The 44,884-nt window shown below is 72.4% G+C and carries 44 protein-coding genes; 22 read left to right on the top strand and 22 right to left on the bottom strand.

Annotated features, from left to right (window positions below):
• The first annotated feature begins 57 nt into the window (after positions 1 to 57).
• The 5 genes from ACFWGJ_RS09790 to ACFWGJ_RS09810 all read left to right on the top strand — a co-directional run bounded on the left by ACFWGJ_RS09790 (position 58) and on the right by ACFWGJ_RS09810 (position 5,462).
• The gene (locus ACFWGJ_RS09790) at positions 58 to 612 is read left to right on the top strand and encodes a methylated-DNA--[protein]-cysteine S-methyltransferase (protein WP_387322300.1); all 555 of its coding nucleotides are present in this window, start codon (positions 58 to 60) and stop codon (positions 610 to 612) included.
• A 210-nt stretch (positions 613 to 822) separates the two neighbouring features.
• Positions 823 to 2,094 (top strand): MFS transporter, encoded by a 1,272-nt coding sequence (locus ACFWGJ_RS09795; protein WP_387322301.1) that lies wholly within the window; start codon positions 823 to 825, stop codon positions 2,092 to 2,094.
• Positions 2,095 to 2,211: 117 nt separating this feature from the next.
• A complete protein-coding gene (fdhA, locus tag ACFWGJ_RS09800; RefSeq protein ID WP_387322251.1) occupies positions 2,212 to 3,438 on the top strand; it encodes a formaldehyde dehydrogenase, glutathione-independent in 1,227 nt (408 codons plus the stop codon).
• A 141-nt stretch (positions 3,439 to 3,579) separates the two neighbouring features.
• Positions 3,580 to 4,479 (top strand): pseudouridine-5'-phosphate glycosidase, encoded by a 900-nt coding sequence (locus tag ACFWGJ_RS09805; RefSeq protein WP_387322303.1) that lies wholly within the window; start codon positions 3,580 to 3,582, stop codon positions 4,477 to 4,479.
• Positions 4,476 to 5,462, top strand: a complete 987-nt coding sequence (locus ACFWGJ_RS09810) for a carbohydrate kinase family protein (RefSeq protein WP_387322253.1) — start codon at positions 4,476 to 4,478, stop codon at positions 5,460 to 5,462. The genes ACFWGJ_RS09805 and ACFWGJ_RS09810 overlap by 4 nt, the downstream gene beginning before the upstream one ends.
• A gap of 36 nt (positions 5,463 to 5,498) precedes the next feature.
• On the opposite strand, the gene ACFWGJ_RS09815 is transcribed toward ACFWGJ_RS09810, so the two are convergent.
• Positions 5,499 to 6,293 (bottom strand): methyltransferase domain-containing protein, encoded by a 795-nt coding sequence (locus ACFWGJ_RS09815; RefSeq protein ID WP_387322254.1) that lies wholly within the window; start codon positions 6,291 to 6,293, stop codon positions 5,499 to 5,501.
• Positions 6,294 to 6,588: 295 nt separating this feature from the next.
• On the opposite strand from ACFWGJ_RS09815, the gene ACFWGJ_RS09820 reads away from it, so the two are divergent.
• Positions 6,589 to 7,716 (top strand): magnesium and cobalt transport protein CorA, encoded by a 1,128-nt coding sequence (locus ACFWGJ_RS09820; RefSeq protein WP_387322255.1) that lies wholly within the window; start codon positions 6,589 to 6,591, stop codon positions 7,714 to 7,716.
• 102 nt (positions 7,717 to 7,818) lie between these two features.
• Here ACFWGJ_RS09820 and ACFWGJ_RS09825 read toward each other — a convergent pair whose 3' ends face one another.
• Positions 7,819 to 8,247 carry a CBS domain-containing protein gene (locus ACFWGJ_RS09825; protein ID WP_387322257.1) on the bottom strand — a complete coding sequence of 143 codons (429 nt, stop codon included), beginning with the start codon at positions 8,245 to 8,247 and terminating at the stop codon, positions 7,819 to 7,821.
• A 143-nt stretch (positions 8,248 to 8,390) separates the two neighbouring features.
• Positions 8,391 to 9,032: a uridine kinase gene (locus tag ACFWGJ_RS09830; RefSeq protein ID WP_387322305.1), complete on the bottom strand. Its 642-nt coding sequence runs from the start codon at positions 9,030 to 9,032 to the stop codon at positions 8,391 to 8,393.
• 151 nt (positions 9,033 to 9,183) lie between these two features.
• On the opposite strand from ACFWGJ_RS09830, the gene ACFWGJ_RS09835 reads away from it, so the two are divergent.
• From ACFWGJ_RS09835 to ACFWGJ_RS09845, 3 genes are all read left to right on the top strand, one after another.
• Positions 9,184 to 9,891 carry a DUF2293 domain-containing protein gene (locus tag ACFWGJ_RS09835; protein WP_387322259.1) on the top strand — a complete coding sequence of 236 codons (708 nt, stop codon included), beginning with the start codon at positions 9,184 to 9,186 and terminating at the stop codon, positions 9,889 to 9,891.
• A 192-nt stretch (positions 9,892 to 10,083) separates the two neighbouring features.
• Entirely contained in the window at positions 10,084 to 10,563 is a 480-nt protein-coding gene (locus tag ACFWGJ_RS09840) for a DUF1772 domain-containing protein (protein ID WP_387322261.1), read from the top strand.
• Between the two features lie 178 nt (positions 10,564 to 10,741).
• Positions 10,742 to 12,229, top strand: coding sequence for a glutamate synthase subunit beta (locus ACFWGJ_RS09845; RefSeq protein ID WP_387322263.1), 1,488 nt, complete (start codon positions 10,742 to 10,744; stop codon positions 12,227 to 12,229).
• A gap of 83 nt (positions 12,230 to 12,312) precedes the next feature.
• Here ACFWGJ_RS09845 and ACFWGJ_RS09850 read toward each other — a convergent pair whose 3' ends face one another.
• Positions 12,313 to 12,939, bottom strand: a complete 627-nt coding sequence (locus tag ACFWGJ_RS09850; protein ID WP_387322264.1) for a carboxymuconolactone decarboxylase family protein — start codon at positions 12,937 to 12,939, stop codon at positions 12,313 to 12,315.
• Between the two features lie 47 nt (positions 12,940 to 12,986).
• Between ACFWGJ_RS09850 and ACFWGJ_RS09855 the strand changes: the two genes are divergently transcribed.
• The 4 genes from ACFWGJ_RS09855 to ACFWGJ_RS09870 all read left to right on the top strand — a co-directional run bounded on the left by ACFWGJ_RS09855 (position 12,987) and on the right by ACFWGJ_RS09870 (position 19,033).
• Positions 12,987 to 14,396 carry a PLP-dependent aminotransferase family protein gene (locus ACFWGJ_RS09855; protein WP_387322266.1) on the top strand — a complete coding sequence of 470 codons (1,410 nt, stop codon included), beginning with the start codon at positions 12,987 to 12,989 and terminating at the stop codon, positions 14,394 to 14,396.
• Between the two features lie 382 nt (positions 14,397 to 14,778).
• On the top strand, positions 14,779 to 17,166 hold the full coding sequence (locus tag ACFWGJ_RS09860; protein ID WP_387322267.1) for a PEP/pyruvate-binding domain-containing protein: 2,388 nt from the start codon (positions 14,779 to 14,781) through the stop codon (positions 17,164 to 17,166).
• Positions 17,163 to 18,071 carry a hypothetical protein gene (locus ACFWGJ_RS09865; protein ID WP_387322269.1) on the top strand — a complete coding sequence of 303 codons (909 nt, stop codon included), beginning with the start codon at positions 17,163 to 17,165 and terminating at the stop codon, positions 18,069 to 18,071. The genes ACFWGJ_RS09860 and ACFWGJ_RS09865 overlap by 4 nt, the downstream gene beginning before the upstream one ends.
• A 233-nt stretch (positions 18,072 to 18,304) precedes the next feature.
• Positions 18,305 to 19,033 carry a beta-lactamase hydrolase domain-containing protein gene (locus tag ACFWGJ_RS09870; RefSeq protein ID WP_387322271.1) on the top strand — a complete coding sequence of 243 codons (729 nt, stop codon included), beginning with the start codon at positions 18,305 to 18,307 and terminating at the stop codon, positions 19,031 to 19,033.
• Between the two features lie 145 nt (positions 19,034 to 19,178).
• On the opposite strand, the gene ACFWGJ_RS09875 is transcribed toward ACFWGJ_RS09870, so the two are convergent.
• Positions 19,179 to 19,442 carry a DUF397 domain-containing protein gene (locus ACFWGJ_RS09875; protein ID WP_387322272.1) on the bottom strand — a complete coding sequence of 88 codons (264 nt, stop codon included), beginning with the start codon at positions 19,440 to 19,442 and terminating at the stop codon, positions 19,179 to 19,181.
• The gene (locus ACFWGJ_RS09880) at positions 19,443 to 20,303 is read right to left on the bottom strand and encodes a helix-turn-helix transcriptional regulator (RefSeq protein WP_387322273.1); all 861 of its coding nucleotides are present in this window, start codon (positions 20,301 to 20,303) and stop codon (positions 19,443 to 19,445) included. It abuts the gene before it with no gap.
• Between the two features lie 178 nt (positions 20,304 to 20,481).
• Between ACFWGJ_RS09880 and ACFWGJ_RS09885 the strand changes: the two genes are divergently transcribed.
• From ACFWGJ_RS09885 to ACFWGJ_RS09895, 3 genes are all read left to right on the top strand, one after another.
• Entirely contained in the window at positions 20,482 to 21,081 is a 600-nt protein-coding gene (locus ACFWGJ_RS09885; protein WP_387322275.1) for an ATP-binding protein, read from the top strand.
• 168 nt (positions 21,082 to 21,249) lie between these two features.
• Positions 21,250 to 21,699 (top strand): hypothetical protein, encoded by a 450-nt coding sequence (locus ACFWGJ_RS09890; RefSeq protein WP_387322276.1) that lies wholly within the window; start codon positions 21,250 to 21,252, stop codon positions 21,697 to 21,699.
• A 474-nt stretch (positions 21,700 to 22,173) separates the two neighbouring features.
• Entirely contained in the window at positions 22,174 to 24,036 is a 1,863-nt protein-coding gene (locus tag ACFWGJ_RS09895) for an ABC transporter ATP-binding protein (protein WP_387322306.1), read from the top strand.
• 93 nt (positions 24,037 to 24,129) lie between these two features.
• Here the strand turns inward: ACFWGJ_RS09895 and ACFWGJ_RS09900 are convergent, their stop codons facing one another.
• From ACFWGJ_RS09900 to ACFWGJ_RS09910, 3 genes are all read right to left on the bottom strand, one after another.
• The gene (locus ACFWGJ_RS09900) at positions 24,130 to 24,300 is read right to left on the bottom strand and encodes a hypothetical protein (RefSeq protein ID WP_189770135.1); all 171 of its coding nucleotides are present in this window, start codon (positions 24,298 to 24,300) and stop codon (positions 24,130 to 24,132) included.
• Positions 24,301 to 24,445: 145 nt separating this feature from the next.
• Positions 24,446 to 25,150 (bottom strand): DUF899 domain-containing protein, encoded by a 705-nt coding sequence (locus tag ACFWGJ_RS09905; protein WP_387322277.1) that lies wholly within the window; start codon positions 25,148 to 25,150, stop codon positions 24,446 to 24,448.
• 128 nt (positions 25,151 to 25,278) lie between these two features.
• The gene (locus ACFWGJ_RS09910; protein WP_387322279.1) at positions 25,279 to 26,727 is read right to left on the bottom strand and encodes an amidohydrolase; all 1,449 of its coding nucleotides are present in this window, start codon (positions 26,725 to 26,727) and stop codon (positions 25,279 to 25,281) included.
• A gap of 171 nt (positions 26,728 to 26,898) precedes the next feature.
• On the opposite strand from ACFWGJ_RS09910, the gene ACFWGJ_RS09915 reads away from it, so the two are divergent.
• Complete coding sequence (locus ACFWGJ_RS09915; protein WP_387322281.1) at positions 26,899 to 27,855, top strand: endonuclease/exonuclease/phosphatase family protein; 957 nt, start codon at positions 26,899 to 26,901, stop codon at positions 27,853 to 27,855.
• A 117-nt stretch (positions 27,856 to 27,972) separates the two neighbouring features.
• Here the strand turns inward: ACFWGJ_RS09915 and ACFWGJ_RS09920 are convergent, their stop codons facing one another.
• From ACFWGJ_RS09920 to ACFWGJ_RS09935, 4 genes are all read right to left on the bottom strand, one after another.
• Complete coding sequence (locus ACFWGJ_RS09920) at positions 27,973 to 29,937, bottom strand: FUSC family protein (protein WP_387322282.1); 1,965 nt, start codon at positions 29,935 to 29,937, stop codon at positions 27,973 to 27,975.
• A gap of 666 nt (positions 29,938 to 30,603) precedes the next feature.
• On the bottom strand, positions 30,604 to 31,335 hold the full coding sequence (locus tag ACFWGJ_RS09925; protein WP_189770126.1) for a hypothetical protein: 732 nt from the start codon (positions 31,333 to 31,335) through the stop codon (positions 30,604 to 30,606).
• A gap of 70 nt (positions 31,336 to 31,405) precedes the next feature.
• A complete protein-coding gene (locus ACFWGJ_RS09930) occupies positions 31,406 to 31,846 on the bottom strand; it encodes a hypothetical protein (protein ID WP_387322283.1) in 441 nt (146 codons plus the stop codon).
• Between the two features lie 108 nt (positions 31,847 to 31,954).
• On the bottom strand, positions 31,955 to 33,133 hold the full coding sequence (locus ACFWGJ_RS09935; RefSeq protein ID WP_387322284.1) for a peptidoglycan recognition family protein: 1,179 nt from the start codon (positions 33,131 to 33,133) through the stop codon (positions 31,955 to 31,957).
• 178 nt (positions 33,134 to 33,311) lie between these two features.
• Here ACFWGJ_RS09935 and ACFWGJ_RS09940 point away from each other — a divergent pair, with 178 nt between their 5' ends.
• The gene (locus tag ACFWGJ_RS09940; RefSeq protein ID WP_387322285.1) at positions 33,312 to 33,731 is read left to right on the top strand and encodes a RidA family protein; all 420 of its coding nucleotides are present in this window, start codon (positions 33,312 to 33,314) and stop codon (positions 33,729 to 33,731) included.
• Positions 33,732 to 33,744: 13 nt separating this feature from the next.
• Here the strand turns inward: ACFWGJ_RS09940 and ACFWGJ_RS09945 are convergent, their stop codons facing one another.
• From ACFWGJ_RS09945 to ACFWGJ_RS09955, 3 genes are all read right to left on the bottom strand, one after another.
• Entirely contained in the window at positions 33,745 to 34,695 is a 951-nt protein-coding gene (locus ACFWGJ_RS09945; RefSeq protein ID WP_387322286.1) for a glycoside hydrolase family 6 protein, read from the bottom strand.
• A gap of 264 nt (positions 34,696 to 34,959) precedes the next feature.
• Positions 34,960 to 35,676 (bottom strand): aspartate/glutamate racemase family protein, encoded by a 717-nt coding sequence (locus tag ACFWGJ_RS09950; protein ID WP_387322288.1) that lies wholly within the window; start codon positions 35,674 to 35,676, stop codon positions 34,960 to 34,962.
• Between the two features lie 2 nt (positions 35,677 to 35,678).
• Complete coding sequence (locus tag ACFWGJ_RS09955) at positions 35,679 to 37,184, bottom strand: NCS1 family nucleobase:cation symporter-1 (protein ID WP_387322289.1); 1,506 nt, start codon at positions 37,182 to 37,184, stop codon at positions 35,679 to 35,681.
• A gap of 163 nt (positions 37,185 to 37,347) precedes the next feature.
• Here ACFWGJ_RS09955 and ACFWGJ_RS09960 point away from each other — a divergent pair, with 163 nt between their 5' ends.
• Both ACFWGJ_RS09960 and ACFWGJ_RS09965 read left to right on the top strand, forming a co-directional pair.
• Positions 37,348 to 38,097 carry a GntR family transcriptional regulator gene (locus ACFWGJ_RS09960; RefSeq protein WP_387322290.1) on the top strand — a complete coding sequence of 250 codons (750 nt, stop codon included), beginning with the start codon at positions 37,348 to 37,350 and terminating at the stop codon, positions 38,095 to 38,097.
• Complete coding sequence (locus ACFWGJ_RS09965) at positions 38,094 to 38,501, top strand: (2Fe-2S) ferredoxin domain-containing protein (RefSeq protein ID WP_366781739.1); 408 nt, start codon at positions 38,094 to 38,096, stop codon at positions 38,499 to 38,501. The genes ACFWGJ_RS09960 and ACFWGJ_RS09965 overlap by 4 nt, the downstream gene beginning before the upstream one ends.
• Before the next feature lie 131 nt (positions 38,502 to 38,632).
• Here ACFWGJ_RS09965 and ACFWGJ_RS09970 read toward each other — a convergent pair whose 3' ends face one another.
• Complete coding sequence (locus ACFWGJ_RS09970; RefSeq protein WP_387322291.1) at positions 38,633 to 39,367, bottom strand: uracil-DNA glycosylase; 735 nt, start codon at positions 39,365 to 39,367, stop codon at positions 38,633 to 38,635.
• A gap of 87 nt (positions 39,368 to 39,454) precedes the next feature.
• Here ACFWGJ_RS09970 and ACFWGJ_RS09975 point away from each other — a divergent pair, with 87 nt between their 5' ends.
• The gene (locus ACFWGJ_RS09975) at positions 39,455 to 39,964 is read left to right on the top strand and encodes an RNA-binding S4 domain-containing protein (protein WP_387322292.1); all 510 of its coding nucleotides are present in this window, start codon (positions 39,455 to 39,457) and stop codon (positions 39,962 to 39,964) included.
• 236 nt (positions 39,965 to 40,200) lie between these two features.
• On the opposite strand, the gene ACFWGJ_RS09980 is transcribed toward ACFWGJ_RS09975, so the two are convergent.
• Both ACFWGJ_RS09980 and ACFWGJ_RS09985 read right to left on the bottom strand, forming a co-directional pair.
• Complete coding sequence (locus ACFWGJ_RS09980; RefSeq protein ID WP_387322294.1) at positions 40,201 to 40,896, bottom strand: class I SAM-dependent methyltransferase; 696 nt, start codon at positions 40,894 to 40,896, stop codon at positions 40,201 to 40,203.
• 126 nt (positions 40,897 to 41,022) lie between these two features.
• Positions 41,023 to 42,009 (bottom strand): acyltransferase domain-containing protein, encoded by a 987-nt coding sequence (locus tag ACFWGJ_RS09985; protein WP_387322296.1) that lies wholly within the window; start codon positions 42,007 to 42,009, stop codon positions 41,023 to 41,025.
• 86 nt (positions 42,010 to 42,095) lie between these two features.
• On the opposite strand from ACFWGJ_RS09985, the gene ACFWGJ_RS09990 reads away from it, so the two are divergent.
• On the top strand, positions 42,096 to 42,359 hold the full coding sequence (locus ACFWGJ_RS09990) for a DUF6343 family protein (protein ID WP_387322297.1): 264 nt from the start codon (positions 42,096 to 42,098) through the stop codon (positions 42,357 to 42,359).
• Between the two features lie 115 nt (positions 42,360 to 42,474).
• Here ACFWGJ_RS09990 and ACFWGJ_RS09995 read toward each other — a convergent pair whose 3' ends face one another.
• The 3 genes from ACFWGJ_RS09995 to ACFWGJ_RS10005 all read right to left on the bottom strand — a co-directional run bounded on the left by ACFWGJ_RS09995 (position 42,475) and on the right by ACFWGJ_RS10005 (position 44,655).
• Positions 42,475 to 42,855 carry a tetratricopeptide repeat protein gene (locus ACFWGJ_RS09995; RefSeq protein ID WP_107017579.1) on the bottom strand — a complete coding sequence of 127 codons (381 nt, stop codon included), beginning with the start codon at positions 42,853 to 42,855 and terminating at the stop codon, positions 42,475 to 42,477.
• Between the two features lie 49 nt (positions 42,856 to 42,904).
• A complete protein-coding gene (gene coaE / locus ACFWGJ_RS10000; RefSeq protein ID WP_387322298.1) occupies positions 42,905 to 43,543 on the bottom strand; it encodes a dephospho-CoA kinase in 639 nt (212 codons plus the stop codon).
• A 173-nt stretch (positions 43,544 to 43,716) separates the two neighbouring features.
• Positions 43,717 to 44,655, bottom strand: coding sequence for a PAC2 family protein (locus ACFWGJ_RS10005; protein WP_189770096.1), 939 nt, complete (start codon positions 44,653 to 44,655; stop codon positions 43,717 to 43,719).
• Positions 44,656 to 44,884: the final 229 nt, after the last annotated feature.

The following is a 44,884-nucleotide window of genomic DNA, read 5'->3' on the forward strand; positions in this document are numbered from 1 at the left end:
CGCCCGTACGCGTCCGCGCCACCGGCGTTGTCAGTGGTGCGCCGTACCGTGGAGCGCATGAACAGCCATGGGCAGAACGAGCAGCGGGTGGTGTGGGCCGTCGTCGACAGCGCCATCGGCCCGCTGCTGCTGGCGGCGACCGGCGAGGGCCTGGTCAGCGTGGTCTTCCACGCCACGGACGAGGTGCGCGACAAGACCCTGGAGCGGCTCACGTCGCGGTTCGCCACCGAGCCCGTCGAGGCGCCGGGGTCCCCGCTGCTGACCGAGGCGATACGTCAGTTCGCGGCGTACTTCGCGGGTGAGCGGCGCGGCTTCGAGCTGCCCCTGGACTGGTCGCTGATCTCCGGCTTCAACCGCCAGGTGCTGCGCGAGCTGGCGTCCGGCGTTCCGTACGGGGCGGTGGTGGGCTACGGCGACCTGGCGCGGCGTGTCGGCCAGCCGGGGGCGGCCCAGGCGGTGGGGATGGCCATGGGAGCCAATCCGCTGCCGGTCGTCGTGCCCTGCCACCGGGTCGTGGAGCGGGACGGCGGTATCGGGGGGTTCGGGGGCGGCGTGGAGACCAAGCGGAAGCTGCTGGCTCTGGAAGGGGTGCTGCCGGAACCGCTGTTCTAGGGGGCACGACATTCTCGAAGGGCCGCTCTCGAAGGGCTCGGCTTCGGGGCGGCCGCTGTTGTCGTGGGGGTGTCCCGGGCTCGGGACAAGGGGGGAGACTGCGCCGGTGACCACGCCCGACTTCACTCGTGTGTACGCGTCCGACCCGGTGCGGTTCGCCGATCGGGGCCGTGTGCGCGCCCTCGTTCCGTTCGCTCGGGCGTGTTCGCGGTGACCGCCGTCGAGCGGCCGGTCGCCGTGCCCTTCGACGCGGCCGCACTGCCCGCGCTGCGACGCCGGACCTCCGCGGTGCTCGTCGCCAGTCAGATCCTCGGCGGCCTCGGTGTGGCCACGGGCATCGCGCTCGCCGTGGTCCTGGCCCAGGAAGTCGCCGGTACGGAGTCGCTGGCCGGCCTCGCTCCCACCGCGACCGTCACCGGGACGGCGGTGCTCTCGGTGCCGCTGGCCGCTCTGATGACCGCGCGCGGTCGCCGGCCGGGGCTCGTGCTGGCCTACCTCCTCGGCGCGCTGGGAGCCGGGATCGTGGTGGCGGGCGCGGTCGTGGGCAGCTTCCCGCTGCTGCTGGTCGGCATGGCGGGGTTCGGCGCGGCGTCGTCGGCGAATCTGCAGGCGCGGTTCGCTGCCGCCGATCTGGCCGAGCCGGAGCGGCGGGCCCGGGCCATCTCGAACGTCGTGTGGGCCACGACGATCGGCGCGGTCCTCGGCCCCAACATCGCGGCGCCCGCCGGCCGCAGTGTCTCCGGGCTCGGTATACCGGAGGCAGCGGGTCCGTTCGTGTGGGCGGCCGGGGTGTTCGTCATATCCGCGCTGCTGGTCGCGGTGCTGCTGCGACCCGATCCGCTGCTCACCGCCCGTGCGCTGGCGCCCGTCGAGGAGCGGTCCCCCGCGGCACGGTCCATCAGGGCGGGGGTGGCCGCCGTCCGGGCGTCCCCGCGGGCGCGGCTGGCTCTGGTGACGGTGGCCGTGTCGCACACGGCGATGGTGTCGGTCATGTCGATGACCCCGCTGGACCTCGGCCACCACGGGGCGGGCATCGACCTGATCGGGCTCGTCATCAGCATCCACATCGCGGGGATGTACGCGTTCTCGCCCCTGATGGGGCGGTTGTCCGACCGGTTCGGCCGGCTCTCGGGGATAGGCCTGGCCGTGGCCCTGCTGGCCTGTGCGGCCCTGCTCGCGGGCACCGCGGGCGCCGACCACCGGCAGACCGCCGCCGGGCTGTTCCTGCTGGGTCTCGGCTGGTCCGCCGGTCTCGTCTCCGGCTCCGCACTGCTGACCGACTCCGTGCCCCAGCCCGCGCGCGCGGCCGCCCAGGGGCTCTCCGACCTGACCATGAACACCTCGGCGGGGCTCGGCGGGGCCGCCGCGGGTCTCGTCGTCGCGCAGGCGAGCTACGGCTGGCTGAACGCCGTCGCCGCGTGCCTGCTGCTGCCGCTAGGCGCGCTGGCGCTGTTCACCCGGCGCGGAAGGTCCCGTCCGTGATGTGCCCGGCGGGGCCCGCGCGAAGGCTGGCCGGAACGGTTCGCCGGTAGCAGACTCCGCCGTGCGCACAGCCACTGGCAACCGAAGGCACGGGGGCCGAAGGGACGGCGATCACGTATGAGCGGGAACAGGGCAGTCGCGTACCTCAAGCCGGGCGCGGTGGAAGTCAGGACCATCGACTACCCGACGCTCGAACTGCAGGACGGACCGGGAGTGGCCTCCGCGAACATCGGCCGCAAGTGCCGGCACGGAGTCATCCTGAAAGTACTCGCCAGCAACATCTGCGGCAGCGACCAGCACATGGTGCGCGGTCGTACGACCGCGCCCGAGGGGCTCGTCCTCGGGCACGAAATCACCGGAGAGGTCATCGAGCGCGGCCCGGACGTCGAGTTCCTGGAGGTCGGGGACATCGTCTCGGTGCCCTTCAACATCGCCTGCGGGCGGTGCCGCAACTGCAAGGAGCGCAAGACCGGCATCTGTCTGAACGTCAACCCGGCCCGCCCGGGGGCGGCCTACGGCTACGTCGACATGGGCGGCTGGGTCGGCGGCCAGGCGGAGTACGCGATGGTCCCGTACGCGGACTTCAATCTGCTGCGGTTCCCCGACCGGGACCAGGCGCGCGAGAAGCTGCTCGACCTGACCATGCTGTCGGACATCTTCCCGACGGGCTTCCACGGCGCGGTGAGCGCGGGCGCCGGCGTCGGCTCGACGGTGTACGTGGCCGGCGCGGGGCCGGTCGGTCTCGCCGCCGCGGCGTCGGCGCAGCTGCTCGGCGCCGCCGTCGTCATCGTCGGCGACCTCAACGCCGAACGCCTCGCGCAGGCCAGGAGTTTCGGCTGCGAGACGGTCGACGTCAGCCAGGGTGACGTGGGCGAGCAGATCGACCAGATCCTCGGTGAGCCGGAGGTGGACGTGGCCGTCGACGCGGTCGGCTTCGAGGCGCGGGCCCATGGCCCCGACGCCCCGGAGGCGCCCGCCACGGTCCTCAACTCGCTGATGGGCATCACGCGCGCGGGTGGCTCGCTGGGCATCCCGGGCCTGTACGTCACGGACGACCCCGGCGGGATCGACCAGGACGCGCGGACCGGCACGCTCAAGGTGCGGCTCGGTCTGGGATGGGCGAAGAGCCACCGCTTCACCACAGGTCAGTGTCCGGTGATGCAGTACCACCGTGGGCTGATGATGGCGATCCTCCATGAGCGGGTGCACATCGCCAAGGCCGTCAACGCGACGGTGATCGGCCTGGAGGACGCGCCCCGCGGCTACGCCGAGTTCGACCAGGGCGCCAGCCGTAAGTACGTTCTCGACCCCCATGGCGTGCTGACCGGCACACGGCCTGTCTGAGCGCTGCCGTAGAGCGGAAAGGGTGTCCACGCACGCGTGGACACCCTTTTTCGCACCTGGCGTGATCGCGGGGGTTTGGCCGGGCACGCCGCCCGCCAGGGATGAGAGGGGAACCGACAGACAGGAGGCACGCGCGTGCTGATGGTGTCCGAAGAGGTTCGGGAGGCGCTCGCCACGGGTCGGCCCGTGGTGGCACTGGAGTCCACGATCATCGCGCACGGGCTGCCGCGTCCGCGCAATCTCCAGGTGGCGCTGGAGCTGGAGGACGCCGTACGCGAGGAGGGGGCCGTTCCGGCGACGATCGCCGTGCTCGACGGGCAGCCCCGGGTGGGCCTCGACAAGGAGCAGGTGGAGCGGATCGCCACCGAGGACGGCATCCGCAAGCTGGGACATCGCGATCTGCCGCTGGCGATAGCCACTCAAGTCAGCGGGGCGACCACGGTGTCGGCGACGGCCCTGCTGGCCGCGCAGGCAGGGGTACGGGTCTTCGCCACGGGCGGCCTCGGGGGCGTGCACCGGGAGTGGACGCTGACGCAGGACGAGTCCGCCGACCTGGGGCTTCTCTCGCGTACCCGGATCACCGTGGTGTGCGCGGGAGTGAAGTCGATCCTGGACGTACCGGCGACCCTGCAGCGCCTGGAGACGCTGGGCGTCGCGGTCGCCGGATACGGCACGGACCGCTTTCCCGGCTTCTATCTGTCGGACTCCGGACACCCGGTGGAGTGGACGCTGCAGTCGCCGGGCGAGGTCGCGGCCGTCATGCGCGCGCAGGACACGCTGGACGGGCCGGCGGCGGCACTGATCGTCGCCAATCCCGTGCCCGAGGCGCAGCAGCTGGATCCCGCGCTGCACGCGCGCGTGCTCGCCGACGCGCTGCACGCGTGCGAGGCGGAGGGTGTGAGCGGCCAGGCGGTCACGCCGTTCCTGCTCGACCACCTGGTGCGCCACACCGACGGGGCGTCACTTGAGGCCAATCTGGCGGCGGTACGCGGCAACGTACGGCTCGCGGGGCGGATCGCGGCGGCCTGGGCGCAGGGGTGACGGGAGCCGGTGGGACCGGCCGTGTCGGCGGGGCTCTCCTTGTCGTCGGTGATGTCATCACCGACGTCGTCGCCCGGCACCGCGGACCGCTCGCCCCGGGCACCGACACGGCCGCGGCCGTCCGGACCGTGCCGGGCGGCGCGGGCGCCAACGTCGCGTGCTGGGCGGCCCGTCGAGCCGGAACGGAGGTGCGGTTCCTCGGCCGGGTGGGCGCCGATTCGGCAGCGTGGCACGAGCGGGAACTGGTGGCCTCCGGAGTGCGTCCCCTCCTGGTCGTCGACCCGCGGGCTCCGACGGGGACGGTGATCTGCCTGGTGGACGCGGGGGCCTCGGCGGAACGCACCTTCCTGACGGACAGCGGTGCTTCCCTGTGTCTGGACGCCGACGACTGGTCGCCCGCGCTGCTCGACGGGGTCGCACGACTGCACCTGTCGGGCTATCTGTTCTTCTCGGAGCCGTGCCGGGCGCTGGTGTCGGTGGCGGTGGAGTCGGCACGCGCGCGTGGAGTACCGGTGAGCGTGGATCCGGCCTCGGCGGGGTTCCTCGCCGAACTGGGAGTGGACCGTTTCCTCTCGCTCGCCGAGGGCGTCGACGTCCTGCTGCCGAGCCGGGACGAGGCCCGTCTGCTGACGGGCCTGCCCGACACGGCGGACGCGGCGGCCAAGTTGAGCCGCCACTTTCCGCTGGTGGTGGTCAAGCAGGGCGCTGCCGGAGCCCTTGTCGCCCGGTCGGGCACGGTCCGGGCCCGGGTTCCGGCACAAGCGGCGGCTCCTGTCGACACCACGGGCGCCGGTGACGCCTTCACCGGCGCCTTTCTGGCCGCCCTGCTCGCGGGCGGGCGGCCGGAGGAGGCGGCAGCCGAGGGATGCCGGGCGGGAGCCCGGGCGGTCGAACAGGTCGGCGGCAGACCGGACGGACGAGACGCACAACCGCCGGACACACCGGACGCAAAGGCGCCGGACACACCGAGGGCTGAGGCATAGGCCGACCGCCCCCGCACGCCATCCCGCTCACACGCACTACACCTTCCGCCCCCACGCCGAGATCAGCGGTGCCGTCGCCAGGTCCATGCCGCCCGCGGCCACGTTCGCCAGATGCCGGTCGATGTCCTGGTCGGTGGCGAGGCCCGCCGTGACGAGCTGTTCGCGGACCTGGCCGACCGTCGCGGACTCCAGGGCTCCGCAGGCGGGCGAGGTGAGCGGGAAGTACGCGTCCGCCTCGACCTGCCGCAGCCCGGCCTCGCGCAGCAGCCGGGGAAGCCGACGCCCGTACGAGAGTTCGGCGCCCCGCTCGGCGAGCACGTCGCGCATCGCATGGCGCATTCGGTTGGCCAGTTGCTGCTCTGGCCCCCGCTCATCCGGGCAGGCCAGTGGCTGCAGGGTGGGGTCGGCGTCCTCGACCAGGAGCCGGCCGCCGGGCCGCAGCGCCCTGATCATCGTGCGCAAGGCGCCTTCCCTGTCCGGCACATGGGCGAGCACGAGCCGGGCGTGCACGAGGTCGAAGCCCTCCGCCGGCGGCTCGTCGACACCCACGTCGTGGACGCGCAGCTGAATCGGCGGCCGCACGGCCAGGGGTGCCCAGGAGGTGTCGAGGTCGGTCGCGAAGACGCGGCCGGTGGGCCCGACCCGCTTGGCGAGCCAGGACACCACCGACATGCCGCCCGCTCCCACCTCCCAGCAGCGCCAGCCGGATCCGATGCCGAACCGTTCCATGTGCCGGAAGGTCGTGGGGTCGAAGAGAGCGGCGAGGGCGTCGAATCGCTGCCCCGCCGCGGGCGGGCGGTTGTCGAGGAGGTGTCCGTCGGTTCGCGTCATGCCCTGATCATCCCATTTGTCAGGCTTTCTCCGGAGGGTCGACGCTCCCGGCGTGGGCGCGTCGCACACGAGAGGCCCGGGGTGTCCGGGTCGCCTTCGCGCCGCGTCGCCACTCGGTCGACGCCCCGTCAGCCCCATCAGCCCCGTCAGCCCCGTCAGCCGACAGGTTCGGGAGCGGCTTCCGGAGCGGAATGTTCCGTTCCCACAGGCCGAACCGGGCGTCGAAACATCCTGGCAGACTGGCCGCGGCAAGGCGCAGAGTGCGGCGCGAGGAGATCCACGCAGGGAGATCCAGATGTCCATGGCAGGGAATCTGCGGAAGGTCACGAGCCTGAGCAAGGTCGGCGGCCTCCGCAAAGTGGCACGGCTGACACGACGGCGTGCCCGTGTCGACCTGAGCCACCCCGCCCGGTCACCGCTGGGCTCCGCGGTGGTGAACTGCGTGGCGTACGAGGAAGGGGCAAGGGTCCCCGCGGGCCGCGATCTGGTCGAGACGGTGGAGCGGGTCCGTAAGGCCGACGGCGGTTTCGTCTGGCTCGGACTGCACGAGCCGACCGAGGTGGAGTTCGCGGGCATCGCCGAGCTCTTCGATCTGCACCCGCTGGCGGTCGAGGACGCGGTGGACGCCCACCAGCGCCCGAAGCTGGAGCGGTACGGAGACACGCTGTTCGCGGTGTTCAAGACGGTCTGCTACGTCGAACACACCGAGCTGACCGCGACCAGCGAGGTGGTGAACACCGGCGAGATCATGGTGTTCGTCGGCCGGGACTTCGTGGTGACGGTCCGTCACGGCCGGCACGGTTCGCTGGGACCCCTGCGGGAGGAACTGGAGGCCAATCCCCAGCAGCTGTGCAAGGGGCCGGCCGCCGTACTGCACGCGATCGCGGACCACGTGGTGGACGACTATCTGAATGTCACGGCCTCCGTCCAGGAGGACATCGACGAGGTCGAGACGGCCGTGTTCGCGGCGGACGGCGCGCGGGCCGACCCTGGGCACATCTACCAGCTCAAGCGTGAACTCCTTGAGCTGAAGCGGGCGGTGGTCCCGCTGGGCCGACCGATCATGGATCTGGCGACGCGGCCGATACGGGTGATCGCCCCGGAGATACAGGCCTACTTCCGGGACGTCTCCGACCATCAGCTGCGGGCAGCCGAGCAGATAGCCGCGTTCGACGAGCTGCTCAACTCGATTCTGCAGGCGCACCTCGCGCAGGTGAGCGTGGCGCAGAACGAGGACATGCGGAAAATCACGGCGTGGGCCGCGCTGATCGCCGTGCCGACGATGGTCTGCGGGGTCTACGGCATGAACTTCGAGCACATGCCGGAGCTGCACTGGAAGTTCGGGTATCCCTTGGCGGTCGGCGTGATCGCTGTCGCGTGCTTCTCCCTCTACCGGGGATTCAAGCGGAACGGCTGGCTGTGACCGCGCTCGTCCGGCACGGCTCGCCGGACGAGCGGCAGTCCACGGTGTGCCCGCAGGACACGCGCAAAGGCACCGGTGTCCGCTGCCGGAACGCCCGGCCCCTCAGCGCGAGTCGCTCTTCGCGTAGACGCTCTCGACCCAGCTCGCGAGCTGTTCGTCCGTCAGGTGCGCGGCCAGATCGGCCTCGCTGATCATTCCGACCAGGCGCTTGTTCTCGATCACAGGGAGGCGGCGGATCTGATGTTCCTGCATTTCACCGAGTACGTCGCTGACGTCGGCGTCCGCGTCGATCCAGCGCGGGGTTCCCTTGGCCATCTCGCCCGCGGTCACGCGGGCCGGGTCGTGGCCCATGGCCACGCAGCCGATCACGATGTCGCGGTCCGTGAGGATGCCGCAGAGCCGTTCGTTCTCGTCGCTGATGGGCAGGGCGCCCACCTTGAGTTCACGCATCAGCTGTGCCGCCCGGTCCAGGGTCTCGTGTGCGGGGATCCACTGGGCGCCGCGGTGCATGATGTCTCCGGCGGTGGTCATGTAGTACCTCCCGGTGCCGGACGGCCGGCGCGGCGCGGACACGCACCGCTAGTCCCGGCGCCCTACATTCTCGCCGGGCACGAAGAGATACGCACCCGGACGGCTGCGGCTTCGGCCTGACGCCCCTGCCCCGCTGCTCGCCGTCAGCCGTTCCATGCCGGATGGCGCGGGTCGTCCGCGCGCACCAGGACGTCGGCCGTGTCGCCCGGGGCCGTCTCGGTCTCGTACCGCTCGAACGCGGGGAGCGTCCAGTGCTCGTCCTCAGGGGTGCGGCGGCGCAGTGCGGCGGGTGAGAGACGTACGTGGACAGTGAAGTCGAAGGGGAACCAGTGGTGAAGGAGCAGCGGCCCGTGCAGCAACAGCATTGCATCGGGCGGGAGTTGGACATAGGGGGAACGGGTGGCGCGGTCGGTCGCCGGGTCCAGGAGGTCGGGCAGGACACGTCCGTCGCCGCCTGGTTCCAGGGGGCCGAAGACCTCTCGCCACAGGGCGCCGGTGTCGAACCAGCCGTCGTAGTAGGTGTCCACGTCCTGACGGCCGTATTCGAACCGGAGCGAGGCGGGTCGCAGATAGCCTTCCGTGCCGACGACCAGGGCGGAGCGACCTCGCGGGCGCAGGGCCGCGGCGACGCGTTCGGCGAGGTCGCCGGGGCGGGCCGCCGGGGCCCCGTCGAAGGCGATGCGCGGCCAGGGGCTGCCGTCGGCCGGCTTCAGTTCGAGCAGGCGCTCGGCGATGAGGTCGCCGAGCCGGTCCCAGGTGATCGCTTCGAGTCGCACACGGCCCATGATGCCGCGCGGGCACACCTGTACGGCGAGCGCGTGCCCGTGCGGGGCTGTCCGACGGCATCGGGTGGGCGTGACCGACGGTGCGGCGGCGGGCGGAGAAGGGGTGTACGAGTCGGCGTACGGGCGGGTGTCGTTCGGGAAGGAACCGCCTATGGCGACCATGGCAACTCCCCCGCCCCGCACCGGGCCTCTTGTCGTCCAGCCGTTGAAGAGACGGCACTGCGGCGAGTGCGGGCGTGGGCCGCTCCCGCTGCTGGTGATGGAGGAGGGGGCGCCGAGATGTCTTGACTGCGCCGACCTCGGGCACCTGGTGTTCCTGCCCCGCGGTGACACGGCGTTGACCCGTAGATCAAGGGAGGAGAGCGGGCTGTCGGCGGTCGTGGTGCGGTTCAACCGGCGACGGAGCCGGTACGAACGGCAGGGGGTGCTGGTCGAGGAGGCGGCGCTCGCGCGGGCGGAGCAGCGGTGCCTGGCGGACGCGGAGGCGAGACGGCGGCGCAGGGTGCGGGACGCGCGACGACGGGCCGCCGAGGATGTGCGGTTCACGGACGCGTTCGCGCGGCACATCCGGCGGCTGTTCCCCGGCTGTCCTGCCGACCGGGCGCACGCGATCGCCGCACACGCCTCGGTGCGCGGCAGCGGGCGGGTGGGGCGCAGCGCCGCGGGGCGGGCGCTGTCCGAAGCAGCGGTGGTCTCGGCCGTACGCGCGGCGGTGCGGCACACGGAGACTCCGTACGACCAGTTGTTGATGAGCGGTGTCGCGCGCCACGAGGCCCGCCGGCGGATCGCCGCCGCGGTCGACGCGACGCTGGCGGGCTGGCGCGAGGGCAGGCCGGCCGGGGAGGGGGAGGACGACTGACGGCGGCGGGTCCGAGACGCCTGGACATGGTGTCGAGCACCTCGGCCATGGCCGCCTTCACCGTCCGGCATTTCACTTGTGGTGACAGGGGGTGCCGGGCAGGATCTTGAGGTTCGGGGTGGTCCGGCCCTCACGGTTTCGGGAACGGTGCACGAGTTGTTGACCAGCGGGTCTGCCTACACGGGAGTTGCCATGATCGAGGGACCGTACTTCGTGCTCACCGTGGTGGGCGTGCTCGGCACCGGGCTGGTGGCCGGGGTGTTCTGCGCGTTCTCGACGTTCGTGATGAAGGGACTGGCCTCGCTGCCGCCCGCGCAAGGGGTGGCGGCGATGCAGGCGATCAATGTGACCGCGCTGATGCCGGCCTTCATGCTCGTGTTCATCGGGTCGGCCGTGCTGTGCGCCGTGATCGCGGTGGTCACCTTCGTGCTGTGGCCCGACGAGGGCACGGTGGAACTGCTGCTGGGCAGCGCGCTGTATCTGTTCGGCTGCTTCGGCGTCACGATCGCGGCGAACGTCCCGCGCAACAACAAGCTGGCCGAGATGGACGCCGGCACACCGGAGGCCATCGCGTACTGGCCCACGTATGTGAGCGAGTGGTCGATGTGGAACCACATACGGATGGTCGCCGCGGCGGCCGGAGCGGTCCTGTACGTGGTGGCGCTGACCTGAGGGCATGGGAGCGGTGTCCACCTGGGGCGGACGCGGCCGCGGAGTCGTATCGTGGCGGGGAGAGTCTGCCAACAGGCCTCGCGGCCCACCGCCCCGGCGACGGCGTCGGACAGGATGGAGTCGTAGACGGTGGCGAGCGCCGCACGGGGCCCCGTACGTGTACGTGAGGGAGACGGCCATGGCCGATCCCAGGGGTTTCCTGAACTCCTCCCGTGAGGAATGGCCGCGTCGGCCCGTCGAGGACCGGGTCCGTGACTGGGACGAGGTGTACGTCCCGGGGGCGCTGCTGCCGATCGTCCGGACACAGGCCGACCGGTGCATGGACTGCGGCATCCCCTTCTGCCACGACGCCTGCCCGCTGGGCAATCTGATCCCCGAGTGGAACGACCTGGTCGCGCGCGACGACTGGCGTGGGGCGAGCGACCGGTTGCACGCGACGAACAATTTTCCCGAGTTCACCGGCCGGCTGTGCCCCGCGCCGTGCGAGGCGGGCTGTGTGCTGGCGATCAACCAGCCCGCGGTCACCATCAAGAACGTCGAGGTGGCCATCGCCGACCGGGCCTGGGCGGACGGGTTCGCGCCGCCGCAGCCGCCGGACCGGTTGTCGGGGCGGACCGTCGCGGTGATCGGCTCGGGTCCGACGGGGCTGGCGGCGGCGCAGCAGCTGACCCGGGCCGGGCACACCGTCGTCGTCTACGAGCGCGACGACCGGATCGGCGGGCTGATGCGGTACGGCATCCCCGAGTTCAAGATGGAGAAGCGGCATCTGGAGCGGCGAATCACGCAGATGCGGGCGGAGGGTACGAAGTTCCGTACGTCGACCGCCGTCGGCCGGGACATCCAGGCGGCCGAGCTGCGAGCGCGCCACGACGCGGTCGTCCTCGCCGTGGGCGCCACGGCCTGGCGTGAACTGACGGTGGAAGGGAGGGAGTTGGGCGGTATCCATCAGGCGATGGAGTATCTGCCGCTGGCCAACCGGGTGTGCGAGGGGGATCTGGAGGCGTCTCCGTTGTCCGCGGCAGGCAGGGACGTCGTGATCGTCGGCGGTGGCGACACCGGGGCCGACTGTCTGGGTACGGCGGTGCGCGAGGGCGCGAAGTCCGTGACCCAGCTGGACATCTACGCACAGCCCGGTGCGGAGCGCGACGAGACGTCCGAGCCGTGGCCGGTGTACCCGAAGATCTACCGGCTGTCGGCCGCGCACGAGGAGGCCGGGGCCCTGGAGACCTCGCCCGCGGCGGACGCGGACGCCCGGCTCTTCGCGGCGTCCACGCTCCGCTGCACGGGGGACGCGTCCGGCCGGGTGTGCGCGCTGCACCTCGTCGAGGTCGACGCCGAACGCCGGCCGCGTCCCGGCAGCGAGCGTGAGCTCCCCGCCGACCTCGTGCTGCTGGCCCTCGGGTTCTCGGGCCCCGACCGCTCCGACGGCCTCGTCGACCAGTTCGGCCTCGCGCTCGGCCCGCGCGGCACGATCACCCGGGACGCGGACTTCGCGACCAATGTGCCCGGGGTGTACGCCGCCGGGGACGCGGCGCGCGGGCAGTCGCTCATCGTGTGGGCCATCGCCGAGGGCCGGGCGGTGGCGGCAGCGGTGGACCGCCGGCTGACGGGCGACTCACGGCTGCCCGCACCCATCGGGCCGCACGACCGGCCCATGACGGCCTAGCCGGCGCGCCCCCGGCCACCTCGACGCACGCCCCGATGCCCGCCCGGTCCCGCCCCTCCCCGGCAGCACCCAGCGTTCAGCGTTCAGCGCTGGTCCGTGCCCGCCTTCTTCGCCGTCGACAGGGCGACGCGGTTCCAGGTGTTGATCGCGAGGATCAGGGCCAGTACCCGGGCCAGTTCCTGGTCGTCGAAGTGGGCGGCGGCCTCGGCGTAGACGTCGTCCGGTACGCCGCCGGACGCGACCAGGGTGACCGTCTCCGTCAGGGCGAGGGCCGCCCGCTCCCGCGCGGAGAAGAAGTGCGGGGCCTCGCGCCACACCGCGACCATGTGCAGCCGGTCCTCGCTCTCGCCTGCCTTGCGGGCGTCGTTGGTGTGCATGTGGAGGCAGTACGCGCAGTGGTTGAGATGCGAGGCGCGTATCTGGATCAGCTCGACGAGGGCGGGGTCGAGCCCTTCACGGGCCGCGGCGTCGAAGCCGATGAGGGCGCGGAAGACCTTGGGAGCGGCCTTCGCGAAGTCGAGGCGGACATTTTCGGCCACCCCGGCCACCCCGGTCGCTCCTGCTGCCCCGGCCATCCCTGCTGCCCCCTCTGCCCCCGCGCCGCTCGCGCTCCTCGCCGGCGGCCTGTTGATCGTCTGCGTCGCACTTGTCGTCTGCGTCGCGCTCGTCGTCTGCGTCGCGCTCGTCGTCTGCGTCGTGTTCGTCGTCATGCGGATGAATCTATGGGTGTCGGCGACCCCCGGTAGGGTGCATTTTTATGGCAGATTCATGGGTCAATTCGGCGGAGCGGATCGGCGCCGACCTGCATCTGGAGCTGTCCGGTCCGGGTGGTCGTCGTGCCGCACTGATCCGTGCGCTGCGTGAGGCGATCCGCAGCGGGCGGCTCGCTCCGGGCACCCGCCTCCCTCCGTACCGTTCGCTCGCCGCCGACCTCGGAATCGTGCGCAACACGGTGGCGGACGCGTACGCCGAACTGGTCGCGGAGGGCTGGCTCACGGCCCGCCAGGGCTCGGGCACCCGGGTCGCCGAGCGCGCCGAACCGCTGGGCGCCGAGGAGCGCGTACCGAGGAAGGCCCCTCCACGCGCGCGTGGGCCGCGGCACGATCTGCGGCAGGGCACGCCGGACGCGTCGGCGTTCCCGCGCACCGCCTGGCTCGCCTCGTACCGGCGGGCTCTCCAGCGCGCCCCCACCGAGGCGTTCGGGCCCGGTGATCCCGCGGGGCGGCCCGAGTTGCGGGAGGCGCTCACGGAGTACCTGGCACGCGCGCGTGGGGTCCGTACCGAGCCGGGGCGGATCGTCGTCTGTTCGGGGTTCGCGCACGCTCTGCGGCTGCTCTTCCCCGCGGTCCTGCGGGGCTCCCTGGCCGTCGAGTCGTACGGGCTGCCCTTCCACCGGGAGCTGGTGACGGCGGCGGGAGTGCGAACCGTGCCGCTGGCCCTCGACGAGGACGGTGCCCGGGTCGGTGACCTCGGCGGGGAGCGGGCGGTACTGCTCACGCCGGCGCACCAGTTCCCGACCGGCGGGCCGTTGCATCCCGCACGGCGTGCCGCCGTCGTCGACTGGGCACGCGCGCGTGGAGGGGTGATTCTGGAGGACGACTACGACGGGGAGTTCCGTTACGACCGCAAGCCCGTCGGAGCCCTGCAGGGCCTGGACCCGGAGCGGGTCGTCCACATCGGTTCGGTCAGCAAGAGCCTGTCGCCCGCGTTGCGGCTGGGCTGGATGGTCCTTCCCGAGCGGTACGTCGACGCCGTGCTGGCGGTCAAGGGTGAGCGGGAGGCGTGGGCGAGCGTCCTGGACCAGTTGACGCTCGCGGACTTCGTCGAGTCGGGCTCGTACGACCGTCATGTACGGCGGATGCGGCAGCGGTACCGCGGACGGCGAGACCGGCTGGTCGAGGCGCTCGCCGCGCAGGCGCCGCATGTCGAGGTCACCGGGATCGCGGCCGGGCTGCACGCGGTGCTGCGGTTGCCGCCCGGCAGTGAGCGGTCCGCGGTGAAGGCCGCCGTGTGGCAGGGGCTCTCCCTGGACGGGCTCGCGGAGTTCCGGCATCCGGAGGCGGACATGACCGCGCCGGACGGCCTCGTCGTGGGCTATGCCACGCCCTCGGAGCACGCCTACGGAGCCGCGCTGAACGCGCTGTGCGCCGCGCTGCCACCTCCGTAACCCCTCGAAGCTCCAACCCCTCGGCTCCGTAACCCCTCGAAGCTCCAACCCCTTGGCTCTGTAAGTCCTCGACTCCGTGAGCCCCAGGCTCCACGGCAGGACCGCTTCCGTCCGGCCATAGGGCCCGTGGCCGGAAGACGACCCTCTACGAGCCCGCAAGGCAATACGCGGTGGGATCATCGCTTCAGGAGGCGCGTTGTTGCCGCGGCCGTTTCATCGGCTTCCTCATCGGCCGGTTGTGCGGCTGGTTGATCGGCCAGTTCATCGGCCGGTTCATTCCGCCGGTTCAGCAAGAACCCGCCCCCATCCTTCGTTCCGCCGTCAGGCGCAGGGCCACCCCCGCGCGTCCCCCCTGTTGGCGGTCGGTCCTGGAGGGTGCTCGATGACGACGGTTGACGAACGTCACGAAGACGGTGCGTGCGACGGGGACGAACGGGGCGCACGCCATACCGCGCACGCCGTCCCCCTGAGTGATCCACAGGCCACGCGCATCGCGCTCGCCGGTTCCAAGGCCGCGCATCTCGCACGTGCGGCGAGGGCCGGACTGCCCGTACTGCCGGGGTTCGTACTGCCGTGGCTGGACGAACCGTCGCTGGACGAACCGTGGCAGGCGCCCGACGGGGACTCCGACACGCTGCGCCGCGCCTGGCGGCAGCTCTCCGGCAGCGGCACCCTCCCCCTCGTCGTGCGGTCCTCGTCGCCTCAGGAGGACACGCAGGAGTCGTCCCTGGCCGGTCAGTTCGCGTCCGTGCTGGACGTGCGGGGCTGGGGCGACTTCCGTGCGGCCGTACGGACCGTGCTCGACTCGGCCCACCGGCCGGACGGCTCGGTCGCGCCGATGGCCGTGCTGGTGCAGCCCATGCTCACGGCCCGGGTGGGAGGGGTGCTGTTCGGCGCCGATCCCCTGGAGGGACGGGCCGACCGGATGCTGGTGAGCGCGGTGCGAGGCGGACCCGACGCACTGGTCAGCGGCGAACAGCCCGGCACCACCTACTGGTTGACCCGCCGGGGCCGCTTGTCGCGCACCGGCCCCGAGGGCGCCGAACAGCTGCTCGGAGCCGCCGAACTGCGCCGGCTCGCGCGGCTGGCCCGACAGGCGCGCGGGGTCTTCGGCGGGCCGCAGGACATCGAGTTCGGGTTCGACGCGGCGGGGCGGCTGTGGCTGTTCCAGAGCCGCCCCATCACCGCGATGGCGGCGCGGCCCGCGCGCGGGGCACGACTGCTCGGACCCGGCCCGGTCGCGGAGACCCTGCCGGATCAACTGGAGCCGTTGGAGCAGGACCTGTGGGTGGCGCCCATGGCACGGGGGCTGGCCGCCGCGCTCGACATCGGGGGCACCGCGCCTCGGCGGCGACTGCGGGCGTTGCCGGTCGTCACGACGGTCGGCGGGCGGGCCGCGGCGGATCTGCGGCTGCTGGGCGCCGTCCCGCCTCGGTACCGATGGGCGGCGCTGCTCAATCCAGCGCCGGGTGCCCGCAGGCTGGCCGCCGCGTGGCGGGTGGGCCGGCTGACCGCGGCGCTGCCCGGTCTCGCGACGGACCTCCTCGCCGATGTCGACCGGCAACTCGCCGGAACACCGCCTCCGGATCGGCTCACCCGCCACGAACTCGTCGCCGCCCTGCGCTGGACCCGTACCGTCCTGGTCTCCCTGCACGCGCAGGAAGCCCTCGCCGGCGCCCTCCTGCCCGAGCCACCGCGGGCAACGGCCACGAAGACAGGGGCTTCAGGCACGGCGTCTCGGACGGCCGCGGGTACGGCCCTCGCCGTCCTCGCGGAGGCGCGCGCCCGTGGCGTACCGGACCACCAGGTGGTGGCCGCGCAGCCGGTGGTGCTGGCGTTGGCGGCGCCCAGCCTGAACCGAAACCTGCGACTCCCGGCGAGCCCCGCCGCCCCCGCCACCCCCGCCAGCCCTCCCAACCCTCCCAACCCTGCTGGCCCCACTCTCCCCATCAGCCTCGCGGACGGCGGGCCCATCGGGCCGACGACAGCCTCACTCCCCCCTCGTGAGGCCCTGCGGCTGCGCATCCGTTGGGTTCAGGAGCTTCAGGTCCGGCTGGTGCGGGACGCCGCGCGGCGACTGACCGTGCCCGGGGATCAGGCCCATGCTTCGGTCGGATCAAGAGTGGGGCTGCTGCGCTGGCCCGAACTCGTCGACGCGCTCGAACACGGCGTCCTGCCCGGTGCTTTCGGGGAACGGCTGCCGAGGGCCGCTTCGGCACCACTGCCCGACGCGTTCCGGCTGGCCGAGAACGGCACGGTCGTCGCCGAGCGCACGAAGGGCAGAGGCGCCGCGGGCAGGGGTGGCTCAGGCACGGGCGCCCCGGGCGGAAGCGGTGCGGGCAGCCGCGAGGGGCAGGGCGTGTCCGGGGGCCGGGCCACCGGAACGGCCTGGGACGGCACCGGGCCACGGCCACCGGACCCCGTGCTCGTCGTCCGCACCCTCGACCCCACGCTCGCCCCGCTCCTGCCCCAGCTCGCGGGACTCGTCGCGCAGACCGGCAGTCCTCTGTCTCATCTGGCCGTTCTGGCACGGGAGTTCGGTCTCCCCGCGGTCGTCGGGGTCACGGACGCCGTACGCCGATTCCCGCCGGGCGCCCGCCTCACGGTCGACGGCGCCACCGGTGACGTAGAGGCCACCAGCGACGTGCACCCGAACGGCGACGTGAGCCCGGACGGGGACGCACCCCCGGACAAGGACGTACGCGCGGACACCCCCGCATCCGCCCCCTCGCCCTCACCCTCGCCTTCACCCGGCCGAGGTACGCGATGAGGCGCGTCGCCTACCTCTTCGGCGGTGCGGCGGCCGCAGGAGCCGGCACGTACGTCGTCGTCTATCTCTACCGGTGGCAGTGGCAACGAGCCATTCTGTGCGGGGTGCTGCTGCTCGTCGTCGAGGTACTGCTCCTCGGGATCGTGCTGCTCGGGCGGCTCGCGCGGATCGAGGAGCGGATGCGCGACGCCGACCGGCGGCAGGAGGACGTCCTCGCGCGGTTGCGGGAGAAGGAGGCACCGACAAGCCGGGGCGGGGACCGTTTCCGCTGGCTGGACGACGAGCCGGCGAGCCCCACCTACGTCTTCGTACCGGTCCTGATGGTCACCGGTGTGCTGCTCTCCGGGCTCGCCTGGCTGGTGCAGCGGATCGCGTCCGCCACGGCCCGGCCCACGGCGGAACGGCGGCTGGCCGGGCGCCTCGCCGTGCTCGCCGCCCCCGATCCGGACGGCGGTGCGGACCTGGACGACCTGCCGCCGCCCGGCGCCCGGCGGGACCGCGGCCGTACCCTGCGCGTGCTCGCCGCGGGTGTGGTCGGGAGCGCGCTGCTCGCGGCGCTCGTCGTCGGGCTGGCCGAGCTGACGCAGACCCGCGAGGAGGAAGCTGCGGACTCCGAGGCGACCTCCCTGCTCCTGCGGGTCGACATGCGCGGCACGGACCTGACCGCCGAACGGCAGTCCCTCGCCGCGCGCCAGCTCTGGGAACGCTGCCGGGACTCGACGTCCGTACCGCTGAGCCGGGCCAGTCTCGGCGACCTGGGCGACGGTCTCTTCGCCGGAGTGGTCCGGCCCGCGCTGAGCGACCACGACCGTATGCGCCTGCGCGGCTGCCTGGAGGACACCGGCCTGGACCGTACGCACCTCACGGTGGTCGGCATCGGCGACGCGGACGCGGACGACGACTGAGCGCGCCCGGACACCTCCCGTGGTCGACACCCGCGCATCACCCGCAGCCCACCCGCGGACCGCCCTTGGTCGACGCCCGCGCACCACTCGCGGACCGCCCGTAGTCGGCACCCACGCGCCACCCGCAGCCGACACCCGCGCACCCCCGTAGTCGACGCCCGGGCACCGCCCGTTGTCGGCGCCCAGGGTTACGATGCGGACGCGCGCCTCGTCCCCGAGCCTCCGGGTCGCCCATGGCTGTCCTCGCCCCGCCCACGCCCCCGCCACCACCCCGCCTCGCGCTGCCGGGGAGCCGTTCCCGCCGCACGCTGCGCCGGACGCTGCCGCGCGCGCTCGTGGTCCTCGGCCTGTGCTACCTCGCCCTGTGGGCCACCGGCGCCCTGGGCATCCTCGCGCTGTCGTACTGGGCGCGCGAGCGGACACCACCGCCCGAGGGCACCCACCCGGTGCGGGGGATCCACCACTTCCAGCCGGTGGACGCCGCAGCGGGTGTGTGGCGCGGTGGCGCGCCCTCGCCCGAGGGCTACCGGGAACTGGCCCGGCGGGGCTTCACCACCGTGGTCGACCTGCGCGCCGAGGACCTGTCCGCCGAGCGGCTCGCCGGACCGCGCAGGGCGGGCCTGGACGTCGTACGGCTGCCCGTGCGGGACGGACAGACCCCGACGCCGCACCAGGTACGACGCTTTCTGGGCGTCGTCGGTGCGGCCCCGGGGCCGGTGTTCGTGCACTGCGGGGCGGGAGTGGGCCGTACGGGGACGATGGCCGCGGCCTACCTCGTGCAGACCGGGCAGGAGTCCCCGTCGGGCGCGGTCCGCCGCAACCTCGCGGTCGGACCGCCGTCCATCGAGCAGATCTACTACGCGCTGAGCCTCGGCCCGGACCGGGCCGAGCAGCCGCCGTTGCCGGTGGTGGCGGTCAGCCGGCTCGTCGACGCACCGCGCCGCATGTGGTCCTGGTTCTGAAGCGGTGTCGACTTCCCTGCGGCGGTGTCCGCGATGACCGGCCGCCGCCACCACACCGCAGCATCCCTCACCACCCCGCACCACCCCGCCGCACGCTCAGAAGAATCGGTTCTTCAACAACCGTCCGGCGGGTTCGCCGGTGACCTCAGGAGAGCAGGAAGTCCGCCTCCCCCGCCTTGGCACCCTGAATGAACGCGGTCATCTCGCTGGGGGTGTAGATGAGAGCCGGACCGTCCGGGTCGGCCGACTGACGGACCGCGATCCGGCCGTCCGCGAGCTTCATCGCCTCCAGGCAGTTGCCGCCGTTCCCGCCGCTCCACGGCTTGTGCCAGCCTTCGCTGCCCAGTTCCCTGGCGGGCATGCCGTTGTAGATCCGCGCGAGGCGTATCCGGGACTTGATGCGATCCATTCACAGCTCCTTGCGGAGATCCATCAGGATCTCCTTCGTGCGATGTGCCGTGGCGGCCTGGGCCGCCATGCGGTCCATGACCTCAAGGTGGGTCGCCACCTCGGTGCGCGCGTCCAGATAGACGGCGCCGGTCAGGTACTCGCTGTAGACCATGTCCGGCAGTTCGGGCATGGCAAAGCGGAAGAGCACGAACGGCCCGTACGTGCCCGCGTGCGGCCCCGAGGAGAACGGGGCGATCTGCAGCGTCACGTTGGGCAGTGCCGTGGCTTCCAGCAGTCTGTCGATCTGGCCGCGCATGACCTCCGGGCCGCCGACCGGGCGGCGCAGGGCGGTCTCGTCCATCACGGCCCAGAACCGGGGCGCGCCCTCGCGCGTCAGCAGCTCCTGGCGTTGCATGCGCAGCGCCACGTGCCGCTCGATGTCCTCGGGTCTGGTCTGGCCGACGGCGCCGGAATGCATGACGCCACGCGCGTACTCCTCGGTCTGCAGCACTCCGGGGACGAAGTGGGGTTCGTACGAGCGGATGAGGGCGGCCGCGCCCTCCAGGCTCACGTACATCGAGAACCAGCCCGGCAGGATGTCGTGGAACCGCTGCCACCACCCTGGCTGGTTCGCCTCCTCGGCGAGCATGACGAACGCGTCGGCCTCGTCGTCGGAGACACCGTACGACTTCAGCAGGAGCTGGAGGTACGGGATCTTGAGGGTTACCTCCGCCATCTCCATACGGCGGACGGTGGCGGCGGTGACACGCAGGATGCGTGCCGCCTCCTCGCGCTTGAGCCCCGCGCGTTCCCGCAGGTCCAGCAGGCGCCGTCCGAGGACGACCTGCCCGACCGTCGGCGCGGACCGCGGCTCGCTCACGTCCACCTCCACTTTTGTCCAGACAGCCGGGGCGGCGCCCGTTCAGGCCCCGTACGAGTACCCAACTGACGCCGCGCCACGTGCTGTTGCGAGCAGTGTGCCATGGCCATACCGCTCAGAACACTGCACTCTGCAATTTTCAGAGTGACACTTGCCAAGTGTTCACGACGGGGAGATAGTGGCAAACGTGATTCCGTCCGCGCCGTTAGGAACAGCCGCAGCCGTGAACCGAGACCGTCTTACTGCCACTGCCGGGGTGCGCCCCGACACGGCGGCCGAGCGCCGGTTCCGCTTCGAGCTGGCCGCACACCCGGGCTCAGCGGCCCAGGCCCGGCACCTGACGCGGGCCCGGCTGTCGGGCTGGGCGGTCTGCGAGGACACCTGCGACACGGCAGAGCTCGTCGTCTCCGAACTGGTCACCAACGCCATCGTGCACACGGCGAGCCGCCATGTGGTGTGCGAGCTGCACGACGGCACCGATCTGGTCCGGATAGCCGTCCGTGACGAGGGATGTGCGCCGGGTGAGCCCCACCCGTCGCCACAGCGTCCCGATGAGGAGCATGGGAGGGGACTGCTCCTCGTGGCGGCGATGTGCACTGCCTGGGGCGCCCAGGAAACCGGTCCCGGACTGCTGGTCTGGGCGGAACTGCCGCGGACGGCGAACAACGGCGTCGAGCCGCGGTCGGACCTGGGCTGGAGTGCGAGGAGCCGGCCGGCCCCTGCCGGCTCCTCGCCGACGGGGGTACACATACCCTCGGCCGGGAATGAATGGTTCTGACCCGAATCGTTCCAGCTCCCGGCCGGTAGATCGGCAGCACCGGCATCACCATCAGCACCGGCACCACGGCGTCGACATCGGCAGGCGGTGCGGGCGTCGCGCCACCGAAGAGCCAGGACCGACCGGACGGACGGGACCGAAGACATTGGGAACACGAGCGGGGGCCGCATGGGTGTGAGGGCTACCTCGGCCGCTACGCCAAGGGTGCTGAACCTGAACACGCTGGTCCGCATCGAACGCGGCCGGACGGCGGGCCCGGGCCCCTCCCGGCCGCTGGCCGTGCCGGAGGGCATGCAGGCCCCGCTGGGCTGCGACGCGGTCGCGATACCCGCGGGACTCGGCCCGCTGCTGATGCCCCGGCTGCCGCGCGTCGGCTGTGTGTACGCCGACAGCACGCACTGGTGGTGGCTCGTGCCCTCCGACTCGGATGTCGCCCTGGAGTGGCCCTCGCCCGCGCACTACGCCACGGGGGCGCTCGTTCCCGCCTCACCCACATTCCCCGGACTGATCCACACGCCGGACGGCACGCTGCCGTACACCCCGCCGATCCCCCTGTACCTGGCCCTGTGCCGGGTGACCGGGACGCCGCCTGCCTGGTCCCGGCCGATCAGCGCGTGATCCGTACGAGCTGATCCCTACGGGTTGATCTGCAAGGGCTGAGTCGTACGGGCTGATCCGTACGGGCTGAGTCGTACGGGTCGGGCGGCCGGCCCGCGTCCGAACCGTCCGTTCGCCGCCGCCGCCGCCGTCGCAGTCGCAGCCGTCGCCGCCGCCGCGATTCCCCTCCCCCGGCCATGCCTCCGACGCCCCGGTGCGTGGAAGCACATGTTCCAGGGCATGGCCTCTCGCGCGGCCACAAGCGCCGGGCGTGCTCCGGATACGCCGTACAGGAGCGGGCACGCGCCCTGCCCGAGAGCGCCCGGCGCCGCGATAGTGGCCGTTCGCCCTCGATCGGGGAGGTCATCGGTGGGGTCTGCCGAGTCGGCGGGATCGTCGGGAAGGACCACGCGCGACAGCGGGAAACCCGGTGCGGACGGGCCCGAGCCCTCCGAGTCCGAGCGGCTGCTGTTCGGTGGTCCGCTGCGCTACGACATGGGCTGGTCGCAGCACTCCGACGCGTTCATGGAACTGAACTTCCGCGCCATGGTGACGCGGCTGCCCGCCCTGCTCGCGGCCAGTTTCCGGCTGGCCTGGCAGGCGGACCGGCGGGCCGCGCGGACCGTCCTGGGCGCGGAGGTGGGCCGCGGTCTGGCCCAGGCGGTGAGTCTGCTGGCCGTCAACAGCGTCCTGGGCCGGCTGATGGCGAGCGGCACGGTCGCGGACCGGCTGCGGGACGCGGCGCCCGCGCTCGTCACGGTCGCCGTGGTGACGCTGCTCGCCGCCCTGCTGCGCGGCGCCTCGACGTACGCGACCGGCCGCCTCGAACCGAAGGTGGAGCGCGTCGCGACGGAGCTGTACCTGGAGCGGGCCGCGACGGTCGAGCTGTCGGCGATCGAGGACGAGGCGTTCCACAAGCTGCTCGACACCGCGCAGTACGGTGCCTCGTCCGCCCGGCGCATGATCGGGATCGCCACGCGTGTGGTGAACGCGATGATCTCGCTGATCGCGGCGGCCGGTGTCCTCACCGTGCTGCATCCGGCGCTGCTGCCCCTGCTGATGACGATGACGCTGCCGAGCGCCTGGAGCGCGCTGACCATCACCCGGCGCCGGTACGCGTCGTGGCACGCCTGGGTGCAGCACGCCCGGGCCGGCCGGCTGATCGGCAATCTGCTCACCGAGCCCGCCGCCGCGCCGGAGATCCGCGTCCACGGTGTCGGCCCGTTCCTGCTGCGGCACTTCCGCGCGATGTCGGAGGCCGCCGAGGCCGAGCAGGCCCGGCTCGCCCGTCTGGAGGCCCGGACGGGGCTGATCGCGGCCGCCTGGACGGGCCTCGCCACCGTGGCGACGTACGCGACGCTCGGCGGGCTGCTGCTGGCCGGTGCGATGGCGCTGTCGGTGGCGGGTACGGCGGTCATCGCGATCCGTACCGGTTCCTCGAACCTCGACACGCTCGTCCTGGAGGTGAACACCCTCCACGAGGAGGCGCTGTTCGTCGGGGATCTGCAGCGCCTGTACGTGGAGGCGGCCGAGCGTACGATCCCGGTCGGCGGCACGGTACTGCCCGCGAAGCCGCGCGAGATCCGCTTCGAGAACGTCACGTTCACCTATCCGGGCAGTGCGGCCCGGCCAGCGCTGTCGGACCTGACGCTCAGCGTGCCGCTCGGCAAGATCGTGGCACTCGTCGGGGAGAACGGTTCCGGGAAGACCACCCTGGTCAAACTGCTGTCCGGCCTGTACGCCCCGCAGCGCGGCCGGATCCTGTGGGACGACGTGGACGCGGCGACCGCCGACCGGCACCAGCTCGCGGAGCGGATCGCGATGGTGGCGCAGGACTTCAAGCGGTGGCCGTTCACGGCCCGGGTGAACGTCGCGATCGGCAGGGCCTCGGCACCGCTGACCGACGAGCGGCTGGAGACGTCCGTCACGGAGGCCGGCGCCGAGGACGTGGTGGCGGACCTGCCGCGGGGCCTCGACACGCTGCTGGCCCGGATGTTCAGCGGCGGGCACGAGCTGTCGGGCGGCCAGTGGCAGCGGCTCGGCATCGCACGGGCGGCGTACCGGCGGGGCGCGATCCTGGTCGTGGACGAGCCGACGGCGGCCCTCGACGCGCGCGCCGAACTGGAGGTCTTCGAGAAGATCCGGGCCCTGGCGGGTACCGGTCAAACGGTCATTCTCATCACGCACCGGCTGGCGTCGGTGCGCCATGCCGATCTGGTGCACGTCCTCGACCAGGGCCGTCTCGTGGAATCCGGCACTCCGGACGAGCTCCTGTCCACGGGCGGTGTCTACGCCGAGCTGTACGCACTGCAGGCCGGGCAGTTCTCGGTGCAGGTGCCGGCGCCCAAGGCGGGGTGAGGCCCCTGGCGGCCGAGCCGATGGCCCGAGCCCCCTGGGCCGACCCTGCGGCGCACGCTGCACCGCCGACCCGGCGGCGCACGCCGGACCGGGCTACTCGACGAGCTCCCGCACGACGACGAGGAAGGTGTCCGTCGACAGGTCCATCACGACGTCCACGTGCTGCCCCTCAAGGCGGCGCGCCTGCGCGAACTCCTCCGCGGGCCAGGAACCACGCGGCCCACCGGCCGGAAAGCGCTCCAGCACCGTTCGACCGTTCAACATCCTGTACCTCCATGTAGCGCTGCTCTCGTGAGAGCCCTTGAAGAGTTAAACGCTCATCATGGGGTGAAGGTCTCGCGAAGTGACGTTACTGAGACGTAGTCGACACACGCTCACAACGGATGGGGGAACATCCCGGCGACCGCGCTCAGTCCTCGTACTCGTCGTGGTAACGGATGCGCTCGCTGCCCGCGGGCGCCCCCAGCGCCGACGCGCGCCCCTCGGGTTTCTCCCACTCCTCCTGCCGGCCGAGCGCCGTGAGGTCCAGGAAGCTCGTGGTGGAGCCCAGCCCGTCGAGTCCGCGCGCGTACGTCGAGTACGTGTGGAAGATCCGCTCGCGCTCCCGCAGGAAACAGCTCACCCCGGGCCGCTCGTAAGGCTCCTGGCCGTCGTCGCCCGCGCCCGTCTCGAACGAGGCCTGGAAGTCGTAGGTGAAGTCGTTGTCGTACGCCGAGTACCAGGGCAGCGTCCACCCCATCCGCGCCTTGAAGGGCAGGATCCTCGGGTAGGGCGCCCTGGAGATCAGCGCGAACTCGGTGCCCCGCGCGCGCAGATGCGCCAGGTGCCCGATCTGGTCGACGAACGCCGAGCAGCTGCGGCAGCCCGCGTCCCACTCGGGCGCGAACATGAAGTGGTAGACGACGAGTTGCTGCCGTCCTTCGAAGAGGTCCAGCAGGGTCGCCTTGCCGTCGCCGCCCTCGAACACGTACTCCTTGTCGATCTCGACCATGGGCAGCCGTCGCCGGTCGGCGTTGAGCGCGTCCCGGGCCCGGGTCGCGGCCTTCTCCCTGACCAGCAGTTCCTCGCGCGCGGCCTGCCATTGTTCGCGCGACACGATCCGCGGAAGCGTCATCGCTCCTCCTTCGGTGCGGTGCCTTGTCAGGGGTGGACCGAAGGGAGCGCCGGAACTCATCGGTGGGCCGGAAATTCTTTTCGGGGCGTTCTTTCACGCGTCTGCCGGCACAGGGCCCGGGGTGCGTCTCAGGTCTCGTACCGCTGGATCCGTCCGCCGTGGGCGCGGTCGACCAGGGCGGGCATGCGTTCGTTCATCTCCCGTACCACCGACGGGACGTCGAGGGTCAGGAGTTCCCGGTCGCGCATGAGGATCCGCCCGTCGACGATCGTCGTGCGTACGTCACCGGAGCGGGCGCTGTGCACGAGGGTGGCCGCGAGATCGTGCACGGGCTGGGTGTGCGGGCCGCTCAGGTCCACCAGGACGATGTCGGCGCTGCGGCCCGGTGCGAGGCTGCCGATCCGCTCGCCGAGCCCGACCGCCCGGGCGCTCTGCAGCGTCGCGTGGTGCAGGGCCTGCCGGGACGTGAGCCGGCGCGGGTCGGCCTCGGTGAACTTCTGCGCCAGCGCGGTGAGCGCCATGGACTCCCATACGTCCAGGGAGTTGTTGGAGGCGGCCCCGTCGGTGGCGAGTCCGACGGGGATGCCGAGTTCCCGCAGGGCGCGTACCGGCGTGGTCGTGGGCCAGGCGAACTTGAGGTAGCCGCGGGGCGCGCTGGCCACGCCGATCCGGCCGGTCGCGCGGGCGAGGAGGGGCAGGTCGCGCTCCACGATGCCGGTGCCGTGCGCGAGGAGCAGATCGGTGTCGAGGAGACCGGCCCCGGCGAGGATCTCGATCGGTGTGCGGCCGTGGCGGGCGAGGCTCGCGTCGGTCTGGTCGCGGTTCTCGGCGGCGTGGAGGTGTACGAGCAGACCGTGTTCGCGGGCGAGGGCGGCGGTCGCGGCGAGGTCGGCGTCGTCCACGGTGTAGGGCGCGTGCGGGGCGAGCGAGGTGGTGATCCGGCCGTCGGCGGTGTCGCGGTGCCGCAGGGCGAAGTCGAGCGACTGCTCACGGCCCTCGGTGCCCTGGGAGGAGAAGAAGGCCTGGCCGAGGTTGGCGCGCAGACCGCTCTCGGCGGTCACGGCGGCGACGGTGTCCATCGAGAAGTAGTGGTCCGCGAAGCAGGTGACCCCGCCGCGGATCATCTCGGCGCAGGCCAGCCGCGCCCCCAACTCGATGTCCCGCTCCTGGAGGTTGGACTCGATGGGCCAGACGATGTCGTTGAACCACTCGTCGATGGGCAGGTCCTCCGCGATGCCGCGCAGGGTCACCATCGGGGTGTGGGTGTGGCAGTTGACCAGGCCGGGCATCGCGACCTGGCCACGGGCGTCGATGTGCTCGGCGCCGGCGAGGTCGACGGGAACAGGGGGACGGTCGGGACCGGCGGCGTGCGGGTCGGGCGGCCCGCCGGTGATCGTCGCGATACGGCCGTCGCGTACGACGATGGTGGCGTCCTCGACGAAGCCGATCTGTTCGCGTTCGTCGTGCACGAGGGCGGTGCAGCCGGTGATGACGAGATCGGCGGCCCCCGGCGCGCGGGCGGCCGGGGAACGTGGTGGGGCGGTCTTCGCGTCGGGCGTGGGCTCGGGCGAGGTCATCACGCCACGGTACGGCGGGATCGTGCCGCCGGGTGACGTGAACCGCGCATCCTGTCCCGGCCCTGTCCCGGGGGCGGTTTCGCGCGCACTCTGAGCCCGAGGTCCGTCCCTCGGCCTCACCCATCCGACGGGCGGCGCCCCTGGGAAGGCTCGCCCGGGAAGGAGCCCGGCATGCTCCTCGGCACCTGGAACCTGGAGAACCTGTACCGGCCCGGCGGGGCGTTCGGCCCGCGTACCGAGGCCGCGTACAAGGCGAAGCTCACCACGCTGGCCGGGGTCATCAGGGAACTCGATCCCACGCTGCTCGGTGTGCAGGAGGTCGGCGACCCGGCCGCGCTGGAGGACCTGGCCGGGATGCTGGACGGCGACTGGCACATCGTGCTGTCGGCGCATCCGGACAGCCGGGGCATCCGGGTCGGTTTCCTCAGCCGGCCGGCGGCGCGGACGGTCGTCGACACCCATGAGTTCCCCGCGCCGCTGCGGCCCGTCCAGGGCGACGACGACGGCGAGCCGGTGCCCCGGACGGGCCGCGGCTTCCTGGCGGTGGAGGCGGTGCTTCCGGGCACCGGCGTGACCCTGTCGGCGGCGGTCTGCCATCTGAAGTCGAAGCTGCTGACGTACCCGGGCGGCCGGTTCCAGCCGCGCGACGAGGGCGAACGGGCCCGCTACGGCGCGTACGCCCTGTACCGGCGGGCCGCCGAGGCCACGACGCTGCGTGCGGTCGCCGACCGCCTCCTCGACGGCAGGGGCAAGGAGCGGGACGTGGCCGTGCTCGGCGACCTCAACGACGAGGTCACCGCCGCGACGACACAGATCCTGAACGGTCCGCCCGGCTCCGAGATCGGCACTCCCGGCTTCGACCGGCCCGACCGGGGTGACGCGGCACGGCTGTGGAACATCGCTCCCCTCATCCCGGAGAAACAGCGCTTCTCCCGCATCCACTCCGGGCGCCCCGAACTGATCGACCACATCCTGGTCAGCCACCGCCTCCTCGACCGGGTGACCGGCGCGGGCACGGGGGCACCCGTCCAGGAGACCCCGCTGCCGTCGGTGGACGAGAATCCGGCCGACCGCAGGGACGCGACGGGCTCGGACCACGCACCGGTGTGGGCGCGGACAGCACCCTGAGCGGCCCGCCGCGATCGGGCAGCGCCCCGAAGGGGCGCGGGGAACTGCGCGCCCAGCCACGACGCACCCGCAGACATGTCCCCCGGGCCAGAGGCGGGGCGGGCGCCAGGGCCAGACTCAGGCACTGCGCAACCCCGCAGGGGAGCCCGCCAAGAGCCCCGCACCCTCCCGCCGATCCACCAGCTCGTCGAGGAGCGCGGCAAGACGCTCGGTGTGCCGCGCGGTGAGCCGCCCCGTGTCGTCGAGATGCACGGCACAGGCGGTGGTGGTGTCCACGAGACGTTCGAGCGTGGCCGCGACCTCGTCGGTGCCCGCCGTGTGCCGCGCCAGGGTGGGCAGTTCAGCGGCGGAACGGTCGATCGCCGCGCGGGCCTCCGCCAGCGTCCGGTAGGCCTCGCGGCGCAACGCCCAGCGGGTGGCCCGGTCGTCGGCGGCGCCGTCGACGCCGTCGTCGTCGGCGCCTACGGCGGTGACAACTCCGGCGCCGCTCAGGACGTGCGTGAGATAGGCGTGCGCCGCGTCGGTGGCGGCCGTCAGCCGGGCCCGTACGTTCCCGCCGCGCTGTCCCGGCGCCGGGAGATGTCCGACGACGAGCACGATCGCGCAGGCCAGCAGCGTCTCGCCGATCCGGCTCCAGGAGGCCTCCGGCTCGCCGCCGACCATGACGAGGGCGAGCACGAGGACGGTGACGACGGCCGTCTGCGCGGCGAAGTGCCGGGTGGCGACGGGAATGAGGGCCCCGCTGACCGCCACGAGCGCCACCAGGCCCTCGGGCCGGGGCAGCACGGCCGCGAACCCCGCGAAGACGAGGGCGCCCAGGACGGTACCGGCCGCCCGGTTCAGTACGCGCGAGACGAGCGGACCGAGATCCGGCTTCACGAGGAACACGGCGGTCGCGGGAAGCCAGTACCAGTGGACGTGGTGCAGTGCCTGCGCGACGGCGACGGCGGCGCCGTAGCACAGGGCCACGCGCAGGCCGTACTCCCGCCCTCCGGTGCCGGTGACGGCGCGCAGGAGCGCTCTGGCCCGCAGGGGTCGCAGATGCAGGCCCTTGTGGGCGGTGCGCTCGGCGCCGAGCCCGAGGGGATGGCTGCCGCTCGTCCTCCGGGGACGCGGGCCGCCGCGGTCGAAGGTCTCGGCGGCGTGCAGCAGGGCGTCGTCGAGCGCCCGCAGTCCGGGGACGGTCCGGGCGGGTGCGGGCAGCGGACCGCAGGGTTCCCCGGTGCGGACGGCGACGGCGAGCCGCCGCGGTCCCTGAGCCGTGCGGGCGGGCAGCGCCTCTCCGGCCCAGGCCAGCGCGGTCGCGGCCTCGGCGAGCGGGAGCGCGGCGGCGTACTGCCCGCGCAGCCGCCGCTCGGCCGCGGAACTGGCGTACCGCCGCAGCCGCGGCCCCGCGAGCGCGTCCTGTGCGTGGTCGAGCGCGGCGGTCAGGGCGGCGCGCCGGCCACCGGCCCGCTGCCCGCCCACGGCGGCGAGCAGGTCGGCGATCGCGTCGTACACGCCGCCCACTGCGGCCCGTTCCCCGTCGAAGCGGAAGTCGTTGGCCAGGGCTCCGGGCGTGGGCAGCGCGAGCCGCAGCGCGATCAGCCAGCCGGTGCCCGCGAGGAAGAACAGGGCCCGCTGCCAGCCGGGTTCGGGCAACGGCATCCCGGCGCCGATGGCCGCGGCGACGAGCAGTTGGGTCCCGGCCCCGGACGCCACCGGCCCCACCGCGCTGACGGCCCCGGCGAGCAGCCCGAGCACGGTGAGCGTCAGGGTCAGCGGGACGGCGCCGAGGCCTTCCCCGGCGTACGTGCCGACGGCGATGCCCGCGGCGCCGGCCAGCCCGGGCACGCCGATCCGGGGCACGGCGGTGCGCCGGCTTCCCGGCCGGTCGTTGATCCCGGCGAACATGGCTCCGAGGGCGGCCATCACACCGAGGGGTTCGCGCCCCACGACCACGGCCACGACGAGCAGGGGCCCGGCGGCCAGCACCCCGCGCAGCACGGCGTTCCACGGCACGGGCCCCCGCTGCGCGCGCAGCGCGTGCGTGAGCCAGGGCGGAAGGGCGACGGGGAGGACGTTGAGCAACGGTCGCGGCACGGGCACGGGGCTCCTGTCGGGACGAGGGCGGTTGCGGGTGGCATGCCTTCGGGCGACGTCGGCCGGGCGGTGTCGGTGGGGTTCTTGCTCGCTTCTTCACGGTAGATCGCGTCCGGCGGCGAAACCGGACATGAGCGTTTCCACGGTGTGACGATTTCGGCGGGATGCGGGTTCTTTATGAACGCAATCTCTGGCGCGAGGGCGAGGGCGAGGGCGAGGCCGATGGCTAGGGCGAGGCCGATGGCGAGCGCCCGGCCGGTAAAGGGAGCGGGCCCGGGGGCGTAGCCGGCCCCCGAGCCCTGTGATGCCACCCATGCGGCACGCCGGCACGCTTGAGGACCCAGGTCAGTTTCATGTCGCCGCGTCCTGCCTTTGGACCACCGCACATCGAGCTGTGCGGGCCGGACTTGAACCGGCATTTCGACGCCCGGAGCCTGGGTCCGGTCGATCCGGCGATCGGCGGCGAATGCTGAGACTGGAGCAATAGTCTGAGATTGAGCGCGGTCTGCCTCTGCCGATTGGGCTACCGCGGCGCGAAAAATGCCGCGGGGAGGACTCGAACCTCCACTGGAACCGCGCGGTCACGACAAGCTTCAGGTTCAGCTTGCGCTCCTCGCGCACCCCGGCCGTCGGCCTTCGGAGGCGATGGCCGGGGAGATGATGAGGCTACCCGAACAGGTAGCCGAACACGGCGTCCCCGACCCGCTCGTCGGTGACCTCCGCGCCGTTCGCCTCTTCCCGGGCGAACTTGACGGCCTGCTGCAGTTTCTCGACCCGGTCGAGCAGTTCGTTGACGCGCCGCGCGGGCAGGGCGCCGGAGAACTTCACGGTCGTCCAGTACCCGACGGGGATGTCCTCGTAGTAGACCTCGACCTGGGCGGGGTGCTTGTCGGTGGCCTCGGCCTTGACGTGGTTGCGCGGAACCTTCTTCGTACGGAGCGTGCGCACCGGCTCGGTCTTCCACGCGTCGGTCGACGGGTCCTGGACCCACGACTCGGAGGCGTCGAGCACGGGCAGCTTCCGTACGAAGGTGTTGAGGTCGGTGAGCTGCTTCTCCAGGAAGAGCAGGTACGACACGGGAACGTCGGCGACGAGCACCCGTCCGTCGACCTTCACGTCCGCGCGGGCCGTGCAGTTGGCCCAGTCCTTGGTGGCGGTCACGTCGAACAGCCGGGTCAGCGTGGCCGCGGTGTCCCGCAACACGTTCTCGGCCTGCACCTGCACCCGGGTCGACTCGGGCGGCAGCTGCTCGCCCTCCTCGTCCTTGGGCTGGTACGTACGCGAGATTCCGGCCAGCAGGGCAGGCTTCTGCAGCCCGTGATGCGCGGCCGTCAGGTCCTGGTGCGACTTGGACTTGACGCCCTTCTCCACTGCGATGATCTGATTGAGTTTCGCCACGTCGATGACGGTAGCAGCGCCGACGGGGGCTGATCGAAGGGTTATTCGACGAGCCGCGCGACGAGCCGCGTCAGGTCCGGGGCGAGGACTCCCCGAACGTCTGCCCGCCGCTGAACGTGCCTCCCTGCACCACCACACCGGACGTCCCGCCGCTGACGGTGTTGTGGACGGTGAGTGTCGTGGGGGTCGTGGGCGTCGTGGACCGCGGACTCAACTCGTCCAGGAGTGCGCGCAGTTCCGCCGCCGCCTGTGGATCGTCGCGAAGGGCCCGCCGGAGTCTGACACGCCAGGACGCCTGGACGTCTGCCGCCGCGTCCTCGTCGTCGGCGTCCCGCGCCGCGACCAGGTCCGCGCGCGATTCCTCCAACTCCCCCTGGACGACCTCCTCGTCCTGCCCTCGTGAGAAGACGGCGACGACCCGGTCCCGTACGCTCCCCCACCCGTCGGTCACCATCTGCTGCACGAGAGCCGTCGCCCCCGCCGCCGCCAGCGCCGCCAACTCCGCTTCCATCGGGCCCCCTTCGTCGCGTGTCCGGGAACCCACGGTAGTGGGATCGGCACGGGCGGCAACCCCGCACCGGGGGAGGGCGCGCCCGCCGGGGGCGCGCGCTCCCCGGACTCAGCCGGCCGCCACCGCCTTCCGCAGGGCGGCCAGCTCCCCGTACATCACCGCGCCCGGGCACTCGGTCGCCAGCCAGTCGCGGTGCCCGCTGATCTCGTCGACCTCCTTCTTCGCCCCGCTGATCGGGTTGGTGTACGTGACCCTGGCCTGCGGGTCGACCCCGTGGAAACGGACCAGGGACCGGACCAGGTCGGTGAGGGCGGCGCGGGCTGCGGCCGTCGGGCCCTGCTTCACCAGGTTGCCGATCAGCGCGATGCCGAGGTTGCCCGCGTTGTAGCCGCCGGTGTGGAAGGCGGTCACGAGTTTGCCGTTCGCGTCATGGGCGGGGGTACCGCCCTCGCCCGAGTAGCGGCCTTCGTAGATCTCCCCCTTCTCGTCGACGAGGAAGTGGTAGCCGATGTCGCCCCAGTCGTTGGTGACCGCGTGCTGGTGGTACATGGCGCGCACCGTGGCGGCCGGGTTCGCGTCGCCGTTGGCCGTGGCGGTGTGGTGCACCGTGAGGGTCTGGAACCTGTAGTACGTCTGCGGTGAGTTCTCCGTGCCGTCCGGCTTGAAGCGGAGCTTCTCGTCCGCTCCCCAGGCCGCGCGCGAGAGGTAGGCGACGCCGCGCAGCCGGGTGCGGTCCCGGGGCACGGCGACCTCGCGCGCCGGGCCACGGGTGGTGTCGATGGCCGTCGACCGCAGATCCTTCGCCCCGTCGGGCGCCCTGAGCTCGTAGCCCGAGGCCCGGTCCACGGGGATGAGCAGGGCGCCGCCGTCGCCGTCCGAGCAGCCGTGGCCGCTCAGCGGCTGCCAGTCTCCCCGGGCACCGTCGGCGCCGGTCAGCCTGATGCCGCCGCCGGTCGCCTCGCGGGTGCCGGTCCAGCGCACCCCCACGTAGCCGATGGGGAAGGCGGCCTCGACGGGTGCCTCGCCGCCGGCCGTCTCGGCGCGGGTCATGGGGAACGTCTCGGATCTCGTGCCGGGCTCCGGGGCGGCGGGGTCAGCGGCGGCCGGCTCCGAGGGGGTGTCGGCCGTCGCGGCGGGAGTGAACGCGGCGCCTGCCGCGACCGCGCCCGCGGCGCCGATCAGTCCGCGCCGCGTGACGCGTGACCCGGCGCGGCGGGAGGCGGGAGGGGTGGAGGGAACCGAAGTGGGGGTGGGGGGAACCGGAGCGGGGGCGGGGGGAACAGTCATGGGGGGTTCCTTTGGTCTTGCTGGTCGTTCCTGCCACGTTCGTAGGTGCAAAGACGCAAAGGATCATAGGTCTTTGGCCGGGCGGATATTCGGATGCGGTGCCGTGCGCCGGGACCGCATCATCGGCCCATCTGTCCGCCGTCCCACCCCGCCCCGCCCTTCACGAAAGGCGACCACCGTGCTGAAGCGCGTCACCGTTCCCGGTCTCTTCACGCCACCCACCTACTCCCACGCCTCCGTGGTCGAGGCGGGCACGCGCCTCGCGCTGCTCGCCGGGTCCGTGCCCCTCGACGCGGACGGCGAACTCGTCGGCCCGGGCGATCCCGTACGGCAGGCCGAGCAGGTGATCGCGAACCTGGGTGAGCAGCTCCGGGCGGTCGGCAGCGAATTCGAGCATGTCGCGTACACCGACGTGTACGTGGTGAGTGCCGACCCCGCCGTGCTCTCCGAGGTCTGGAAGGTCGTGGAGGCCTCCCGGCTCAGTGCCGGCCCGCACTCCTCCACCCTCCTCGGCGTCGCCTGCCTCGGCTATCCGGGCCAGCTCGTGGAGATCACCGCGACAGCCGTGATCCCGGACTCCGACGGCGAACTCGCCTAGAGCCGTCCGTCGCTCACCCCCGGGCGTTGCGCGCGAGTTCCAGCGCGTACGACGGCCACCACTGGCCGGCCGCCGGGCCGCCCCGGCAGGTGCCGTCCGACTCGCCGGGCCGTTTGACCCACAGATAGGCGTCGATCAGCGGCGCGCCCGTGACGGCGGTGGGTGCCACGCCCAGGGCCCGGCCCGGTGGATTGCACCAGGAATCGGTGCCGGTCCGGGGCCCGTTGCCGTTGCGACTGCTGTCGATCACGAAGTGCTTGTCGCCGAGGGCCGCGGACAGTTTGTCGCCGTACGCCGAACTGTCCTCGTTGGTCTGGAAGTTGGAGACGTTCAGTGCGAAGCCGTCGGCGCGGGCGATGCCCGACTGCTGCAGCGGCGCGATCAGCCTCGACGTGTCCGGGTGCCAGGCGGGGTTGCCGGCGTCGAGATAGACGCGGGTGTTCGCCTGCCGCTTGAACCGGTCGACGGCGTACGCCAGCAGCGTGTACCGCTCCCGCGGTACGACCCGGCCGCAGCCGTCCACGCCGTGCGCCACCGCGTCCGGTTCGACGATCACGTACGCGCCCCGGTCCCCGAGTCCCGCCGCGAACTCGTCGACCCACGCCCGGTATGCCGTCGCGCTCGGGGCTCCGCCGCCCGAGTAGGAGCCGCAGTCGCGGTACGGGATGTAGTAGGCGACGAGTACCGCCGTGCGCCCTTCCCGTGCGGCGGCGGTGGTACGGGCCTCCACGACGGCCCGGGGCTCCGCGCCGACCAGCCATTCGGCCTGGGGACGGGTGGAGATACGTTCCATCAGCAGGGCGTCCGCGGTCCGTCCCGTACGACGCCATTCGGCCGCCTGCCGGGCGGCGCTGGACTCGGGGTTCACCCAGAGGGCGGCCTCGGCGCCGGCGCCCGGACCCGCACCGCCCCGCAGACCGGCCGACGCGGCCACTCCCAACGCGACCAGCCCGACCGCGAACATCCGGATGCGGCCCCCGCTCCGAAGAGGAGGACGGAGGCGGCCACGGGCATCGACGACTGGGGGCACGACCGACTCCGTTCCGGCCGCCGCGCTACCGGCGGCGGCTCGTCCGCGAACGGCCGGCCGGGTGCCGGCGGCTCTCCCCCGGAGTCTGCGGTCCCCCGCGATCCGCCACCGCGCCCGCCGCCTCCACCACAGCCGGAATCACTCCGACGGCGGCGCCCGTCTGCACCGTCACTGCGACGGCGGCGCCCGCATTCGCCGTCACTGCGGCGGCGGCGACCAGATCCGCCGCTTGGGCAGCGGCTTCGCCCAACCGCCCGCGCGGCTCGTCTTGAGTCCCAGGGACACGAGCGACTCGGCGAGTTTCACCGCGGCGCCCACCCCGTCGACGACGGGCAGTCCCAGCTTCTCCGCCACGGCCCGCTGCAGGCCGGTCATCCCGGCGCAGCCGAGGACCAGGACCTCGGCACCGGCGTCCCGGGCCCGTTCGGCCGCGGCGACGAACGCCGCCTCCGTACGCTCCGGGTCGCCGAGGTCGAGCACGCCGAGCCCCGTACCGACGACGACGGCGCAGTGCTGGGCGACCCCCGCCGTGTACAGGCTGTCCTCGATCTGCCCGGCCGAGCGCTCCAGCGTGGTGACGACTCCGTACCGCCGTCCGAGCAGGCACGCGAGATGGGCGGCGGCCTCGGTGATGTCGACGACGGGTACGTCCACGAGCTCCCGTACGCCCTCGCGTCCGTGCTCCCCGAAACCGGCCATGACGACGGCGTCGTACGGGCCCTCGTACGTACGCAGGGTGTCGAGGACGGCGGCGGCCGACAGATAGCTGTCGAGCCAGCCCTCCGCGGACTCGGGGCCCCAGGCGGGGGTGAGTCCGAGCACGGTGGTGCCCGGGCCTGCTGCGGCCCGGGCACCTCGCACGATCTCCTCGGTCATCGACTGCGTCGTATTGCAGTTGGTGACGACGATCCGCACGCTCAGCCCTCCTGAGGAGCGGAAGCCGGAGCGGGAGCCGGAGCGGGAGCGGGAGCCGTCCCGACGGCGGCGGCTCGCTCGGAGCGGCACAGCAGCGCGTACAGCCCGGCGGCCAGTGCCGTACCGATGAACCAGGAGTACGGGGCCACGTCGCTGAAGGTCTTCACCAGCGCGAGGACCGCCGAGACCGCCGCCGCGGGCAGGAACGCCCACAGGGCCTTGGGGTTGACGCCCCTGCGGTAGTAGTAGCGCGAGCCGGGCTCGGCGTTGAACAGCTCGTTCACGTCGATACGGCCGTGCTTGACCCAGAAGTAGTCGAGCATGATCACGCCGAACAGCGGGCCCAGGAAGGCGCCGAGGCCGCCGAGGAAGTAGTTGACGACCGTGGGGTTGGAGAAGAGGTTCCACGGGGTCACCACCAGCGCGGCGACCGTGCTGATCATGCCGCCGACCTTGAAGGTGATCTTCTGCGGCCAGACGTTGGCGAGGTCGTACGCGGGCGAGACGAAGTTGGCGACGATGTTGACGCCCATGGTGGCGATGGCGAAGGTCAGGGCCCCCAGGATGAGCACCCACTTGTTGCCGATCTCGGCGACGAGGTGGGCGGGGTCGGTGATCGCCTTGCCGAACACCTCGATGGAACCGGCCGTGACGATCACCGACACGATCACGAAGGCCGTCGAGTTGATCGGCAGCCCCCAGAAGTTGCCGCGCTTGACGGTCCGGTAGCTGGGCGCGAAGCGTGAGAAGTCGCAGAAGTTGAGCATCAGCGTGCCGTACGTGGCGAGGATCAGACCGATCGCGCCGAACCACTGCCGCCACTGCTCACCCACGGAGACCGGGTTCGGGGTCGAGGTGAGCGAGATGGTCCAGCCGGCCTTCGCGAGGATCCAGATGGCCAGGGCGATCATCACGAGCCAGATGGCGGGACCGCAGAAGTCCTGGAACTTCCGTACGGATTCCATGCCCTGGCTGATGATCAGCGCCTGGACCAGCCACAGCGAGACGAAGGACAGCCAGCCGAGCGCGTCGAGCCCGAGGAAGGAGCTGTGGGTCCAGGATTCCAGCCCCGGCCAGGCCGCGAGCAGCATGATGTTGACGGCGACGGAGGCCAGATAGGTCTGGATGCCGTACCACATGATGGCGATGACGGCCCTGATCAGCGCCGGTATGTTGGCGCCCCAGACACCGAAGCTGATGCGGCTGATGACCGGGAAGGGCACGCCGTGGCGCTGTCCGATCTTCCCCATCCAGTTCATGCCGATGTAGATGAGCACGAAGCCGACGAGCAGGGACGTGAAGATCTGCCAGACGTTCATGCCGAGGACCAGCAGTCCGGCGGCGAACGTGTAGTTGCCGAGGTTGTGGACGTCGGACATCCACATGGCGAAGAGGTCGAAGACCTTCCAGTTGCGCTTGCCCGCGGGGGCGAGGTCCTCGTTGGTGAGCCGGGGATCGGGGACGAAAGCTGGTGCGCCGGTGGCTGCGGCGGGATCGGCGAGTGACACAGGGCCTCCATGAGCGTGGTCGGGGACGACGGGAGGACTGGGGCGACTGCAGCGCGCTTTGGTATACCAAACTGTGGTCATGGTCCCGCTCCCGACGACATCTGGCCATGTCCGCGCGGTAACAGCTAGGTAAAACAGTCCCGGGGTCGGCGAGGATGGACGCATGACGACGGTGGAACCGCTGGGGGCGGTGCGCGAGCGGGTGCTCGGCTCGCTGCGGCAGGAGATCATCGCCGGGCGGCTGCTGCCCGGCGACCGGTTGGTCGAGCGCGAGCTGGCCGAGCGGTTCGGGGTCTCCCGGGTGCCGGTCCGCGAGGCGATCCGGGCGCTGGTCACCGAGGGCTTCGTCCTCTTCGAGACACCGCGCCGCGCGGTCGTACGCCGGCTGACCCGCACGGACGTCGCGGAACTCTTCGAACTCCGCGAGGCCCTGGAGGTGTACGCCACCGGACTGGCCGCCCAGCGCGCCACCCGGGCCGACCTGGCCGGGCTCGACGAACTCCTCGACCGCGCGGCGGACGCGACCGCCGCCGACGACGCGGAGACGATCACCGACATCAACACCCGTTTCCACGACCGGATCCTGGCGATGGCCGGAAACAGCCTGCTGATCTCCGTGATGGAACCGGTCGACGGCCGCCTGCGCTGGCTCACCCGCCAGAACGAGGAGTGGCCGCAGCTCCTGGCCGAACACCGGGAGCTGTACGCGGCCATCGCCTCCGGAGACCGCGAACGGGCCCGCGCCCACGCCCTGGCACACGTCCGGGCCAACTACCGCTCGACGGTGCGGCACCTCTTCGGCGACACGGACATCCCCGTCCCATCCGACACGGACTCCCCCGTCCCGTCCCCCGTCCCCACCGGTACGGATCTCGAAGGATCCAGATCCGGCAGCCTCGAAGGAGAAGTGTGACTGCCCGTACGGCGATCGGTGCCGCGAGGACCCGGCCCTGCACGCTCGTCGTCTGCCGCGGCTGCTGCTGCGGCGACGCGCGCAAGTACCCCGGCTACGACCACGACTGGCAACTGGACCGCCTGCGCGCCGCCGCCGACGCCTCCGGTGGCCGCCTCGCGGTCCGTACGGCGGACTGCCTCGGCCCCTGCGACCAGGCCAACATCATCGTCGTACAGCCGTCGGGCGAGGGCCGCAGGCGGGGCGGCAAGGCCGTCTGGATCGGCTGGTCGATGGGCGACGACTGCACCGACGAGATACTCCGCTGGGCGGAATCCGGCGGCCCCGGCATCACCGCTCCCCCGGCCACCCTGGAACTGCAGTTCGTCCAGTCGGCGGGCGAACGGGACCGGGCGCGTCGGTAGCCGCGCGCCCGGGGGCGGGGAGTGGGGAGTGTGGGGCGGCGCCAGGGAGTGTGAGGCGGGGCCGGGGTGGTGCGCGGCTGCGGGCCGGCCGTGGCTGGGCGCGCAGTTCCCCGCGCCCCTCGGGCGGGGCCCTAGCTCGGGTACGGGGCCGTCGGCAGGCCTGCCGCCCCGGCTGCCGTACGCAGCACGTCCCTGAGCATCTCCGGGGTCAGCCGGCCGGTGAAGGTGTTGCGCTGGCTCACGTGGTAGCAGCCGAAGAGCTGGAGGGGGTGGGCCTGCGGGCCCTCGCCCTCCAGGACGACCCGCGCTCCGTGGGCGAAGGCCGGGCGGGGCCGGGGCACCTGCCACCCCGCCTCGGTGAACGCGGGCAGCGCCGCCTGCCAGCCGAAACCGCCGAGCACGACGACCGCGCGGAGGGTGGGGGCGAGCAGCCGCAGTTCGTTCACGAGCCAGGGGCGGCAGGTGTCGCGTTCCTCGGGCGTCGGCTTGTTGGCGGGCGGCGCGCAGTGCACGGGAGACGTGACGCGGACCCCGTACAGGGTCAGTCCGTCGTCGGCGCTCTCGGCCGTGGGCCGCGAGGCGAGGCCCACGTCGTGCAGCGCCGCGTACAGCACGTCCCCGGACCTGTCTCCCGTGAACATCCGGCCGGTCCGGTTCCCGCCGTGCGCCGCGGGTGCGAGCCCGATCACGAGGAGCGAGGCGTCCGGCGGTCCGAACCCCGGGACCGGGCGGCCCCAGTACGTCCAGTCCGCGAAGGCGGCCCGCTTCGTCCGGGCCACCTCCTCCCGCCACTCGACCAGCCGCGGACAGGCCCGGCACCCGGCGATCCGCCGGTCCAGTTCCACCACGCTGCGCTCCTGCTTCATACGGACACGCTATGCCCGGCGAGAACCCGGCTCCACGCGACGGAAAACGATTCCGGCCCCACCCCCGCCGAGGGCTAAGGTCGGACCATGGCTTCAGGGACTCAGTCGGGGACGCGGAGGAACGGGGCGGGTGCCGGTGCCGGTGCCGGTGCCGGTGCCGCCACCACAACCGGCGGCACGGCCGACGCCGTGGCCGTCGCGAAGGCCGCCGCGCCCGCGAGCGGCGAGACCGTGCGCGTGGACAGCTGGATCTGGTCCGTCCGCCTCGTGAAGACCCGCTCCATGGGCGCCACCGCCTGCCGTGGCGGCCATGTCCGGGTGAACGGCGAACGGGTCAAGCCCGCGTACGCCGTCCGCGTCGGTGACGAGGTCCGCCTCCGGCACGCGGACCGGGAGCGGGTCGTCATCGTGAAGCGCGTGATCCGCAAGCGGGTCGGGCCTCCGGTCGCCGCCGAGTGCTACGTCGACAACAGTCCCCCGCCGCCGCCCCGCGCGGCCGTCGCCCCGGCGGGCATCCGCGACCGGGGCGCGGGCCGGCCCACCAAGCGCGACCGCCGCGAGCTGGAACGCCTGCGGGGGCTTGGCTCGGCCGAATAGCCCGAGCGGCCCGGGCAGCCCAAGGAGCCCGAGCGGCCCGAGCGGCCCGAGTAGCCCTTGGGACAGGGACGTGTCCCGTGGTCCCGGGGGGGGGGACGTGGTCGGGTGCGAGTGCGTGGGGGTCGGGCGCGCAGTTCCCCGCGCCCCTGAAAGCCGGGCTGCGCCCTGGCTTTCATCCCCGCGCCTCTGCAAGCCGGGATGCGGCCTCGCTTTTGTCCTCAAGGGTGCGATGCGGGTCACGCCTCCAGCGGTACTGCCCGTACCCACACCCGGTCCTCCGTGAGGTACCGGTCGACCCGCAGGCCCGCCTCTGCCAGCGCCGCCTCGAACTGCTCCTTGCTGAGCGGCCGGGCGCGGAACGTCTGCGTCCACACCGCGTCCGGGAACACATACTCCGCACGCACCGAGTTGACCCCGTCCCCCACCGGCTCCGCGGACAGCATGCGGATCGTGAACCCGCTCGGATCGAGCCGCTCGCGCGGCAGGTCGGTGTGGTAGTTCTCGCCCTCGCGCTGGATCAGCACACAGCCGCCGTCCGCGACATGGCTGCGGCACACCCCCAGCATTCCGCGCCGCACCTCCGCGTCCCCGGCGTGCACGAGGAACGACGCGAGCATCACCACGTCGAACCTCTCGCCCAGGTCCAGCGTCTCGATGGCGCTGCGTATCGTGCGCGCCCCTCGCACCCGCTCCAGCATCTCGGCGGACTCGTCCACGGCCGTCACCGTGAAGCCCCGCTCCAGGAGCGGGTGGGTCATACGCCCCACCCCGCTCCCCAGTTCGAGGATGTGCGCCCCCGCCGGCACGGCCGAGGCGATGATGTCCGGCTCGTCCCCGACGGACAGGCGCGCGTACAGCTCGACCGCGCAGCCGTCCGGCGTGATGGCGCCGGGCCCCGTCCCTTCGTACCCCTCACGCATCTCGATCGTCATACCCGCCCAACGGCCCGCGCCCGCACTGCCGTTCCCCTCCCCGCCCGTCTCACCCTTCGAGTGAGACGTGATCGGGCCGTGGAACCGACGCCCGCCGAAGCCGTGGTCCGGCCGGCCGGCGGACGCTCAGAGCGCGAACCACCCGTGGCCGCCGTACCAGTGACCGCCCGCCCGCAGATGGTCCCCCACCGCCCGTTCCACACCGGTCCGCCTCGGCAGGTCCGCCACGGGCAGTTCGGGGTCGCCGAAGACGAACGCCACGGGTGCCTTGTCGTCGGCCTTCGCCTCCTCGTGGGCGATCCGGAACCGCTCCTGGAAACGCACGATGTTGGAGTCGGCGGGCAGATAGCGCGTCAACTGCCGGTCGAGGAGCCAGGATTGGCAGACCGCCACCGCGTAGTGCTCGTCCGGGTAGTGGCGCGCGAAGAACTCCCGCGCCAGGTCCAGCGACCGGTCGCAGGCCTCCGGTGACAGCGGCCCGCGGAAGTCTGCGATGTGCAGACTCAGACAGGGCTCGCCGGGTCCTGTGGCGAGCCCCGCGTCCGCCGCCGCCTGCCCGGTGCGTCCGCCGAGCCGTGCGCGCTGGAACTGCAGCCGCCCCAGCTGGTACAGCTCCCCGTGGAAGTGCAGCCCGATCCACCACGGCACGAGCAGTCCCGTGGTGCCGGTCCGCCGCCGGTGCACGGCCAGGTTCCGGCCCAGGTCCGCGAGGGTGCGCCGGGAGACGTCCGCCGGGATGTCCCGCTGCCGGTGGTAGGCACGCACGTACGGCAGCGCGGCGATGAAGACGAACACCTGGAAGGTACGGCCCAGCGCGCCGGTGGACTCCGGGAACGCGGGCGGCTCCCATCCCCCGCCGATCCTCCCCATGTCGCGTACGAACCGGTCGACGCACAGCCCGAGCAGCGTCAGCGCCTCCGGGTCCGCCGCCAGCCGGGCGCGCAGTGCGACCAGTTCGTTGACGCACTCGTGCGGTACCGCCAGGTCGAGCAGTACGTCCGGCAGCTCGATCGCCTCAGGAAGGGCCACCGCCGTACGCGGTGCGCCCCCGCTCTCCAGGTCTCTCAGCCATCCGGCGAGCTTCTCGTCCGCCCGCAGCTCCTCCACCAGCACAGCCGCTCCCCGTCCGCTCGTTCGCCCGCCCCAGGTGAAATGTGCACTACGAAGAGTACGTTTTTCCGGTAGGAGTAGTGATCCCTATGCGTACGGGCAGTGAACCGACAACTGCGCGCAGTGCGCTGCGAGCACGTCTGTGGCTGAGTGTGTGGGGGCTCGTCTGGGCGACCGCGGGCACGGCCGCGTTCGCTGTCGCCGGGCGGACGGGCTGGGCGGTCGCATGCGGTGTGCTGTGGCTGGTCGTCACGGTCGATCTGGCGATGATCCTCAGGCATCTCCACCAGGGGCCGCACTATCAGCCGGGGCCCGACATCCCGCCGTACCCGCCACCGGACCACCGGGACTAGGACTGGCCGGGACCGCCATCCGCGCCGGACCGGGCAGGGGCTCGGGTCAGGACCGGGAGTGAATCCGGCTCAGGACCAGGAGTGGACCTGGCTCAGGACCGGGAGTGGACCTGGCTCAGGAGTCGAACCGTGCCGCGGCCAGGTACTCCGGCTGCGGGTCCAGCGCCGCCGCGAGCCGGAAGTGGCGCTTGGCCTGCGCCGGCTGCCCGGAGCGCTCGTAGGTGCGGGCGAGCGCGAAGTGCGCGAAGGCGTTGTCCGGCTCGCGCTCCAGCACGATGGTGAACTCCAGCTCGGCGGGCCGCAGCTGCGCCGCGGCGAAGAAGGCCCGCGCGCGCAGCAGCCGTGCGGCCGTGTTCTCCGGGTACGCGGCGATGACGTTGTCGAGCAGCTTCACCGCGCCCCTGGGATCCCGCGCGGCGAGCAGCTGCTCCGCGGCACGGAAGTCGATGACATGCGTCTCCGGAGTACGTCCGGCGAATCCGCTGGTCTCGGGCACGGCACATTCCTTCCCTCGCTGGGGACAGTCAACGCCTGACGGGCACCCACTATTCCGAGGACGCCCGCTGCTCCCCGTCGCGCTCCCCGGCCGTCCGGGCCCGCCGCTCCAGGTCGGTCCACACCTCCCGTACGCGCCGCCGCAGCGCTTCCAGGGGTACGTCGTTGTCGATGACGACGTCGGCGATCTCCCGGCGCTTCTCCCGGGTGGCCTGGGCCGCCATACGCGCGCGGGCGTCCGCCTCGGTCATACCGCGCAGCCGGACGAGCCGGTCGAGCTGTGTCTCCGTGGCGGCGTCGACCACGATCACGAGGTCGTACAGTTTCGCGAGGCCGTTCTCCGTCAGCAGGGGTACGTCGTGCACGACCACGGAGTCCGCCGAGGCGGCCTCTTCGAGCTCGCGGGAGCGGGCGCCCACCAAGGGGTGCACGATCGAGTTCAGCACGGCGAGCCGGTCCGCGTCCGCGAAGACCATGGAGCCGAGCTTCGGCCGGTCGAGGGTGCCGTCCGCGGCGAGCACGTCCTCTCCGAAGGCGTCGACCACGGCCGCCAGCCCGGGTGTTCCCGGCGCGACGACCTCCCGGGCGATCCTGTCGGCGTCGATCAGCACGGCCCCGTGCTCCACGAGCAGCCGCGACACCTCACTCTTACCGGCCCCGATCCCACCGGTCAGCCCCACCTTCAACATGCCCAGCAGCATAAGCCCGGGGCCCGCAGGGGCGCCCTTCAGGGGCGTCCGCCAGGCGCCCCGTCAGAGGCGCGGGGAACGGCGCGCCCGACCCCCACCGGCCCGCGCCCAAAATACAACCCCCGCCCCCGCCCCTCGCGGAGCGACCCGCGTAGCCGCTCACAAAGAGCGAGCTACGCATCACCTTCGCGCTCGGCCAGGAACTTCTCGAACTCCATCCCGATCTCGTCCGCGGACGGAATGTCCACCGGCTCGGCCAGCATGTTGCCCCGCGTCTCCGCGCCCGCGGCGGCGTCGTACTGGTGCTCAAGTCCCTGGACCAGCGCGACGAGTTCCTCGTCGCCCTCCTGGATCTGCCGGTCGATCTCCGTCTGCGTACGGTGCGCCTCGGTGCGCAGCCCGTGCGCGATACCCGGCAGGACCAGGCCGGTCGCGGCCGTGATCGACTCCATGACCGTCAGCGCGGCGTCCGGGTACGGGGAGCGGGCGATGTAGTGGGGCACGTGCGCGGCGACTCCGAGGACGTCGTGTCCGGCCTCCATGAGGCGGTACTCGACCAGGGACTCGGCGCTGCCGGGGACCTGGGCCTCGTCGAAGGGACTGCGGTGGCCGGGGACGAGGTCCGTGCGGTTGCCGTGCGGGGTGAGGCCCACGGGGCGGGTGTGCGGGACGCCCATGGGGATGCCGTGGAAGTTCACGGACAGCCGGACGCCGAGACGCTCCACGATCTGCTGGACGGCCGCGGCGAAGCGCTCCCACTCCACGTCCGGTTCGGGCCCGGAGAGCAGCAGGAAGGGGGCGCCGGTGGCGTCCTGGACGAGCCGCACGTCCAGCGTGGGCTCCTCGTAGTCGGCCCAGCGGTCGCGCTTGAACGTCAGCAGCGGGCGGCGGGCGCGGTAGTCCACGAGCCGGTCGTGGTCGAACCGCGCGACGACCTGGTGGGGCAGCGAGTCGAGGACCCGGTCGACGATCTGGTCGCCGGTCTCTCCCGCGTCGATGTATCCGTCGAAGTGGTAGAGCATGACAAGACCGGCCGACTCCTGGGCGAGCGCCACGTCGACCACGGCCAGGCCCTTCGGCTCCCATGCGTACAAACCCTGCGGATCAAGCACTGTGACCGCTCCTCCTCGTGTTCCTAATCGACAACACGAGCCAGGAGATGGGCATTCCCGGTTCACACCGCTTCGCTGCGCCTCTTACCGCCTTCTCATGCCCACGACAGGCACACGCGCATGGCGGTGGCACCGGCCGGAGCCGGCCGCACGTACGGGTCCGGAGGGCGGGAAGGGCCCGGAGGGAGGGCCCGGAGGCGAACGCACCGCGGGCCCGCACCCAAGTGGG

Origin of the sequence: Streptomyces sp. NPDC060205 (assembly GCF_042728395.1) — a bacterium.
GTDB lineage: Bacteria > Actinomycetota > Actinomycetes > Streptomycetales > Streptomycetaceae > Streptomyces.

Excerpts from the sequence above, each read along its gene's own strand:
- ACFWGJ_RS09790 (WP_387322300.1), top strand. The coding sequence starts at position 58 with ATGAACAGCCATGGGCAGAACGAGCAGCGGGTGGTGTGGGCCGTCGTC.
- fdhA (WP_387322251.1), top strand. The coding sequence starts at position 2,212 with ATGAGCGGGAACAGGGCAGTCGCGTACCTCAAGCCGGGCGCGGTGGAA.
- ACFWGJ_RS09805 (WP_387322303.1), top strand. The coding sequence starts at position 3,580 with ATGGTGTCCGAAGAGGTTCGGGAGGCGCTCGCCACGGGTCGGCCCGTG.
- ACFWGJ_RS09815 (WP_387322254.1), bottom strand. The coding sequence starts at position 6,293 with ATGACGCGAACCGACGGACACCTCCTCGACAACCGCCCGCCCGCGGCG.
- ACFWGJ_RS09820 (WP_387322255.1), top strand. The coding sequence starts at position 6,589 with ATGTCCATGGCAGGGAATCTGCGGAAGGTCACGAGCCTGAGCAAGGTC.
- ACFWGJ_RS09825 (WP_387322257.1), bottom strand. The coding sequence starts at position 8,247 with ATGACCACCGCCGGAGACATCATGCACCGCGGCGCCCAGTGGATCCCC.
- ACFWGJ_RS09830 (WP_387322305.1), bottom strand. The coding sequence starts at position 9,032 with ATGGGCCGTGTGCGACTCGAAGCGATCACCTGGGACCGGCTCGGCGAC.
- ACFWGJ_RS09835 (WP_387322259.1), top strand. The coding sequence starts at position 9,184 with ATGGCGACCATGGCAACTCCCCCGCCCCGCACCGGGCCTCTTGTCGTC.
- ACFWGJ_RS09840 (WP_387322261.1), top strand. The coding sequence starts at position 10,084 with ATGATCGAGGGACCGTACTTCGTGCTCACCGTGGTGGGCGTGCTCGGC.
- ACFWGJ_RS09845 (WP_387322263.1), top strand. The coding sequence starts at position 10,742 with ATGGCCGATCCCAGGGGTTTCCTGAACTCCTCCCGTGAGGAATGGCCG.
- ACFWGJ_RS09850 (WP_387322264.1), bottom strand. The coding sequence starts at position 12,939 with ATGACGACGAACACGACGCAGACGACGAGCGCGACGCAGACGACGAGC.
- ACFWGJ_RS09855 (WP_387322266.1), top strand. The coding sequence starts at position 12,987 with ATGGCAGATTCATGGGTCAATTCGGCGGAGCGGATCGGCGCCGACCTG.
- ACFWGJ_RS09860 (WP_387322267.1), top strand. The coding sequence starts at position 14,779 with ATGACGACGGTTGACGAACGTCACGAAGACGGTGCGTGCGACGGGGAC.
- ACFWGJ_RS09865 (WP_387322269.1), top strand. The coding sequence starts at position 17,163 with ATGAGGCGCGTCGCCTACCTCTTCGGCGGTGCGGCGGCCGCAGGAGCC.
- ACFWGJ_RS09870 (WP_387322271.1), top strand. The coding sequence starts at position 18,305 with ATGGCTGTCCTCGCCCCGCCCACGCCCCCGCCACCACCCCGCCTCGCG.
- ACFWGJ_RS09875 (WP_387322272.1), bottom strand. The coding sequence starts at position 19,442 with ATGGATCGCATCAAGTCCCGGATACGCCTCGCGCGGATCTACAACGGC.
- ACFWGJ_RS09890 (WP_387322276.1), top strand. The coding sequence starts at position 21,250 with ATGGGTGTGAGGGCTACCTCGGCCGCTACGCCAAGGGTGCTGAACCTG.
- ACFWGJ_RS09895 (WP_387322306.1), top strand. The coding sequence starts at position 22,174 with ATGGGCTGGTCGCAGCACTCCGACGCGTTCATGGAACTGAACTTCCGC.
- ACFWGJ_RS09900 (WP_189770135.1), bottom strand. The coding sequence starts at position 24,300 with ATGTTGAACGGTCGAACGGTGCTGGAGCGCTTTCCGGCCGGTGGGCCG.
- ACFWGJ_RS09905 (WP_387322277.1), bottom strand. The coding sequence starts at position 25,150 with ATGACGCTTCCGCGGATCGTGTCGCGCGAACAATGGCAGGCCGCGCGC.
- ACFWGJ_RS09910 (WP_387322279.1), bottom strand. The coding sequence starts at position 26,727 with ATGACCTCGCCCGAGCCCACGCCCGACGCGAAGACCGCCCCACCACGT.
- ACFWGJ_RS09915 (WP_387322281.1), top strand. The coding sequence starts at position 26,899 with ATGCTCCTCGGCACCTGGAACCTGGAGAACCTGTACCGGCCCGGCGGG.
- ACFWGJ_RS09930 (WP_387322283.1), bottom strand. The coding sequence starts at position 31,846 with ATGGAAGCGGAGTTGGCGGCGCTGGCGGCGGCGGGGGCGACGGCTCTC.
- ACFWGJ_RS09935 (WP_387322284.1), bottom strand. The coding sequence starts at position 33,133 with ATGACTGTTCCCCCCGCCCCCGCTCCGGTTCCCCCCACCCCCACTTCG.
- ACFWGJ_RS09945 (WP_387322286.1), bottom strand. The coding sequence starts at position 34,695 with ATGTTCGCGGTCGGGCTGGTCGCGTTGGGAGTGGCCGCGTCGGCCGGT.
- ACFWGJ_RS09960 (WP_387322290.1), top strand. The coding sequence starts at position 37,348 with ATGACGACGGTGGAACCGCTGGGGGCGGTGCGCGAGCGGGTGCTCGGC.
- ACFWGJ_RS09970 (WP_387322291.1), bottom strand. The coding sequence starts at position 39,367 with ATGAAGCAGGAGCGCAGCGTGGTGGAACTGGACCGGCGGATCGCCGGG.
- ACFWGJ_RS09975 (WP_387322292.1), top strand. The coding sequence starts at position 39,455 with ATGGCTTCAGGGACTCAGTCGGGGACGCGGAGGAACGGGGCGGGTGCC.
- ACFWGJ_RS09980 (WP_387322294.1), bottom strand. The coding sequence starts at position 40,896 with ATGACGATCGAGATGCGTGAGGGGTACGAAGGGACGGGGCCCGGCGCC.
- ACFWGJ_RS09990 (WP_387322297.1), top strand. The coding sequence starts at position 42,096 with ATGCGTACGGGCAGTGAACCGACAACTGCGCGCAGTGCGCTGCGAGCA.
- coaE (WP_387322298.1), bottom strand. The coding sequence starts at position 43,543 with ATGTTGAAGGTGGGGCTGACCGGTGGGATCGGGGCCGGTAAGAGTGAG.